Raw genomic sequence first — 56127 nt, 5'->3', positions numbered from 1 at the left:
GAGGTGCTGGTCGCGCGTGTGTCCGCCGGCAGTCGAGCGGGGTCTGGCAGCATTGGGTCATGGCGTTGGCACTTCCGATCGATTCCGCGGCGAACGATCTCCTCAACCGGGATCCGCTGGCCCGCATCCTCGGCATGGTCCTTGATCAGCAGATTCCGATGGAGAAGGCGTTCTCCTCGCCGTACGTGCTGGCGCAGCGGCTCGGGCACGACCTCGACGCGGGCGAGCTGGCCGGGTACGACCCGGAACAGCTGATCGCCGTCTTCGCCCAGCCGCCCGCGCTGCACCGGTTCCCGAAGGCGATGGCGGCCCGGGTGCAGGAGGTGTGCCAGGTGATCGTCGACCGGTACGACGGCGACGCCGCCGGGCTCTGGACCGGCGTGACCGACGGTCGGGAGCTGTTCGACCGGATCGCCGGGCTGCCCGGCTTCGGCAAGCAGAAGGCGCAGATCTTCCTCGCCCTGCTCGGCAAGCGCTTCGACGTGCGCCCGCAGGGCTGGCAGGAGGCGGCCGGCGGGTACGGCGACCCGGACGCGTACCGGTCGGTCGCCGACGTCACCGACGGTGAGTCGCTGCGTCGGGTACGGGAGTACAAGCAGCAGATGAAGGCGGCGGCCAAGGCGAAGGCGGCCGGCTGAACCGCCGCCTGACCTGCACCGGGCGGCGGTTGCCGGCTGACCGCCGCGTGGACTCAGGCGGCGGTGGGGTGGGCGAGCGAGGCGAGCGCCCGCCGGACGTCGGCGAGGGAGACGGTCGTCGAGTCGTCGAGGTCGGCCAGGCCCGCCTCGATCCACTGCCGCATCAGGGTGGTGACCCCGATGCCCCGCGCCTCGGCCGCCGCCCGCACGCGTTCGTACGTCTCCAGCGGCAGCCGCACCGACCGGCTGACCATCGGCACATCGGTGTCCGGAACGGGCAGCTCCGCCGGCTGACTCTCGTCGATCAACTCCGCGAGCCGGTCGTCGCCGCTGTGGAACTGCTTGGTCGCGTCGTCACGGTGCATGTCACCGCCTCCTCATCGGCGATCTCTCCGCACCGCCTCGTCGTAGCGCTTCGACTCGGCGTCGCTGAGCTCACGGGCGGAGAGGATGTCCCAGTCGTTGTCGGTGCCGTCGGCCTCCGCGAGCAGCACAGCCAGCCGACGGCCCCGCCTGGCGGCGGCGTAGACGACCATCACGTCGTCGCCCAGGTGGCGGATCACCCGCCGGACGCTGTGCAGCGCCTCCCAGACTTCCCCCGGCGTGACGTCGTAGACCTTCAGGTTGGCCAGCGCCTCTTCGGTGAAGCTGAACCTGCTGCCCACGGGCGGAGCGTACCACGGGCGTAACACGAAGCACCTCCTCTCGTGGTGCCACCGGTCACTCCTGGGGCCGTCCGTCACGTCGAACTTCGCTGATCACGGCCACCGAGTGACAGGATGGGGCGTAACCCCTCGAGGAGGTCCGTGGTGAAGCGTCAGGCGTACCAGCCGATCCTGATCACCGACGCCTCACGCAGCCAGGACGACCAGCTCACCAGCCGGCAGCGGCGGTACGTGCTGATGATGAGCATCCGGGTGGCCTGTCTGGTCGTGGGTGCGATCCTGGTCGGCGCGCAGGCTCCCCTGCTCTGGCTCTGGCTGCCGCTCTGCGGCCTCGGCATGGTGCTCATCCCGTGGCTCGCCGTGCTGCTGGCCAACGACCGTCCGCCGAAGGAGGAGCACCGGCTCTCCAACCGCTTCCGGCACGAGCAGCGCGACGCCGCACCGCCGATGAGCGTCACCGCCGAGGAGCGCCCGCACAAGGTCATCGACGCCGACCTCTGACGGCGGCCCGGGTTCACCGGGCCGCCGAACGGACGCTGCGCTGTCGCCGGCCCGGCTCGCGGGTGCCGCCCCGGCCAGGTTCAGGGCTTCGGACGGGCACCGAGGGTGGAGACCGCCACCGCGCCAAGGTCGCCCGCCCGAGCCAGCGCCGTAGCCGGATCCGCGCCGGCCAGCCAGGCGGTCAGCAGCCCCGCGGCGAACGCGTCCCCGGCCCCGGTGACGTCCACCACGGCCACCCGGCGGGCCGGCGCCGAACAGAGCGTCCCCGTCCGATCCGCCCAGACCGCGCCGGCCGCGCCTCGCTTGACCACGACCCGGCGCGCGGTCGCCGACAACGCCCGCGCCTGGGCGGCCGGCTCCAGCCCACCGGCCAGCACGGTGGCCTCGTCCGCGTTGACCAACAGCAGGTCGACGTCGCGTACCCAGGCCAGGAAGGCGGGCACACCGACGCGCCGCAGCGGCGCCGCGGAGGCCGCGTCGACGCTGGTGCTGAGCCCCCGCTCGCGGGCGGCGGCCAGCGCCCTCAGCCCGGCCGCGCGCGACTCGGCGTCCAACAGGGTGTACGCGGACAGGTGCAGATGCCCCGCGTCGGGCACCCCGGCGAGGGCCTGATCGACGTGCGCTGCCGTCAACCGCAGGTTCGCCCCTCGCTGGCTCACCATCGTCCGCTCGCCCGCGGTGGCCAGCACGATGACGGTGCCGGTCACGGCGTCCTCGACGGTCTCGATGGCGCAGGCGACGCCGGCGGCGCCCAGTTCGACCACCCGGTCGCGCCCCTCGGCGTCCCCACCGACCGCCGCGACCAGCGTCACGGGGGTGCCCTGCGCGGCGAGCCAGGCGGCCGTGTTCGCCGCCTGACCGCCGCCGCTGAACCGGATCTCGGCAGCCGTGTCCGAGCCGGAGGCGAGTGGCCCGCGCAGCGCCGCGACCACGTCGGTGATCACGTCACCGACGACGACGACCCGTCGGTTCGGGCTCATGCTCCGGTGTCGGCGCGCCGGGCTGCCGAGGCCACCGCGATCCGCGCGGCCAGGTCGGCGTTGCGCAGGATGATCCGTACGTTCACCGCGAGGCTGGCGCCCTCGGTGGCGGAGTGGAAGTGGGCCAGCAGGTAGGGGGTCACGGCCTTGCCGGTCACCCCGTCGCGCTCCAGCCGGGCCAGGCCCTCGGTGAGCGTCCGGTCGTGCAGCACCGGATCGAGCTGCTCGTCGACGGGGAGCGGGTTGGCCACCACGAGGCCGCCGTTGGTCAGGCCGTGCTGCGTCCGGGCGGCGAGCACGTCGGCGATCTGCTCCGGCGAGTCCACCGACCAGTCGAGGTCGAAGCCGCCGTCGGTCAGGTAGAAGCCGGGGAAACGCTGAGTGCGGTACCCCACCACACCGACCCCGAGCGTCTCCAGCCGCTCCAGCGTCGCCCCCACGTCGAGGATCGACTTGACCCCGGCGCAGACCACCGCGATCGGAGTCCGGGAGAGGGTGACCAGGTCAGCCGACTCGTCGAAGCTCTGCGCCGCCTCCCGGTGCACCCCGCCGAGGCCACCGGTGGCGAAGACGCCGATCCGCGCCGCGGCGGCCACCGCGCTGGTCGCCGCGACGGTCGTGGCGCCGTCCGCGCCGGTCGCCGCGGCCACCGCCAGATCACGGACGGAGAGCTTGGCCACACCGTCGACGGTGGCGAGGCGGGTCAGCTGGGCGTCGTCGAGCCCGACCACGAGTTCGCCGCCGACCATCCCGATGGTGGCCGGGACCGCCCCGGCGTCCCGTACGGTCGCCTCGATCTGCCGGGCGACCCGCAGGTTCTCCGGCCGGGGGAGGCCGTGCGAGACGATGGTGCTCTCCAGAGCGACGACGGGGCGCCCGTCCCGCAGGGCGTCGGACACCTCGGCGCCGAAACGGATGTGAAAGTTGGTCACAGTGATCACCGTACGGCCCGCTCCAGGCCGGACGTGAATTGGACCGGGCCGTCCGGAGCTGCCAAACTTGACGGTTGGAGGTGCAGACGTGAGCACAGAGGTTCTCGAGCGTCCGGAGCTGAAGGACGCCGACACCGGTCCCGAGATGTTCCACTACGTCCGTAAGGAAAAGATCGCCGAGAGTGCCGTCATGGGCACGTTCGTCATCGCGCTCTGCGGGGAGACCTTCCCGGTGACCAAGGCCGCGAAGCCGGGGTCGCCGGTCTGCCCGAAGTGCAAGGAGATCTACGACTCCTTCAGCCGCTGATCGGAGGCTGCCGCCGCGATCCCGCGCGTAGCCTTCGGCGGTGACCACCTCCACCGGTCTGCTCATCGCCGACCTCGTCGGCGTCGCGGTGTTCGCCGCCTCCGGTGCCTCCGCGGCGGTGGCCAAACGGCTCGACCTGTTCGGTGTCGCCTTCGTCGGTTTCGTGGCCGCCCTGGGCGGTGGGATCTTCCGCGACCTGGCCATCGGCGAGGTACCGCCGCTCGCCTTCGGCGACTGGCGGTACGCCGCCACCGCCGCGATCACCGCAGGTGCCGTGTTCTGGCTGCACCCCCAGTTGGCTCGGCTGCGGACCACCGTGCTGCTGCTGGACGCGGCCGGGCTCGCGCTCTTCACCGTCACCGGCACGCTCAAGGCGCTCGATGCGCAGGTACCCGCGGTCGGGGCCTGCGTGATCGGCATGCTCAGCGGGATCGGCGGCGGACTGGGCCGGGACCTGCTCACCGGCGAGATCCCGGTGGTGCTGCGCCGGGAGATCTACGCGGTCGCCGCCCTGGCCGGGGCGGTCGTCGTGGCGGTGCTGCAACGGGTGGGACAGGCCGGCCCGGCGCCGATCGCCGCGGCGGCAGTGTTGATCTTCGTGGTGCGGGTGGTGGCGTTGCGGCGACGCTGGGCGGTGCCGGTGGCGACGCTGCGGCCGCCGCGTACCCAAGACCCCGGTCCGGATCCGCGCTGATGTGACCAGCGTGGCGTCGCCTGGGCGCAGGGACGCCCGCTGGTTATGCTGAGTCGGCCTTCGCGGCAGCTACTGCGCGGAGGCGTTTTCATGGGCGCTGCGGACCGTGGCCCTGACCCAGGTCCGCCTTCATGCGGTCGGAGAGGAGCCTTCGCGTGGCAGCCCCGTCGCCGGCGATCGAGACGTTTCCGGCACTACGCGCATGGCAGCGCAAGGCGCTCGTGGAGTACCTGCGGCGGCGCTCCGACGATTTCACGGCGGTCGCCACGCCCGGCGCCGGTAAGACCACGTTCGCCCTGCGGATCGCCGCCGAGCTGCTCGTGGACGGCACGGTGGAGGCGGTCACCGTGGTCGCCCCGACCGAGCACCTGAAGACGCAGTGGGCACAGGCCGCGGCCCGGGTCGGCATCCAGCTGGACTCCGCGTTCCGTAACGCCGACGTGCACTCGTCGGCCGACTTCCACGGCGCCGTGGTCACGTACGCCCAGGTCGGCATGGCGCCGCAGGTGCACCGGCGGCGCACCATGACCCGCCGAACCCTGGTCATCCTCGACGAGATCCACCATGCCGGTGACTCCCGGACGTGGGGCGACGGGGTCAAGGCGGCCTTCGAGCCGGCCGTACGCCGCCTTATGCTCACCGGTACGCCCTTCCGCTCCGACGACAACCCGATCCCGTTCGTCACGTACGAGCGGGGCGGGGACGGGCTGCTGCGGTCCCGCGCCGACTCGGTCTACGGCTACTCGGACGCGCTCCGCGACAGCGTGGTGCGGCCGGTGCTCTTCCTCGCGTACTCCGGGGAGACCCGGTGGCGGACCAACGCGGGGGAGGAGCTGGCGGCACGGCTCGGCGAGCCGATGACCCAGGACCTCATCGCCCAGGCCTGGCGGACCGCGCTGGATCCGGCCGGCGACTGGATGCCACAGGTGCTGCGCGCCGCCGACGCCCGCCTCAGCGTGCTGCGCAACGCGGGCATGCCGGACGCCGGCGGGCTGGTGATCGCCAGTGACCAGCAGACCGCCCGGTCGTACGCCAAGCTCATCGAGCAGCTCACCGGCGAGAAGGCGGCGGTGGTGCTCTCCGACGACGCGGGAGCGTCGGCCCGGATCGCGACGTTCGCGGCGTCCGAGCAGCGGTGGCTGGTCGCCGTACGGATGGTCTCCGAAGGCGTCGACATTCCGCGTCTCGCGGTCGGGGTCTACGCCACCAGCGCGAGCACACCGCTCTACTTCGCCCAGGCGATCGGCCGTTTCGTCCGGGCCCGGCGTCCGGGGGAGACTGCCTCGGTCTTCCTCCCCAGCGTGCCGCACCTGCTCGGGCTCGCCAGCGAGATGGAGGCCGCCCGCGACCACGTGCTGGGCAAGCCGAAGGACCGCGAGGGCTTCGACGACGACCTGCTCGAGCGGGCCCAGCGTGACGACCAGGCCAGCGGCGAGCTGGAGAAGCGGTTCGCCGCGCTCTCCGCCACCGCCGAGCTGGATCAGGTGATCTTCGACGGTGCGTCCTTCGGCACCGCCGCCCAGGCGGGCACCCCCGAGGAGGAGGAGTACCTCGGGCTGCCGGGTCTGCTCACCGCCGACCAGGTCGCCGTGTTGCTGTCGAAGCGGCAGGCCGAGCAGCTCGCCGCCCAGCGCCGCAAGGCGGCCGTACGGACCGCTGAGCCGGCCGCTGACGCGCCCACGGCTCCGCCGCCACCGATGAGTGCCGCCCAGCGTCGCGTGGCGCTCCGCCGTCAGCTCAACGCCCTGGTGGCCGCGCGGCACCACCGTACGGGTCAGCCGCACGGCAAGATCCACGCCGAGCTGCGCCGGCTCTGCGGCGGTCCGCCGAGCGCTCAGGCGACGATCGAGCAGCTCGAGGAGCGCATCGCCACCGTCCAGACCCTCTGACCCCGGCGTCCCGGGTCGCCGTCCCGGTCACCGATGCGTCGATCATGAGGTTTGCGGGTGTTCTCGCGATCAACTCCACCACCAACCCCATGATCGACCCTGGGGGTCGGGTGGGGTGGGTGGGGTGGGGGCAAAAAGAGGCCGGCCGGGGCACCTCTCGGTGCCTCCGGCCGGCCTTTATGTCGGCTTGCGGATTCAGTTCGCCATCAAGTCGACGCCGCGCCAGCTGAACTCCGGGTCCGCCGCGTAACGAACGGTGATCTTCACGAGATCCTCCGCGTACTTGTTCGCGTGGTGCCCGCAGAACACCAGTTCACTCCCACCGGCGAGCGTGATACGGAGCTTGCCGGCAGCATTGCAGCGGTCGCACCGTTCATCGGCGGCCGGGGGGCTCACCGTCTCGGGCGGCGGCGTGAGGGTCGGGGTCATCGCCTTCCTCCTCTGGTCGTCACCGATGAACAATCTCTTCGGTCGTTGCTCACCTATCCTGCAACATCCATGTGGCTCCTGGCCTTCCCTGTGTGCCCGCGGGGGACCGAGGTCACACATGACAGGCACAGTGTGCCGTGCACCAAGGGTGCCACGTCAACGATCACAATCGTGCAACCGGCGGATCACCATCCGGCGTTGCACGCCAGGTGATCAAAACGACACACCGGGTTGACGATTCCGGCTCAGTCCAGGTAATCCCGAAGAACCTGTGACCGCGACGGGTGGCGCAGCTTCGACATGGTCTTCGACTCGATCTGCCGGATCCGCTCCCGGGTCACCCCGTAGACCTGACCGATCTCGTCCAGCGTGCGCGGCTGACCGTCGGTCAGGCCGAAGCGCAGTCGTACCACGCCCGCCTCACGCTCGGAGAGCGTCTGCAGCACCTGCTGGAGCTGGTCCTGCAGCAGCGAGAACGAGACCGCGTCGACCGCGACCACGGCCTCCGAATCCTCGATGAAGTCACCGAGCTGGCTGTCACCCTCGTCACCGATGGTCTGGTCCAGCGAGATGGGCTCCCGGGCGTACTGCTGGATCTCCAGCACCTTCTCCGGTGTGATGTCCATCTCCTTGGCCAGCTCCTCCGGGGTGGGCTCGCGGCCCAGGTCCTGGAGCAGCTCACGCTGTATGCGGCCGAGCTTGTTGATCACTTCGACCATGTGCACCGGGATGCGGATGGTGCGGGCCTGGTCGGCCATGGCGCGGGTGATGGCCTGGCGGATCCACCAGGTGGCGTAGGTGGAGAACTTGTAGCCCTTGGTGTAGTCGAACTTCTCGACGGCGCGGATGAGGCCGAGGTTGCCTTCCTGGATGAGGTCGAGGAAGGCCATGCCGCGACCGGTGTAGCGCTTGGCCAGCGAGACGACCAGTCGCAGGTTCGCCTCGAGCAGGTGGTTCTTGGCCCGCTCACCGTCCCGGGAGATCCACATCAGGTCCCGCTGCATCTCGCGGGTGAGCTTCTCCTCGCCCTCCTCGGCGGCGCGCAGCCGCTCCGCGGCGTAGAGGCCCGCCTCGATCCGCTTGGCGAGCTCCACCTCCTGCTCGGCGTTGAGCAGCGGCACCTTGCCGATCTGCTTGAGGTAGGCCCGGACGGAGTCGGCGGAGGCGGTCAGCTCGGCGTCCCGCCGAGCCTGCTTGAGCGCCTCGGACTCCTCGTCGTCCCACTCGAAGTCGTTGTCGCTGGCGGAGTTCGCCGCGTCGGCCTCGGCCGCCTGGGTCAGCTCGGCCGGCTCGTCGACGACCACGTCCTCGATCTCGGCGGCCAGCTCCTCGGGAGAGATGTCGCCGTCGGCCCCGTCCTTGGCCTTGCCGGGGGCGGCCTTGGCCTTGCCGGCCGCGGCGACGGTCGTCTTGGTGGCCCGGGTCGGCCTGGCGGCCTTGGCCGGCGCCGCAGCCTTGGCCACGTCGGCCGTGGTGCCGGCGCTCCCGCGCGCGGTCGCCTTCCGTGGGGCGGGCGCCGGGGCCTCGGCGGAGGGCGCCTGCTGCGGGGCCGGAGCGGCCTTCTTGGTGGTCTTGGCGGTGGTGGCGCGCGACGCCGGAGTGGCGGACCGGGCCGCGGCCACTCGGCGGCGGGTGCTGGCCGACCCGTCCACGACCACGGTCACTCCCGCCTCGGAGAGCGCCCGCAGGATCTTCTTGGCCTGGGCCGGCGTCACCTCGGCGGACTCGACGGTGCGCGCGAGCTGGGCCGACGTCAGCTGACCGCCGGCGCTCTGGGCGTGGGCGATCAGAGTGTCGGTGAGCGAGCGAACGTCGGCGCCGGTCTGGCGGGGTTCTGTCACGAATGACCTTCCGGAGGCGAAGAGCGAGCACGGCCGGGGCGTCCGGCGCAGCAGGGGCCACCGCGCCGGGCGATGTGTTTGGAGAACCCCCGTGTCCCGGGTGGGCCGGTCGTCGGCCGTCCGTGGCGCGTGGGCAGGGGTGAATTGTAACGCCGTCTGCGGCGATCATCCTGCGCCGCACGGCGTATCGGGTTGTCGAGACCGTCGAAACGGCGCAGATGTGGAGTTTGTAAGGATGGTACCCGCGCGCGAGTGCGGTACACCCCGATCGTGCGGGAAGGGGACGAGGCATGGAGCGTACGGCGCCGTCATCGGGCGAGCTGCTGGAGATCGCGGTCGAGCTGACCCGGGACGCCGCCGCGACGGCGTACCGGATGCGGGTCGAGGGTGTCTCGGTGGCCGCCACCAAGAGCACGGCCACCGACGTGGTGACCGCGGCCGATCGGGCGGTCGAGACCCAGGTCCTCGACGCGCTGCGCCGGCTCCGCCCCGCGGACGCGGTGCTCGGTGAGGAGTACGGGGCGGGCGGCACCGAGGTCGCCCCGGGCGGGGTGCGCTGGATCCTCGACCCGATCGACGGCACCGTCAACTACCTCTACGGGCTGCCGCACTACGCCGTGTCGCTCGCCGCCGAGGTCGACGGCGAGGTGGTCGCCGGGGTGGTGCGCAACGTGACCACCGGCGAGGAGTGGACCGCCACCGCCGGCGGCGGCGCGTGGCGCGACGGGGAGCGGCTGCGCTGCTCGACCGAGACCGATCTGGGTCAGGCGCTCGTCGGCACCGGATTCGGCTACGACCCGAAACGACGCGCGCACCAGGCCCGCGTGGTGGCCGAGCTGATTCCGCACGTACGCGACATCCGCCGCCTCGGTGCGGCGGCGCTGGACCTCTGCCTGGCGGCCGAGGGGCGGTTGGACGCCTACTACGAGAAGGGGCTCGCCGCGTGGGACCAGGCGGCCGGGGGCCTGGTGGCCACCGAGGCGGGTCTGCGGGTCGCGGGCCTGGGCGGCCGGCCGGCCGGGCCGGACCTGGTGATCGCCGCGCCTCCGGCGCTCTTCACGCCGCTGCACGACCGGCTCGCCGACCTGGACGCCTCCGGCGGCCCGTGACGGGCCACCGGAGGCGACTGTCACTTCTTGACGGGCGCGGGGCAGGAACCGGGGGGAGCAGCCGGCGAACCGAGGTCACCGAGGGACTGGTTCACCTCGGTGGTGGTGGCCAACTGCTGGAAGGCGCTGCCCAGCACCACGTCCACGGTGTCGTCGGTGCGCTTGTCGTCGTAGTCCAGCTCGGCGTTGTCGAGGAAGTAGGCGCGGAGCAGGTGCGCCGAACCGACGCCCTTCGGGCCGAATCGCAGCACGGCCACGTCGTCCACCCCCTTGGGGGCGTTGCCCACCTTCTTCACCTGGAACTTGCGGTTGCGGAAGTCGTCCGCGACGCTGCCCGCCCGACCCACCTCGTCGGTCGCGTTCAGCACGTTGATCTTGACGTCCTTGGTCTCGCGCAGGGTCACGTCGGCGAGGGGCCAGCCGTCCGGGCAGCTCTTGGCGGTGCCCGCGTTACCCTGGCTGTCGCGAACCACCGCGACGACCACGAAGACCAGGGCGAGGATCGCCAACAGGCCGACGACAACGAGTGCCCGCACTCGCGCAAAACTCATCTGGGCGCTCCCCGGACTTCACATGGGTGGCGGCGGCCGACGGCGAAAGTGCCGCCCCGGCCGTCGGGTACGCCGCTGAGGTTAACGGTTGTCCGACCGTCGCGTGGAAACAGCCGGACATGGCGGCGCGCCGCCCATGAACCAGGTACTACTACCCCTATCTTCGTGTCGCCTGAGTCACATTGGGAACAACTTCCCGTGCGGGGGCGTACATCTCTGCCACGAGGGCGGTATACATGCCTCGCCCGAACGGGGGGTAAGGTACCGCGCTCGCTGGGGGAGTTTCTCTGGCGGCCTCGACCGACTACTGGTCGTCGGGTCGGGTGACCGACACAACGGGTGGCCGGCCAGCGGAACCGGAACAGCGTCGTCCGGCGTTACAACCGTACGACCACATCGATATGGGAGAGTGAAACCGATGGCCACCGACTACGACGCCCCGCGTCGCGACGAGGTCGACCTCGGCGAGGACAGCCTGGAAGAGCTCAAGGCCCGGCGCGTCGACTCACAGTCGGGCGCCGTGGACGTCGACGAGGCCGAGGTGGCCGAGAGCTTCGAGCTGCCCGGAGCCGATCTGGCCGACGAGGAGCTCACGGTCAAGGTGCTGCCGATGCAGCAGGACGAGTTCCGCTGTGCCCGCTGCTTTCTGGTGCACCACCGCAGCCAGCTGGCGGTCGAGCGCAACGGCGACCTCATCTGCCGCGAGTGCGTCTGACCTTCATCATTTCAATCGGCGGCGGCCTCCCGATCGAGGCCGCCGCTGTCGGCGTCGTCATGCGCCACGGGTGGGGACCTGCTTGACTCGGAACGGGTAGCCGAACCAGCGATCCGGGAGGTCGAGGTCGATGAGCGAGCGAGGCGACGCCCCGGAGCGCGATCCGGCCGAGCTGGGCGCCACCGTCGCGGCGTTGACCGCCGACGACATCGAGCCCGCCCGACGGCGGCAGCTGCTCGGCCGGCTGATCGGCCAGGCCCGGCGCCGCGGACTGGGTGACCTCTTCAAGCCCCGGGCCGCCGTCCGCTGGATGGTCGACACCGTCACCGAGGTCGCCCCGCACGTGCCGATCCGGGATCTGGCCACCCTGCGACGGCACTTCGAGGGCCTGGACGACGAGGCCATCGCCGATCGTCTGGTACGCAACGCCGCCCGCGCGACTGCCGGAGTGGGCGCCGCCGGCGGCGGGGTGGCCGCCGTGGAGTGGACGGTCACGCCCACCCTGCTCTCCGCCCCGGTGCTGCTGGCGGTCGAGACGGTCGCCGTGGTGGCGATCGAACTGAAGCTCATCGGCGAGCTGCACGAGGTGTACGGCGTCATCCTCCCCGCCGCACGGGGTCAGCGCGCCCTCGCCCTGGTGCAGGCGTGGGCCGCCCAACGCGGAATCAACCCGATGATGCCCGGCGCCGGCGTCGGCGCGGTGCTCGGCACCGCGGCCCGCCGGGAGCTGCGCGACACCCTGCTGCGGCGCTTCGGGCGCAACCTCACCACGCTGGGACCGTTCCTGACCGGGGCGGCCGTGGCCAGCTACCTCAACCGTCGGGCCACCAGGGGGCTCGGCGACCAGGTCCGCGACGACCTCCGGCGCAGGCGCCGGGAGCTCTCCGTTCCGCCGCGTTCGCTGCCCGGTGCCCCCTGACCCACCGGGCGGCTCAGCGGGCTGCCCACCGACCTCGCCGGCCGGTGCGCCGCGCGTTCAGCCGGCGTCGCGGGCGGCCAGGATCGCCTCGGCCAGCTCCACCGGGCGTCGAGTGCTCACCACCCAGAACGGGGTGGGGTCGTCCGGGTCGTCCAGCACCACCTGGACGGCGCTGCCGAGCCAGGGACGCTGCACCACGAACGCCAGCGGGTCGGCGCCCACGCCGAGCACCTCCCGACGGCCTGCGGCGTCGAGCGGCACCACGTCCGCGACGTACCGCACCGGAAGGCGGGCGTCGTCGACGAGGAGCTCGCCGGCGTGGACCGCGACCCGGATCCGGCCGAGCCACCAGAGGCCCAGCGCGGTGACGGGCAGCAGCACCACGAACGGAAGCCAGGCCCGCACCCCGGGCGCGCCCATCCAGACCTCGACGGCGAGCAGACCGGCGGCCGTCAGCCCGCCCAGCCACAGCCACCAGGGCAGGAAGAGCCGCTCGGAGTGCTCGGCGCGGCGCACGGCGGGCGGCGCCGAGGAGGATGAGGACGGCGACAGGCTCACAGTCCGAGGGTACGGCGGACGGAGGCCGCGCCACCCGGCAGGATGGCAGGGTCACCGCCGTACCCGACGGAAGAGGGAACCGTGACCGACGTCGTACCCGTGCCCGTACGGCAGCTCGACCCGGAGCTGCCGCTGCCGGCGTACGCCCATCCCGGCGACGCCGGGGCCGACCTGCTGGCCGCCGTCGACGTGGAGCTGCCGCCCGGCGGCCGTGCCCTGGTCCCGACCGGCGTGGCGATCGCCCTGCCGGAGGGGTACGTGGGCCTGGTCCACCCCCGGTCGGGGCTCGCGGCCAGGCTCGGTGTGACGGTGCTCAACGCGCCCGGTACGGTCGACGCCGGTTACCGGGGGGAGATCATGGTGAACCTGATCAACCATGATCGGCTCGCTTCGGCGAAGATCTCCCGGGGCGACCGGATCGCCCAGCTCGTTCTGCAGCGGGTGGCGCGGGCGGAGTTCCAGCCGGTGGCGGAGCTTGCCCCCTCCCCGCGCGGGACGGGCGGGCACGGCTCCACCGGCGGGCACGCCGGCCTGGTGCCGGCGCCGACCGACCCGTCCGGGGACGAGCGGCGCAGCGAGGAAGTGACAGGTTGAAGGCGAACAGCGGAGGGCGGGCGTAGTGATCTTCTCCCGGAAGCGTGCCGAGCGGCACGCCGGTGACGAGCGGAGCACCGAGGTCCTCGAGGACCTCCAGGCCGAGGAGACCGCCTCGCCGGCCTCCGGCCGCGGCCCCTACGACATCTCCGAGGCGCCGTCCGACGTGGCGCGGCTGGACCTGGGCAGCCTGCACATCCCCGCCATCGCCGACGTCGAGGTGCGGGTGCAGGCCGACCAGCAGGGCGTGGTCCAGCAGGTCGTGCTGGTGCACGGGCAGAACGCGCTGCAGCTCGGTGTCTTCGCCGCGCCCCGGTCCGAGGGGATCTGGGACGAGGTGCGGGAGGAGATCCGCCAGTCGCTGCTCGCCGACGGCGCCGCGACCCAGGAGGTCGAGGGCGAGTACGGCCCCGAGCTGCGGGCCCAGGTGCGGACCCCGGACGGCCCGACCGACCTGCGGTTCGTGGGCATCGACGGCCCGCGGTGGATGGTGCGCGGCGTCTTCCAGGGCGCGGCGGCGGTGGATCCGGTGGCTGCCGGCCCGCTGGCCGTCTGCCTGGAGGGGCTGGTGGTGGACCGGGGGCAGGAGGCCAAGCCGGTGCGTGAGCCGCTGCCGCTGCGGTTGCCGCGCGAGGCCACCGACGAGTCGGCGGCCGCCAACCCGGACGGCGGACGCCCGACCGAGCAGCCGCGACAGGTCTGACCGGGCATCGCCGACCCGCCGGAACCGAGCGGATCGGCGTACGCTGGCGGGACGGTCCCGGCGACGCCGGGACCGGACCGGTGTCGGCGCGGCCGGCCAGCATTGAGAGGGTGACGCGGGGTCCATGACCACCGACGAGAGCCGAGGGTCGCTGCGGCGCATCCTGCACCGGCTCACCGCCAGCGAGGCCGAGATCGAGGCGCAGGAGTTGCAGCGGGAGAGCGCGGAGTGCGGCGGTGTGCCGGCCCTGCAGTGCTCCCGGGGCCAGGTGGTCTCGGTCAGCGGTCGGCTGCGCACCGTGGTCTACACGCCGCGGACCAACCTGCCCACACTCGAGGCGGACCTCTACGACGGCAGCGACGTGGTGACGCTGGTCTGGCTGGGACGCCGGCACATCGCCGGCATCGAGCCGGGGCGGCACCTGACCGCGCGGGGCCGAGTCGCCGTACGCGACGACCGCAAGGTCATCTACAACCCGTACTACGAGCTGGACCTGCCGAAGTGACCGCGCGGACGCCAGGGGAGCCGATGACCACCGGACAGGACCGCGCCGTTTCGTCGGAGACCGGTTCGCCGGACGAGGAGCGGCTGCCCACCATCGCCGAGCAGATGGCCGACCAGCTCGGCGGCTGGCGGGGGCTGGTCGAATCCAGCATCCCCGTGGTGGTCTTCGTGATCGCCAACGTCATCGGCGAGCTGCGCCCCGCGGTGATCGCCTCGGTGGCGGTGGCGCTGTTGATCGCCGGGCTCCGGCTGGCCCAGCGTCGCCCGATCCGGCACGCCGTCAACGGGCTCTTCGGCATCGCCATCGGCGCGGCCATCGCCTGGCGCACCGGTGACGAGCGGGACTTCTACTTGCCCGGCATCCTCTACGGCGTCGGCTACGGGCTCGCCCTGCTGCTCTCCGCCGCCATCCGCCAGCCGCTGGTGGGCTGGATCTGGTCGGTGCTGGTCGCCAAGGGACGCTCCGAGTGGCGGGACGACCCACGGCTGGTCCGCACCTTCACCGGGCTGACCGTGCTCTGGGGCGTGGTGTGGCTGGCGAAGGTCGGCGTGCAGGCGGGGCTCTACCTCGCCCACCAGGACACCGCGCTCGGCGTGGCCCGGCTGCTGCTGGGCTACCCGCCGTACGCGCTCCTGCTGCTCATCACCGTCTGGACGGTCCGGCGGGTGACCCGGGAGGCGACTCCGGAGCCGCTGCCCGGTAGCTGACCGGCCCCGTGGCCCGCGCCGCCCCGAGTCGAGGCGGCGCGAGCGATCCGGGTCAGCTGCCCCCGCGGGTGCGCTGCACGCTGTCCGGTCCGAGGATCACCGCGCGGACGTCGTCCTCCACCTCGGCGGTGCACACGAAGATCAGCTCGTCGCCGGCCTCGATCGGGTCGTCCGGGCTGGGCACCAGCACCCGCTTGCCGCGCACGATCGCCACCAGCGCCGCGTCGCGGGGCAGCGGCACCGCGTGGATCGGCTGGCCGACGTAGGGCGCGGTCGGTGGCAGGGTGATCTCCACCAGGTTCGCCTCGCCCTGCCGGAAGGTCATCAGCCGGACCAGGTCGCCGACGGTGACGGCCTCCTCGACCAGCGCGGCCATCACGCGGGGCTTGCTCACCGCCACGTCGACGCCCCACTGCTCGGTGAAGAGCCACTCGTTCTCGGCCCGGTTCACCCGGGCGACCACCCGGGGCACCGCGAACTCGGTCTTGGCCAGCAGCGACACCACCAGGTTGACCTTGTCGTCGCCGGTGGCCGCGACCACCACGTCGCAGCCGGCGATGTCCGCCTCCTCCAGGCTGGTCAGCTCGCACGCGTCGGCGAGGACCCACTCGGCGGTGGGCACCCGCTCCGGGCGCAGCATCTTGGGCTGCCGCTCGATGAGCATCACCTGGTGGCCGTTGTCGATCAACTCCTGGGCGATCGACCGCCCCACGTTGCCGGCGCCGGCGATGGCGACCCGCATGGCTCAGTGCCCTCCTTCCGGCGGCCGCGACGCCGCCGACGTGACCGTCGCCACAATGTCGTCGGTGACCAGCATGAAGATCTGGTCACCCTCCTGCACCACGGTGGACGTCGTGGGAAGCGTGCCGATACCGAACCGGGTCAGGTACGCCACCCGCGCCCCGACCGCCTCCTCGATGGCGCGCACCGGTCGGCCGACCCAGTCCTTGTGCACCGGCACCTCGACGATCGAGACGGTGCTGGTGGGATCGCGGAAGATCTCCACGTTCCCCTCGGGTACGAGGTGCCGCAGCATCCGGTCGGCGGTCCACCGCACGGTCGCCACGGTGGGGATACCGAGCCGCTCGTAGACCTGCGCCCGCCGCTGGTCGTAGATGCGTGCCACGACCCGGGACACACCGAAGGTCTCCCGGGCCAGCCGGGCGGAGATGATGTTGGAGTTGTCACCGCTGGAGACCGCCGCGAACGCGTCGGCCCGCTCGATGCCGGCCTGCCGCAGCACGTCCCCGTCGAAACCGGCGCCGGTCACCGTGACTCCGGCGAAGTCCGGGCCCAGCCGGCGGAAGGCGTCCGCGTCCTGGTCGATCACGGCGATCGAGTGCCCACGGGACTCCAGGCTGTGGGCGAGGGTCGAGCCGACCCGCCCACATCCCATGATCACGACATGCACGCTTCCTCCCAAGCTGCGCGCCCGTCCGCCCGGGCCCGTCGAGTGCGAGCCTGCCATGTCCCGGCCGGGAACGGGGACCGACGGTACCGCGCCCACGTGCACCAGCGCCGATCGCCCACCCCCACGCCGCCGCCGCGGTGGACGTACCCTTGGCGTTCGTGGCCAGTCCCACCTCGCTGCTGAAGCGGCTGCTCGTCGGTCGACCGTTCCGGTCCGACCGGCTCCAGCACACCCTCCTGCCGAAGCGCATCGCGCTGCCCGTCTTCGCGTCCGATGCGCTCTCCAGCGTCGCGTACGCGCCGGACGAGATCCTGCTGACCCTGTCGATCGCCGGCGCCTCGGCCTACGTCTTCTCGCCGTGGATCGCGCTCGCCGTGGTCGTGGTGATGTTGACGGTGGTGGCGAGCTACCGGCAGAACGTGCACGCCTACCCCTCCGGCGGCGGGGACTACGAGGTGGCCACCGTGAACCTCGGGCCGAAGTTCGGCCTCGGGGTGGCCAGCGCGCTGCTCGTCGACTACGTGCTGACGGTGGCCGTGTCGGTCTCCTCCGGGGTGGCGAACCTCGGTTCGGTGGTGCCCTTCGTGGCCACCCACAAGGTCATGATCGCGGTGATCGCGGTGGTGCTGCTGACCGCTGTCAACCTGCGCGGGCTGCGCGAGTCGGGCACGGCGTTCGCGATCCCCACCTACGGCTTCGTGATCGTGATCGGCGGGATGCTGCTCACCGGCCTGATCCGGGTCTTCGTGCTCGGCGACGACCTGCGCGCGCCCAGCGCCGACCTGGTCATCCAGGCCGAGCACAGCGTGACCGGCTTCGCTCTGATCTTCCTGCTGCTCCGGACGTTCAGCTCGGGTGCGGCCGCGCTCACCGGTGTCGAGGCGATCTCCAACGGGGTGCCCGCGTTCAAGCCGCCGAAGAGCCGCAACGCGGCCACCACCCTGCTGCTGCTCGGCGGAATCGCCGTGAGCATGCTGGTGGGAATCATCTGGCTGGCCCGGCTCACCCACCTCCAGTTCGTGGAGGATCCGGTGAAGCAGATCGTCTCCGGCCCGGACGGCTACGTGCAGAAGACGGTCACCACCCAGCTCGGCGAGGCGGTCTTCGGCTCGGGGTCGATCCTGCTCTACGTGGTGGCCGGGGTGACCGCCCTGATCCTCTTCCTGGCCGCGAACACCGCGTTCAACGGCTTCCCGGTGCTCGGCTCGATCCTCGCCCAGGACCGCTTCCTGCCCCGGCAGTTCCACACCCGGGGCGACCGGCTGGCCTTCTCCAACGGCATCCTCTTCCTCGCCGCCTTCGCGATCGTGCTGATCGTCGGCTTCCAGGCCGAGGTGACCCGACTGATCCAGCTCTACATCGTCGGGGTCTTCGTCTCGTTCACCGTCTCCCAGGCCGGCATGATCCGGCACTGGAACCGACACCTGAAGACCGAACGGGACCCGGAGGCGCGCCGCCGGATGCACCGCTCCCGGGCCATCAACGCCTTCGGCATGGGCCTGACCGGCACCGTCCTGGTGATCGTGCTGCTCACCAAGTTCCTGCTCGGCGCCTGGATCGCGATCGCCGCGATGGCGGTGATCTACGGGCTGATGCTGGCGATCCGACGGCACTACGACCGGGTCGCGGAGGAGCTCACGCCGCCGGACGAGGGACGCGCCGTGCTGCCCGCCCGCAACCACGCGATCGTCCTGGTCAGCAAGCTGCACCAGCCGACGCTGCGGGCCATCGCGTACGCCCGGGCCACCCGGCCGGACACCCTCACCGCGGTGACGGTGAACGTGGACGAGAAGGACACCCGCGACCTTCAGGAGGAGTGGGAGCGGCGGGAGCTGCCCGTACCGCTCACCGTGATCGACTCGCCGTACCGGGAGATCACCCGGCCGATCATCGGGTTCGTCGCCAACACCCGCCGGGAGTCGCCCCGCGACGTCGTCACTGTCTTCATCCCGGAGTACGTGGTCGGGCGCTGGTGGGAGAACCTGCTGCACAACCAGAGCGCGCTGCGGCTCAAGACCCGGCTGCTCTTCGAGCCGGGTGTGATGGTGACCAGCGTGCCGTGGCAGCTCGCCTCGACCGCGAACAAGAACCTCTCCCGGCTGGACGCCACGCTCTCGCGGGGCCCCGCCCGCGGCCCGCGCGTGGTGCCGCGCAGCGCGCCGCCCTCGGACGCCCCGCCGGTGGTCTCCGTACCCTCCGGTGAGCCGGGCGGGAGTGACCGTGGCTGAGCCGCACCAGGACCCCGGCACTGTGGGACGCGACCCCGGTTCGGCCCCGGACCGCGACGTGGCCGGGGAGCGTGGTCTCGCCGAGGCGGAGCGGGTCGAGCTCACCGTCGGCCCGGTGGCCCCCGGCGGGCACTGCGTGGCCCGCGTCGACGGGCAGGTGGTCTTCGTCCGGCACGCCCTGCCCGGGGAGCGGGTCGTCGCCGAGGTGACCGAGGTGCACCGCGGGTTCGTCCGGGCCGACGCGGTCACGGTGCTGGACGCCTCGCCCGACCGGGTGCCGGCCCCCTGCCCGTACGCCCGGCCGGGCCAGTGCGGTGGCTGTGACCTGCAACACGTGGCACCCGCGGCGCAGCTCGAGTGGAAGGCCGCCGTGGTGCGGGAGCAGCTGAGCCGCCTGGGCGGGTTGACGGAGACCGAGCTCGACGGCCTCGGCGTACGGGTCGAGGCGCTGCCCGGCGGCTCGCTGGGCTGGCGCTCCCGGGTCCGCTACGCGGTGGACGCGGCTGACCGGGCGGGTCTGCTCAAGCACCGCTCGCACGAGGTGGTGCCGATCGACCGTTGCCTGATCGCCCACCCGGCGATCCAGAGCCTGCCGGTGCTGAACGCGAGCGGCGCCCGCTGGCCGGACGCCGACGCGGTCGAGACGGTCGCCTCCACCGGGGGCGACGTGGCCGTCGCGACGGTGGTCGACGGGGTCGCCAGCACCGTCGAGGGGCCGGCGACGGTCCGCGAGGTGGCCGCCGGACGGGAGTGGACGCTCCCGGCGACCGCCTTCTGGCAGGTGCACCCCGCCGCGACCGACGCCCTGGTCGGCGCGGTGCTGGAGCTGGTCGACCCGCAGCCCGGTGAGCGGGCGTGGGACCTGTACGGCGGTGCGGGACTCTTCGCCGCCGCGCTGGCCGGCCGGGTCGGCGACACCGGCCGGGTCACCCTGGTCGAGGCGGCCGAGCAGGGCGTCGCCGCGGCCCGGCAGAACCTCTCCGACCTGCCCCGCGTCGAGGTGGTCGCGGCCCGGGTGGAGACCGCGCTGGCCCGCCGGCGGATCACCGGCCCGGTCGACGTGGTGGTGCTCGATCCGCCGCGTACCGGGGCCGGCTCCCGGGTGGTGCGCGAACTGGTCGCCGCCGGGCCGCGCGCGGTCGGGTACGTGGCCTGCGACCCGGCCGCCTTCGCCCGGGACGTACGCACGTTCGCCGAGTCGGGCTGGCGGCTGGCCGCGCTGCGCGGGTTCGACCTGTTCCCGATGACCCAGCACGTCGAGCTGGTCGGCCTGCTGCTGCCCCCCTCGTCTCGCTGATCATGGGGTTGGCGGGGGATCGCGCGTCGATCCGCCCCGGCAGCCTCGTGATCGACCGGTGGCTCCCGGCGGGTGGTACGGGGGGTTAGCCTGCGGGCGTGAAGATCGTCGGGTTGATGTCGGGGACCTCGTACGACGGGGTGGACGTGGCGGCGGCGGAGTTCACCGTCGACGGGGAGACGCTCCGGCTGCGGCCGCTCGGGCACCGGGGCCTCGACTACGACGACGAGCTGCGCGCCCGCATCGGCGCGCTGCTGCCGCCGGCGGCCACCACGATCGAGGCGGTCTGCCGGCTGGACAACCTGCTCGGGGACGTCTTCGCCGAGGCGGCGGCGCTCGGCACGGAGCTGGCCGGTGGCCACGCCGACCTCGTGGTGTCACCGGGGCAGACCGTCTTCCACTGGGTGCAGGACGGCGTGGCCCGGGGCACCCTCCAGCTCGGCGCGGTGGCCCGGGTCGCCGCCCGGGTGGGCGTACCGGTGCTCAGCGACCTGCGCTCGGCGGACATCGCGGCCGGCGGGCAGGGCGCGCCGCTGGTACCGGCCTTCGACGCCCTGCTGCTCGCCCCCGACGCCTCGGCCGGACCGGCGACCGAGCCGTCGGGCAGCGCCGGGCCCGCCGCGAACGCGCCCCGGGCCGCCCTGAACCTCGGCGGAATCGCCAACCTCACCGTGGTCGCCCCGGGCGCGCCCGTGCTCGGGTACGACATCGGGCCGGCGAACGCGCTGCTCGACGCCGCCGCCCGTCGGCTCCTCGACCGGCCCTGTGATCTCGACGGCGTTCGGGCGGCGGCCGGCTGGGTGCATCCGGGCCTGCTCGACGAGCTCCTCGCCGAGCCGTACTACGCCGCACCGCCGCCGAAATCGACAGGCAAGGAGCTGTTCCACGCCGGCTACCTGGACGAGAAGCTCGCCGCGCTCGGCGAACCCGTCGCGGCCGACGACGTACTGGCCACGCTCACCGAGTTGACCGCCCGGGTGGTGGCCGCCGAGTGCGACCGGCACCGGGTGACCGAGGTCATCGCCTCCGGCGGTGGAGTGCGCAATCCGACGCTGCGCGCCCGGCTCACCGAGCTGGGGGCGGGACGCTGGCGGCTGCGTACGACCGACGAGCTGGGCGTGCCGGCGCAGGCGAAGGAGGCGTACGCCTTCGCCCTGCTGGGCTGGCTCTCCTGGCATGGTCTGCCCGGTTCGATCCGGTCGGTGACCGGCGCGGCCCGGGCGGCCGTCCTCGGCTCCTGGACCCCCTCCGGGCCCGGGCCGCGCGCCACCCCGGCGATTTCCCCCCGTCGGCTGCGGATCGTCACCTGACCAGCTGTTCGGTGGGCCCGCCGCCCGGGCGCCGGGACGGGCGTCGGTCGGGCCCGGCTGCGAAGTGACGGATGGCCGATAGACTCTGCGGTCATGAGTGTTGAACAGGACACGGCCAACCACAGCCAACTGCTGGCGAAGGTGCGCGGTCCGCAGGACGTCAAGCGGATGTCCGCCGAGCAGTTGGAGCTCCTCGCCGCCGAGATCCGTGACTTCCTCATCGCGAAGGTGTCCCGCACCGGCGGGCACATCGGGCCCAACCTCGGCGTGGTGGAGCTGACCCTCGCCATGCACCGGGTCTTCGACTCCCCCCGGGACCGGCTCCTGTTCGACACCGGCCACCAGGCGTACGTGCACAAGATCCTCACCGGTCGGCAGGCCGGGTTCGACAAACTGCGCCAGCGTGGCGGTCTCTCCGGCTACCCCAGCCAGGCGGAGAGCGAGCACGACCTGATCGAGAACTCGCACGCCTCGACCGCCCTGTCGTACGCCGACGGCCTGGCCAAGGCGTACGCGCTGCGCGGCGAATCGCGCTCGGTGGTCGCCGTGGTCGGCGACGGGGCGCTCACCGGCGGCATGTGCTGGGAGGCGCTCAACAACATCGCCACCGCCCGCAACCCCCTCGTCATCGTGGTCAACGACAACGGCCGCTCCTACTCGCCGACCATCGGTGGTCTCGCCGACCACCTCTCCTCGCTGCGCCTCAACCCCGGCTACGAGAAGGTCCTCGACACGGTCAAGGACGCCCTCGGTTCGACCCCGCTGGTCGGCAAGCCGATGTACGAGGTGCTGCACGCGGTCAAGAAGGGCATCAAGGACGCGGTCGCCCCGCAGGCGATGTTCGAGGACCTCGGCATCAAGTACGTCGGCCCGGTCGACGGGCACGACGTCGCCGCCGTCGAGGGCGCGCTGCGGGCGGCGAAGAACTTCGGTGGGCCGGTGATCGTGCACGCCGTCACCCGGAAGGGGTACGGCTACCGCCCGGCCGAGGAGGACGAGGCGGACTGCTTCCACGGCCCCGGCGCCTTCGACATCGCCACCGGCAAGGCGACGGCCGCCCCGTCGGTGAAGTGGACCCACGTCTTCGCCGACGAGCTGGTCGCGATCGCCGACGAGCGGCCCGACGTGGTGGGCATCACCGCCGCCATGGCCGAGCCGACCGGCATCGCCACCCTCGCCCGCAAGTACCCGGAGCGGGTGTACGACGTCGGCATCGCCGAGCAGCACGCCGTCACCTCGGCGGCCGGCCTCGCGCTCGGCGGGCTGCACCCGGTCGTGGCGGTCTACGCGACCTTCCTCAACCGGGCCTTCGACCAGGTCCTGCTGGACGTGGCGATGCACAAGCTCCCGGTGACCTTCGTCCTCGACCGCGCCGGCGTCACCGGCCCGGACGGGCCGAGCCACTACGGCATCTGGGACATGTCGGTCTTCGGCGTCGTGCCCGGCCTGCGCATCGCCGCTCCCCGGGACGCCGCCACGCTCCGCGAGGAGCTGCGCGAGGCGACGGCCGTCGACGACGGCCCCACTCTGCTCCGTTTCCCGACCGGCGCGGTCGCCGGCGACCTGCCCGCCGTGCGCCGGGTCGGCACGGTCGACGTGCTGACCGAGTCGGCGCGCACCGACGTCCTGCTGGTCGCGGTGGGCGCCTTCGGCCACCTCGGCATGGAGGTCGCCGCCCGGGTCGCCGAGCAGGGCTACGGCGTGACGGTGGTCGACCCGCGCTGGGTCCGACCGGTCCCGACCGAACTGGTCGAGCTGGCCGCCGCGCACCGGCTCGTGGTCACCGTCGAGGACGGCGTGCGGATCGGCGGCGTCGGTGACGCGCTCGCCCAGGCGATGCGGGACGCGGACGTCCGGGTGCCGCTGCGCGACCTCGGCGTGCCGGCGGACTGGCATCCGCACGGCACCCGGGCCCAGATCCTCGCCGACCTGCGGCTCACCGCGCAGGACGTGGCCCGGGACGTCACCGGTTGGATCTCGGGGCTCGACGGCGCGTCGGTCGATCAGGTGCGCGTCCCCGCCGGCGACAAGGCCGCGCAGAACTGAGTCCGACGACGGCGGGCGCCCCGGACGGGGCGCCCGCCGTCGCACGTTCCGGTGCGGACGGCCCCCCGGGCCCGCGACAGGCCGTCAGCGGCGGCCGGTGGGCCGGGACGTGCTGCGGGCTCCCTGGCACGCGAGCCGTCGGCGACGGCCGACGGGCCGGTACGCGCCACAGGGGACGGGCGCGCGGTCGGGCGACGGCTTATCGGCCGGGACGGGGCACGGGCTCCGCAGCGCGGGTCAGCGACCGCCGACCGACCGGTAGTGGGTCTTCTCCGTGCCCGCCAGGCTCACCGTCTCGGGCCGCTCCGGCTCCGACATCACCACCAGCCCCGGTCGCTCCACCAGCAGGGGCGTGCCCGGTGCCACCGACAGGGAGCTGTCCCGCGTCGAACGCCAGCTCAGCACCGTCAGCGGCTGGTCGGGCACGGGCAGCCGGTAGGCCTGCAGCGGGCCGACCCGATCGGCGGGGGAGAGCACCGGGGGGCCGCCACCGGGCGGCCGGTACACCACGGCGGTCATCGTGTCGGTGGCGCTCTGCCAGGTGAGCTGCTCCAGCTCGCCCGGCTCACCCCGGCCGAGGGTCAGCTCGCCGAGCGACCGGACCGCCACCTTCACCATCGGCCACGACTCCGGCACCGAGCCCGGCGCGTCCCGGTCGCCGATCCGGCGCGGGATACTGCCGAACGGCCCCCGCTCCCCGGCGAGCGCACAGGTGTCGAGCCCGGTCAGTGCCCGCCGACCGGAGCCGGTCGCGTCGTCGACCAGCGGGTAGCGCGGGTCGTCGAGGCCCGTGCCGAGGTCGAGCAGGCGCTGCGCCTCCCGGCCCCGGGGCAACGACTCGGTGCTCCGCAGGCTGGCCGTCACCGGCACCGCGCGGCAGGCCGGCACCTCGGCGGGCGCGCTGATGCCGTCCTTGGTCGCCAACGCCTTCCCGTCCGGCCCCAGGAGGCGTCGCACCCGGTCGGAGACCAGGTAGCGGCGCCCGGCCGCGGTCAGCACCGGCAACACGTCGGAGTAGACGAGGTAGCCGGGGTCGGTGTACTCGGCGGCCCGCGCGACGACGTAACGGTCGCCGTCGCGGGTGAGCTGCAGCAGCCACGAGGCGCTGTGGCCGGGCACGTCGGCTGCGACCAGGGCCAGCGGCGCGCCGTCGACCCGGCCGGAGAAGAGGATGCCGGAGGAGGCCAGGTGCACCCGGTCGTCGGCCGGTGACCGCCAGTCGCGTACCGCGTCGGTCACCGCGGCGGTCGCCGAAGCGTCGCCGGCGAGGTCGCCCTGCGGCGGCCAGCTCGCGAGCGTGCCGTCCAGACTGTCGTAGCCGACCCGCAGATCGCCGGGGCGACGGTCGGCGACCGGACCGCAGGCGGTCACGGCCAGCAGCACGGCCAGCAGCGCGGTGGCCGTCGTGCCGCGTCGGCGGACTGGAGCCACCTGTACGCCCCCGATCACTCGCCCTCACGTCGGAAGCGCCATAGTACGAGATGTCCGACCAACATGACGCAGCACCTCGTGCCGGACCAGCCGTGCGCACCGGACGGCACACCACAAAGGACCGACACCACGGTTTTTCCACCTTTTCGCCGCTCGGGTAGACTCCGCCGACTGTGACGTCTGTCGAGCCCCGCGCCGCATCCGCCCTGGATAACGACGCCGCCGCGGGCGTCCGACCCGATCGGAGCCTCGCCTGCGCCGGCGTGGACGGCGTCGGCGGCGGAGTGCGCGACGGCGCGACGGCGGTCGCCACCATCGATGCGCCACCCGTTACGGAGGCCGGCCGGCCGCCGGCCGAGGGGGCCGACCGCGCCACCGGTGCGACCCGCGCCGACGTCGCGGCGCCCGTGCCGGTGCCCGCCCGACGGTGGCGGTGGAGTCCCCGCCGGCAGAACCTCGCCGTCTACGCCGCCTTCCTGCTCGCCGCGCTCTGGGTGACCAGTCGGATCTGGATGGACCCGGCCGGCCGGGTCGCGTCGCTCTACAGCAGCGACCCGGCCCAGGTGCAGTTCTTCCTCGCGCACTCCGTACGGGTGGTGCTGCACGGCGAGTTCCCGTTCTACACCGAACAGTTCAACTACCCCGACGGCGTCAACCTGATGGCCAACACCGCCATCCTGGCGTTGGGCATCCCGATGGTGCCGGTGACCCTCCTCTTCGGTCCCGCGGTCTCCTTCGTGCTGCTGGTCACGCTCGGCCTCGCCGGCACCGCCGCCGCCTGGTACCACGTGCTCTCCCGGCACCTGGTGCGCAACCGGCTGGCCGCGGCGGTCGGCGGGTGGCTCTGCGGCTTCTCCCCGGCGATGCTCTCGCACGCCAACTGGCACCCGAACATCATCAGCCAGTACCTGTTGCCGTTCATCGTCTGGCGGGTGCTCGTGCTCACCCGCACCCGGCGGCCGGTCCGGGACGGACTGCTGCTCGCCCTCCTGGTCACCGCGCAGGCGTTCATCAACGAGGAGATCCTCCTCTTCACCGCGCTGACCTGCGGCGTGTTCCTGATCGCGATGGTCGTGCAGGAGCCGCACCGCTGGGCGGCGGCGTGGCGGCCGCTGGCCGTGGGGCTCGGCGCGTGCGCGGCGCTGGCCGGCGCGCTGCTGGCGTACCCGCTCTACATCCAGTTCGCCGGGCCGATGGCGTACCACGGGCTCAGCGACGCGGTGCGCGACTACGGCAACGACATCGCCGCCTTCTTCGCCCCCGGCTCGCCGACGCTCGGCGGCAACGAGCGGGCGAACGTCGGCCTGGCCCCGAACTACTCGGAGGAGAACGCGTTCCTCGGGTGGAGCCTCACGCTGCTCACCGTCGGCATCGTACTCTGGCTGCGCCGGGAGGTGATCGTCCGGGCGCTCGCCGCCACCGGCGCCGTGTTCGCCGTGCTCTCCCTCGGCGAGCGCATCTCCTGGTGGCATCGGGAGCTGCTCACCGGACCGTGGGAGTGGCTGGTGCGGTTGCCGCTGCTCGACGCGGTGGTACCGACCCGGTTCGGCCTGATCACCTCGGTGGTGGTCGCCGTGCTGCTGGCGATCGCCGTGGAGCGGGCCTGGTCGCTGCGGCTGCCGGACCGGCGTACTGCCCGGACGCTCACCGTCGCGGGCCTGGTGCTCGCGCTGCTGCCCATCGCGCCCATGCCGCTGAGCGTGGTCTCCCGCCCGCCGGTGCCGAAGTTCATCACCGCCGACCGGTGGCGGGCCTACGTGGCACCCGACCAGACGCTGGTGCCGATCCCGGTGCCCAGCATGGGCAACACCAACGGCATGCGCTGGGCCGCCGCCACCAACCTCGACTTCAAGATTCCGGGCGGGTACTTCCTCGCGCCGCGCAACGGCAACACCGGTGACCCGGGTCGCTTCGGCGGTCGGCCCAGCGGCGTGGGGGAGCTGCTGCAGGAGGTGGCCACGACCGGCCGTACCCCGAAACTGGACGACCGGCAACGCCGCCGATCCCTGGACGAGCTGCGGCACTGGCGGGCGGCGGTCCTGGTGCTCCCCTTCGACCAGCAGAACGTGGAGCCGCTGCGGCGTACCGTCGAGCAGCTGGTCGGGCCCGGCCGCCGGGAACTCGACGTCTGGGTCTGGGACGTGCGGGCGCTGACCAGCCGCGAACCTTGATCTCCACCGGGACGACGGCGTCCACCCCGGCCAGCATGCAGGCGCGCCGGCCGCACCGTCCCCTGTGGACGGCCGATGCGCTGGTGGTGGTCGGCTACCTCGGCCTGGCCGTGCTGCTCACCGGCGGCCAGTGGGGCCGGCCCGAGCGGTTGTTCCACCAGGCAGGCGACCAGATCCTCTTCGAGTGGATGCTGGCCCACGCGGCCCGGTCGGTGGTCACCGGGCAGAACCCGCTGCACAGCACCGCCCTGAACGCGCCGGACGGGATCAACCTGATGGCGAACACCTCCGTCCTCGGCCTCGGGCTGCCGCTGACCCCGGTCACCCTGCTCTTCGGCTCGCAGGCCGCGTTCCTCACGGCGGTCGTCTGCTGCCTGGCGGGCACCGCCACCGCCTGGTACGTGCTGCTGCGCCGCCGGCTGGTCACCTCCCGTACCGCCGCGGTGGTGGGCGGGCTCTTCTGCGGCTTCGCACCGGGGATGGTCTCCCAGGCGGGCGCGCACCTGCACATCGCGGCCCAGTTCCTGGTGCCGGTGATCCTGGCGTGGCTGTTCCGGCCGGAACCCGACCGGGTGATTTGGCCCGGAGTGTGGCTCGGGCTGCTGGTCACCTGGCAGGCCTTCATCGGCGAGGAGACGCTGGCCTTCCTGGCGTTGGCCGTGGCCGTGTTCGCCGTCGGGTACGCGCTCGCCGACCCGGCGGCGGCCCGCCGTGCGGCACCGGCGCTGCTCGGCCGGGCCGGGGTCGGCGCGGTCGTGGCGGGACTGCTCCTGGCGTACCCGCTCTGGTTCCAGTTCGCCGGCCCGCAGCACTACCGGGGGATGGCGTTCGACACGTACAGCTACCAGCTCGACGCGGTCTCGTTCATCGCCGCCGCCCGGCAGACCGTGGTCGGCGGCGAGCACCCGCCCGGGCTGCTGGCGCCGAACCCCACCGAGGAGAGCTCGTTCTTCGGCGCCGGGCTGCTGGTGCTCGGCACCGTGATCGTGATCTGGCTCGGGCGGCGTCCGCTGGTGCGGGCGCTCGCCGGTTGCGGCCTGCTCTTCGCGTTGCTCTCGCTCGGCGCCGAGATCCGGGTGCACGGCACGGGCACCGGCATTCCCGGCCCGTACCGGCTGGTGGCCGGGCTGCCCCTGCTGGAGCTGGCGGTGCCGGCCCGGTTCGCGCTGATCTGCGTACCGGTGCTGGGCGTCCTGCTGGCCCTCTCGCTGGACCGGGCGCGTCCGCCTCGCACCGCACCCACCGACGCCCCGGCCGGGCCGGGCGTGCCGGTGCGGCTGCTCTGGACCGGCGCGGTGGCCGCGGCGCTGCTGCCGCTCTTCCCGACGCCGATCCGCACCGTGGCGGCCCCCGCCGTGCCGGTCTTCCTCACCGAGCAGCGGTGGCGGGGGCAGGTGCCGGCCGGCACGACAGTGGTCCCGGTGCCACCGGTCACCGGCGCGGCGGTCAGCCCGGGGATGCTCTGGTCGGCCCGGACCGGGCTCGCCTTCCGGGCCCCCGGCGGGTACTTCATCGGCCCGAGCGGGCCGGACGACCCGGCGGCGCGGTGGGGCGCCCCGGACCGGCCCACCGCGGCGCTGCTACGGCGGGCGGCGGAGACCGGTCAGACGCCCGTGGTCACCGACGCCGACCGCCGGCAGGCCGTCGAGGACCTGCGCCACTGGCGGGCCGCGATAGTGGTGCAGGGCGAGCTGCGCCACGGCGAGGCGGTGCGGCGTACGGTCGAGGCGCTGCTCGGCCCCGGGCGGGCGGTCGACGGCGCCTGGGTGTGGGACGTCCGGGACCGGCTGCGCTGACCTGCCCCGTCGGCCCCGTGCTCAGTCCACCAGCGGGCGTACGTCCCAGAGCCAGACGTCGTCGACCCGCTGCGGCGGCCCGAGCAGGCCGGTCATCAGCTCCCGCAGCACGGCCTCCTTCGGCTGCGCGCCGAGCACCACCACCGAGGCCCGCCACCAGCGCAGATCCTCGACGGCCTGCCGACGGTTCTCCTCGGTGAGCACGGGCACCTTGCCGGCGTCCATGGTGGAGTAGATGAGGGTGCTGGTGGGGCGGTTGGGTGCGCCGAAGACCCCCTCACCCTTCTCGTTCGGCCCGATGAAGTAGCCCGCCGGGATCGGGAACTCCTGCCCGCTGAGAACACTCCAGCGCAGCGTCGGCAGGCCGTGCACGTTGCTCGGGATCGGCACCGGGACCAGGGTCCGCCCGGCCGGTACGTACGGCCGCCAACCGCCCGCGGTGACGAAGCGCGGCGGCGGTTCCACCGGTTGCGCGGGCAGCGGGCGCGGGACGAGCGGCAGCAGGGCGAGCGTGATGGCGGCGTAGCCCACCGGGCGCAGCCAGCGCCGCGCGGTGGCCCGCAGGCCGGCCGGCCGGGCCGGCCCGGCCGCCGCCTCCGCCGTCTCGGGCCCGCCGGTGCGCTGCGCCGGGACCCGCGCGCCGACCGGACGGCGCCGCGGCGTGAGCGCGTCCCAGGCCAGCGCGATCAGCACGCCGACCGCGGCGGTCACCACCAGGGCGAGCCGGGTCGGCATCATCATCTCGACCAGCGGCAGGTCGTCGGAGATGTAGGCCCACGGACCGTTGACAGTGGTCTCCTCGCCGCCGAGCCGGATCCGTGGGCCGAGCGCCGCGACGGTGAAGAGCACCACCAACACCGCCGTGATCCGCGCCGCCAGCGACCGGCGGACCAACAGCACGAGGGCCACGACGGCGACCAGCACCAGTGGCCAACCGAACCAGGAGTTCTGCTCGGTCAACCCGATGGTCTGCTCGACGGCGGGATCGCCGGCCAGGGTGTCCCGGGGGAAGGTGACGAACGCCGCCAGGTCCTCGCCCCAGTTGTGGAACACCCCGCCCTGCAGGCCCCGGTAGGACTGCGGCCCGTTGAACTGGAACCAGATCGGGTACGCGGTGAGCAGCAGCGCCACCCCGCCGGCGACGCCGAGCGCCGCGCTGAACGTGCCGGCCACGGCCCGGGTGGCGGCCGGCCGCTGCACCGCGTACGCGGCCACGACGACCAGGCACGCCAACGCGGTGAGCAGCAGCATCTCCTCGTTGATGAAGATCTGGTACGCGACCAGCAGGCCGAGCACGAGACCGTTGCGCCGCCACCGCCCCGGCTCGCCGAGCCGCAGCACCCGCGACACGATCAGCGGGAGCAGGAAGTTGGAGACGAAGTTGGGCTGACCGTTGGCGTGGTGCACGATGCCGGGCGCGAAGCCGAGGAAGGCGCCACCCGCGAAGGCCGCCGCGCGGGAACGCACCAGGTGCCGGGAGAGCATCCAGTAGCTCGTCGCGGCGGTGGCGGCGAGAGCCCCGCCGAGGTAGAGGGCGTACATCACCTGCGGGCCGAACAGCATGGTCAGCGGCGCCAACGGCAACGTCACCCCGAGCAGCGAGGTGTTCGCCATCATGTTCACCCCGAGTGGGGCGTTCTGCCGCATGGTGAAGAGCGGGTTCTCCAGGTGCCGCACCGAGTACGCGCCGTGCGCGAAGAGCCACTCGAACCAGCTGTGGTCGGTGGGCAGGTGCGAGGAGACCCGACCCTGCACGTCCCCCCAGTAGTTGAGGCAGACGAGAACCCCGAGCAACACATAGGCTCCGAGGGCCATCAGGTCGGCTCGCGCCGGTCGACGCCGGCTCGGTCGCGACTGGCCGACCTCGGCCTGGTCGTTGTCGGCTAGGGGTTTCAGCGAGGGATCTATCACCGGCACGGCCACGACGCGCCATCGTACAGGCCGCATCTGGGGTATTTGCCGGGCCGGCACGTCGGCGGTCGGTTTGTCGGACGTGCGCCGCCAGGCGGGGGAGACGGGAGAACGCTGATGGCGACCATCGACCTAGGTGAGCTGCGCGAGGGCCCCTCTCTGGACGTCCGCCCGACCCGTTCCCGGCCGCCGGTGACCCGGCGTCCGCTCTGGACGGCCCTCGCCTCGCTGCTCGTGCTGACGCTGCTCGCCGCCGACCAGACCGGACCCACCCGGATCGCGGCTGTGGTGCCCGGCGGGCCCGGCGCCCGAGTGTTCTTCGCGGGTGATCTCCTCCTCGTCGAGGCGCCGGTGGTGGGGACGATGGACGGCGCGGTCGAGGTCGTCGCCTATCCGCTGCCCGAGCGGGCGACTCGCGTCGTCCAGCGGCCCCAGCCGGGGTGGCGGGCTCGACTACCGGCCGAGCACCACCTCTTGCGGGTGCAGGTATCCCGGGGTCGGCTGCTGCTGACCAGTAGCAGGGAGGTGGATTTTCTCCCCGAGACGACGATGCTGGACACCCGCACCGGGAGAGTCGGGTGGCGGCAGCCGGGCACCGGCGACCTCGACGTCTCTGGTCGGCTTGTGCTACGTGATTTCAACGCTTCCGTCCCGGACGTTCGGGCAGTTGACGTCGCCACCGGTCGGACGCTCTGGTCGGTGCCCATCCGGGAGGACGGGTTGCGGTACCACTTCCGCGACGGTGCGGTCGACCGGCTCGTGCTGATCGGGGACGACGGATTCGTCGAGGTGCGTGACACCGCGAACGCCGCGCTACTGCACCGCGCGAACCTCGGTCTCGACGTGCGAGACGGCGACCAGCGCGTCGAGGTGGTCGGTGACCTGCTGCTGAACCTGGCGGGCCGGACGGCCGTGGTGACCGCCTACGACCTGGAGGGGCTGCGCCGACGCTGGAGTGTGCCGCTGCCGCTGTCGACGTTCATCGAGAGCTGCGGGCCACTGCTCTGCGCCGTCGGCACGAGCAGCGGCCTCCGGGCGATCGACCCGGCGACAGGCGTCATCCGGTGGAATACGCCGAAACCGGCGGTTCTGATCGCCGCACGGGCGGACAGGCTGCTCCTCCTTCCGGACCGCACGGCCGTCACCAGGTACGCGGTGCTGGACGCGCTGACCGGTGAGCAGCTCACGGAGCTGAACGCCAACGACCTGCATCCGAGGGGCGAGCAGGAGGAACACTTCCTCGGCATTCGACGCCGTACCGGCAACCGGCAGGTCGTCGTCGGACTGGACCTCGCCGCCGTCGACGTCCGGACCATGGACGTGATTATGGGCGCGGGCAGCGACTGCGGAAGCGGCCCGGGCCTGACCCTGGTCTGCCGGAGCATGGACGGCACGTCCTTCGGCGTCTGGCGGTGGTCGTTGTGAGTGACGGTGTGATCGATCTCGGTGAGCTGCGGCACGAGCGGGATCCGGAGGAGTTGCCCCGACCGCCGCGCTCCGTCGGCCGGCCGCTCCGCGTCGCGCTGGTTTTCCTGGTAGTGCTGGCCACAGTGGTCTCCGCGGCGCCGCTGCCGCGCCGCGAGATGGTCGCCCTGCCGGCGGCCCTCGGTGCCGAGGCGAGGATCGCCGACGATCTCTACCTGGTGGTCGAACCTACCGGCCTGAACGGTTCGCAGCGCCGGCTGGACGCGTACCGGCTGCCCGGGGGCGAGCTGCTCTGGCAGGTGCCGCTGCCGGTGCAGGGCCGGTACTGGGGAATGTCGATGCAGGACGGGATGCTGCTGATCGCCGGCTACGAGGCCACCGCGGGCGACCCGCCGGGCACGGTGACCATCGCACTGGACCCCGCCACCGGGAAGTTCCGGTGGCAGCAGCCGGGGTCGCCGCTGCCGGTCAGTGGCGGCGGTCTGCTGCTGGAGACGGGCGACGAGGAGCAGGGCCGGACGCTGCGCGTGGTGGACAGCTGCTGCGGCCGGGTGCGCTGGCAGGCGCAGACACCGGGCGGGCAGTTCACCTTCCGGGCCACCGAATCCGGGATCGACCGGCTGGTGCAGAGCACCGCCGACGGTCGGGTCGAGGTGCGCGACGCGAGCACCGGAGCGGTGCGGGCGGAGGCGGACCTGTGGAACCCCACCGACCGCCGCGAGACGGGCGCGCCGACCGACGGCCCTGAGTTTGGCGTGCAGGTGATCGGGGACCTGCTGCTCACCCTCGCCGGCCGGCCCGCGACGGTCACCGCGTACGACCTGGACGGATTGCGGCTGCGCTGGCGGACCGAACTGGGCGAAGCCTTCTACGCGTCGGAGTGCGGGCCGGTCCTCTGCTTCCAGGGCCGCTCCGAGGAGCTCCAGGCGATCGACCCGGCCACCGGGCGGCGACTCTGGACGGGTCGCGGCTGGATCGCCTGGTCGAGCCGCGACGGGTTGGTGGCCACCAGGGCGAACAGTGGCGGAGCGATGCAGCTCGACGTCCTCGACCCGGTCACCGGTGCGGTCCGCGGCGAGCTGGGCCGTTGGGAGATGGTCCCGCCGAGCGGGCTCGACGGCCCGGTCATCGGCATCCGGCCGCAGCCGGGTGGTGGGCTCCTCGTCGCCGAGCTGAACCTCACCACCGGCACGGCCCGACCGCTCGACGTGCTGCGCGAGGCCACCGGAGAGTGCCAGAGCATCGGCTATCAGCTGGCGTGCCGCAAGCCCACCGGCGGGTACGGGTTGTGGCAGCTCAGGCCATGACCCCCGCCGCCGGTCACCCGCGCGCCGCTCACCAGTTGGCCTGGGCGGGTGGCGGCGGCAGCGTCACCTCCGCGGGGCGGATGACGTAGGCCATTCCGCCGCTGCCGCGCTGCCAGACGGCCTCGAACCGGTCCCGCGGCACGATCCGGCGCACCGCCTCGTCGTTCTCGGCGTACGGGTCGTTGAGCACCGGATCCCCGTCCGAGGTGAAGCCGACCAGCACGATCAGGTGACCGCGGGTGTCGTACGCCAACCCCGGCACCTCGCCCGCGCGGAACGCGGCGGAGACCACCAGCGGGATACCGGCCGCGATGAACGCCTCCGCCTCGGCCAGCGACCGCAGCCGGGTGACGAAGGCGTCGACCCCGTGCAGTCCGGCGTACGCGGTGTTGAAGGCCCAGTTGCCGGCCCCGCCGTAGGCGTGGTCGTAGCAGTGTCGGGCGGCGTGCACCACCACCGGCCGGGGACCGGGCGGGTCGACCCAGGCGTACCGCTGCGCGGGCGGGGCGACGCCCCAGAAGGCGAGCACCATCGAGGTGCAGGTGGGGCTGCACCAGGAGTCGCCCCCACCACCCCACCGCGGGTACGCGCCGTGCAGCCGCTGCGCGTACCGGGGCACGTCCAGCACGACGCCCCGGGCGTCGCCGGGCCGGTCCGCATCGCGCGCACCCGAGCCCGGACCGCCGGCAGCGTTCCCGGTGGCCCCGGGTGAGGTCTCCGCCGCCGGTGCGGCCGTCCCCGCCCGGCCGGTGGCGACGGCGCCGACCGTACGCAACACCGGGCTGGATCCACCGCCGGCCGGGCGCAGCAGCGTCACCCGCAGCTGCCACCCGGTCACCGTCGCCTCGCCGATGGCCAGCGTGTCGGTCTCCACCCGGGCGGCCCCGTCGCGCTGGCCGGGCACCGAGCCGCGGCGCACCGTCCGGTCGTCGGCCGCCCAGCGGCCCAGTACGTACCAGCCGGTGGCCGGGCCGTCCCCGTGCCAGCCGCGCAGCTCCACCTCGATCCAGCAGCCGTCCGGGGTCTGCGCGGTCCACGACGGGACGACCTCGACGACGGGGAAGCCGACGGGCACCGGCGGCGCGGTCCAGCTGCCCCACTCGTACCGCCGCCCGTCGCCCGCCGGACCGGGCCGGACGCCGGCCGGCTCGGCGATCCGCAGCCCGCCCGCGTCGCCGCGCAGCCCCACGGCGACCCCGGCCGCCTCGTCGGCGGGGAGGCGGAACCCCCGGTAGGCGATGTCGCGGAGCCGGGGCGGGATTGCTCTGGTCATGGCGCGTCCGTCCGTCGCTGTGGCCGCATGCCGGAAGCATCGCGTACGCCGAGGGCGCCCGGCAACGGCGGCCCGGGCGGGCGGTGCGGGGCGACGGGTCGATCGTCGACGCCCGCCCCGCGCCACCGGGCCCTGCCGCCACCGGAGCTGCGGCGCTCGGGCCTGCCTTTTGCGCCAGGCCCTAGATTGTCGGGAGGTCAGCAGCGAGGAGAGCGGCATGCGGGTACTGGTGGTGGAGGACGAGCGCAACCTCGCCGACGCGATCGCGCGCGGGTTGCGCAAACGGGGCATGGCGGTCGACGTCGCCTACGACGGTGACACCGGGCACGAACTGGCCTTCGTCACCCGCTACGACGTGGTGGTCCTCGACCGGGACCTGCCCGGGGTGCACGGCGACCAGATCTGCGCCGAACTGGCCGCCTCCGACACGCTGACCCGGGTGCTGATGCTCACCGCCAGCGGAACGGTGGCGGACCGGGTGGAGGGCCTGCAACTCGGCGCCGACGACTACCTGCCGAAGCCGTTCGCCTTCGACGAACTGGTCGCCCGGGTACAGGCGCTGGGACGGCGGGCCACCCCGGCCGCCCCGCCGGTGCTCGCCCTGGCCGACCTGGTGCTCGACCCGGCCCGGCGCGTCGCCACCCGGGCCGGCGTGCCCGTCGACCTGACCAACAAGGAGTTCGGTGTGCTCCGCGAGCTGCTGAAGGCCCGCGGCGCGGTGGTCTCCAGCGAGGAGCTGCTGGAGCGGGTCTGGGACGCCAACACCGACCCGTTCACCACGATCGTCCGGGTCACCGTGATGACCCTGCGCAAGAAGCTCGGCGACCCGCCGCTCATCGAGACGGTGGTGGGCGCCGGCTACCGGACCGCAGAGGGGGTCGCATGACCGGGCTCGCCGCCACCGCGACGGGCAGCGCCGGCGCGGGCCGACGGCTGCGACCGCGACCGACCCTGCGGCTGCGGCTCACCCTGCTCAACGGCGTGCTGCTGGTCGGCGCGGGGGCGATCCTCGTGCTGCTCGCCTGGCTGCTGGTCCGCGACGCGCTGCGACCGACCGACCAGCCGCTGCCCGGCAGCACCGTGGTGCTCGCCGACGGCCGGACCCTGGACGCCGGTGAGTGGCAGCGCCAACTGGTCGACGTCTCCTCCGGCGAGCTGCTGGTCAAGGGTCTGGTGGCGCTGCTGGCGATCAGCGTGATCGGCGTGGCCGGCGCGTACGCCGTGGCCGGCCGTACGCTGCGCCCGCTGCACCAGGTAACCGCGACCGCCCAGCGGCTCGGCGAGGCCACCCTCGACCAGCGCATCGGCTACTCGGGCGCCGACGACGAGGTGGCCGAGCTGGCGAAGACGTTCGACGCGATGCTGGACCGGATAGCCGCCTCGTTCGAGACACAGAAACGCTTCGTGGCGAACGCCTCGCACGAGCTGCGTACGCCGCTCGCGGTGATGCGTACCGAGATCGACGTCACGCTCAGCGACGACGAGGCGGACATCGCCGAGTACCGCCGGATGGCGACCGTCGTGCGGGACGCCTCGGAGCGGGCGAACGGGCTGGTCGACGCGCTGCTGGTACTGGCCCGCAGCGAGGCCCAGGCCGGCCGTCGGCTCGGCCGGCGTACCGAGTGCGACCTGGCGAGCGGGACCGCCAACGCGCTCTCGGCGATGCGCCGGGAGATGGAGCGGATCGGGCTGCGCGTGCAGACGTCGCTGGAGCCCGCCTCCGTCGCCGGTGATCCGGGCCTGCTCGACCGGCTGGCCGGCAACCTGATCGAGAACGCGGTCCGCTACAACCACCTGCACGGGCGGCTCTGGGTGCGTACCGGCACGGACGGGCAGAACTCCTGGCTGGTGGTCGGCAACACCGGGTTCGAGGTGGATCCGGCGGACGTGCCCGGGCTCTTCGAGCCGTTCCGGCGTGGTGGGAGGGAGCGTACCGGCGCGCGCGGCTCCGGGCTGGGACTGTCGATCGTCCGGGCGGTCTGCGACGCGCACGGCGGAACCGTGCAGGCGATCGCCCAGCCCGGCGGTGGCCTTGAGGTGACGGTACGGCTGCCCTCGGCCGACGCCGTACCGGCGACCCCCGCGTCCGGCGACGGCCGGGGCGGGGCGGACGCCGGTAGCGGACGCTGACCGCCCGTCGGGGGTTGCCGGCCGTCGTCGGATCTGAAAAGGTCGTCGTCGACGTCAGCCCGACGGTTGAGAGGGGGTGCGTTCGATGTCCACCATCACCAGTCCCGCGCCCCGCCCCGGTCACCGCTGACTGTTCCGGCACCGCGGAGCGCGTTCATCCAGCTCGAAGGAGCGACCGTGAGCGCACGGATCCACAACATCAGCATCGACTGCCGCGACACCTACGCCCTGGCCGGGTTCTGGGCCCAGGTCTTCGACTGCCCCCGCCAGCCCGACGACTTCCCGGGCGACCCGGAGGCCATGCTGCTGCCGCCCGGTGGCCCGGAGGTGCTCTTCCTGGCCGTGCCCGAGGGCAAGGTGGTGAAGAACCGCCTCCACCTCGACCTGGAGCCGGCCGACCGGACCCGGGACGAGGAGGTCGAGCGGCTGCTCGGCCTCGGCGCGACCCAGGTCGCCGACCACCGGCGGCCCGACGGCTCCGGCTGGGTGCTGCTCGCCGACCCGGAGGAGAACGAGTTCTGCGTGGTGCGCAGCGCCGCCGAACGCGCGGCCTCGGCGGCTGCGGGGGCTGAGCCCGGGCCCATTCCGGCGTGACGCCCTCCCGGTCGTCGGCGCGGGGCCCCACGGGCTTCGTCCCGGCCTGATCCGGCTGGCCTGGCCTGATCCGGCTGGCCTGGCCTGATCCGGCTGGCCCGGCCTGATCCGGCTGGCCCCGGCCACCACGGTGGTCGGGGCCAGCCGGTCGGCGGGTCAGGAGCGCTGCTCGATCTCGCCGCGCATCGTGACGAACTCGGCCGTGATCTGCTCGGCGGACTTGAAATAGATAACGACAGCACCGACGCTGCCCCGGTCGGCCCAGAAACAGACGCCCAGCGGTGTGGTGTCGACCTTGCCGTCGCCGCAGCGGGCCTCACCGCCGAGGGGGCCGGGATCCACCGGCGCCGTCTCGGTGACGGTGAGCTCCGGGGAGATCTCGGCGATCGCGTCATCGAGCTTCCGCTTCGGGTCGGGTATCAGCCCGGACGCGCTCGCGATCATCGCCAGCTCCCGCTTCGCGGGGTCGCCGTAGAAGGCACCGACGGTGCCCGTGATCTGGTCCTGCGCCCGCTTGTTCATGTCGGCGACCAGCTGGTCGGCGACGCTCTGCAGCTCCTTGTCGGCGATCCGGGGGCGGCCGGCGAGCGTCTCCGGCGCGATCACCCGCGTGCGGGCCGCCTCGACGTTCCCGCCCGCGTCGTCCTTGACGACGAACCAGGTGGCGGCCCCGCCGCCGAGGCAGAACACCAGCACCGCGGCGGCGACGGTGAGGAGGGCCTTGCGGGGGCGGGACTTCTTCGGCCCGGGCGCGGCGGGCTCCGGATCCCCGGGCGGGGGACCGGTCCGGGGCGCGACGGGTTCGCCGCGCTGCGACGGGTGAGGGCCCGCCTGCGTCTCGGCGTAACCGCCCCGCTGCGGGTAGCCGCCCTCCTCGGGGTGGCCGCTCTGCTGGGGGTGGCCGCTCTGCTCTGGGTAGCCGGCCGATGGTGGGTGGTCGGCGGTGTGGGGGCCCGGGCGACGGCCCGGGTATCCGCCCGGCGGTCCGGAGTGGTCGCCGTGCCGCGGGGGCGGGCGGTCGCCCGGCGGCGGAGTGCCCGGGTAAGGGGCCCGCTGCGGCTGCCGCCGGTAACCGTCCGCCGGCGGGCCGGCGTAACTCTCCGGGTAGCCGCCGCCCGGTGCCGCGAACTGTTCGCCGGGCCGCGACGGCGGGTAGCCGCGCTGCGGTGTCTCCGGATGACCGCCGCGCTGCGGGCCGCCCGGGTAGCCGCCCCGTCCCGGCTGACCGCCGGCCTGCTGAGCTGGGCGGCCACTCGGGTGACCCGGCTGATCGCCGGGGCGGCCACCCTGCCGCCGAGCGGGACGCGGACCCGGCGGCGGGTAGGGATCGCGCCCCGGCGGTGGCGGGTACGGATCGGCCGGCGGATACGACATCGGGCAGCTCCAGGTGAGTGAGCCGGACGGGTGATGTTAACCACCACCCGCGCGCCGTCGCTGCCCCGGACGGCCGACCGTCACCTGCCGCAACGGTTCCCTAGCGCGATACGACAGAGCGCGGTGGCCGGCGTCCGGATCGGACGGTCACGGCCACCGCGCTCTGCGGGGGGAGCGGCGGGATCAGGCGGGCAGGCCGGCTGCTCCACGCGGCAGGAAGCGCCGGCCGGTGACCCGCTCCGACGTTCCGGTCCGGTCGAGGTACGGCGTGACGCCGCCCAGGTGGAACGGCCAGCCGGCACCGAGGATCATGCACAGGTCGATGTCCTGCGCCTCGGCCACCACGCCCTCGTCGAGCATCAGCCGGATCTCCTGGGCCAGCGCGTCCAGCGCGTTCTGGCGTACCTGCTCCGCGGTCAGCGGCGCGTCGCCGACCACCAGCAGCTTCGCCACCTCCGGATTCACCTCGTCGTCGACGACGATCGGCTGGCCGGAGTCGGCGATCCGCCTCAGGTTCTCGCTGACCCCGAACCGGTCCGGGAACGCGGCGTGCAGCGTTCCGCCCACGTGGTACGCGACCGCCGGGCCGACCAACTGGAGCAGGGCGAGGGGGCGCATCGGCAGGCCGAGCGGGTCCAACGCGCTGTTCGCCACGTCCAGCGGGGTGCCGGCGTCCACGGCGGCGAAGACGGTGCCGAGGAAGCGGGTGAGCAGCCGGTTGACGACGAACGCCGGGGCGTCCTTCACCAGCACCGACGACTTCCTCAGCTGCTTGCCGACCGCGAAGGCGGTGGCCAGCGTGGCGTCGTCGGTGCGCCCGCCGCGGACGATCTCCAGCAGCGGCAGCACCGCGACCGGATTGAAGAAGTGGAAACCGACCACCCGCTCCGGATGCTCCAGCTCCTCGGCCATCGCGGTGACCGAGAGCGACGAGGTGTTCGTCGCCAGCACCGCCTCCGGCTTGACGATCTTCTCGAGCTCGGCCCAGACCTGCTTCTTGACGGCCAGGTCCTCGAAGACCGCCTCGATGACGAAGTCCGCGTCGGCGAAGACGCTCTTGTCGACCGAGCCGCTGACCAGGCCGTACAGCTTGGCGGCGGTGCCCTTGTCCATCCGGCCCTTGGTGACCTGCTGCTCGATCTGGGTGTGGACGTAGCCGACGCCCTTGTCGACCCGGGCCTGGTCGAGGTCGGTCATCACCACCGGCACCTGCAGCCGGCGGGCGAAGAGCAGCGCGAGCTGGCTCGCCATCAGGCCGGCGCCGACGATGCCGACCTTCGTGACCGGACGGGCCAGGCTCTTGTCCGGCGCGCCGGCCGGGCGCTTGGCCCGCCGCTGCACCAGGTCGAACGCGTACAGGCCGCTGCGCAGCTCCTCGGAGAAGATGAGGTCGGCCAGCGCCTCGTCCTCGGCGGCGGTGCCGGTGGCGAAGTCGGTGTCCTTCGCCGTGTCGAGCAGGTCCAGCGCCTTGTACGCGGCGGGAACCGCGTTGTGCAGCCGCTGGTCGAGGGTCTGCCGGGCGAAGTAGAGCACCCCGGCCCACATGTCCCGGTCCACCTCGGGCCGGACGACGGTGATCTGCCCGCGTACCACCCCGGCGGCCCACTCCAGCGAGCGCTCCAGGAAGTCGGCCGGCTCCAGCAGGACGTCCGCGATGCCCATCTCCGCGGCCTGCTTCGGCTTCAGCATCCGGTTCTGCATCAGCGGGTTCTGGATGATCACCTGGGTCGCCGCCGGAATACCGATCAGGTTCGGCAGCAGCTGGGTGCCGCCCCAGCCGGGTACCAGGCCGAGCGAGACCTCGGGCAGGGCGAGCGCCGCCGCGCCGCCGGAGAGCGTCCGGTAGTGGCAGTGCAACGCCAGCTCCAGGCCGCCGCCCATCGCCGCGCCGTTGACGAACGCGAACGTGGGCACGCTGCTCTCCTTGAGCCGGGCGAAGACCCGGTGGCCGAGCCGGCCGATCTCCAGGGCCTGCTCCCGGTCGGCGAGCAGCGGCAGGCCGGTGAGGTCCGCGCCGACGCTGAAGACGTACGGCTTGCCGGTGACCGCGAGAAACGCCGGGTCGGCGGCGAGCGCCGCGGTGATCGCCTCGTCCAGGCTGGTCAGCCCGCCCGGGCCGAACGTGTTCGGCTTGGTGTGGTCGAAGCCGTTGTCGAGGGTGATCAGGGCCGCCGGGCGGTCCAGCCCCGGTACGGCCACCTCCCGCAGCAGCGCCCGGGTGACGACCTCGTTCGGTGCGGCGAGCGCGCTCACTTGTTGCCCTCCCCCTGAGCCGGCTTGCCGGACTCCGTCCAGTGCGGGTTCTCCCAGATCACCGTGCCGCCCATGCCGATGCCGACGCACATCACGGTGAGGCCGTAGCGGACCTCGGGGTGCTCGGCGAACTGCCGGGCGAGCTGGGTCATCAGGCGGATACCCGAGGAGGCGAGCGGGTGGCCGACGGCGATCGCGCCGCCCCACTGGTTGACCCGAGGGTCGTCGTCGGCGATGCCGTAGTGGTCGAGGAACGCGAGCACCTGCACGGCGAAGGCCTCGTTCAGCTCGAAGAGGCCGATGTCGTCGATGGTCAGGCCCGCGATGCGCAGCGCCTTCTCGGTCGACGGGATCGGGCCGTACCCCATCACCTCGGGCTCCACCCCGACGAAGCCGTACGACACGAGCCGCATGGCGATCGGCAGACCCAGCTCACGGGCCATCTCCTCGGCGGCGATCAGGCTTGCGGTCGCCCCGTCGTTCAGACCGGCCGCGTTGCCGGCGGTCACCTTGCCGTGCGGGCGGAACGGGGTCTTGAGCGTGGCGAGCTTCTCCATCGACGTCTCCCGGGGAGCCTCGTCGACGGTGGCCAGGCCCCAGCCGGTCTCCGGGTCGCGCACCGCGACGGTCACCAGGTCGTCCTGGAGCTTGCCGTTGGCGTACGCCTTGGCGGTCTTCTGCTGCGAGGCGAGCGCGAAGGCGTCGACGCGCTCCTTGCCGATGTGCGGCAGCCGGTCGTGCAGGTTCTCCGCGGTGGCGCCCATGACCAGCGCGGACGGGTCGACCAGCTTCTCCGCGAGGATCCGGGGGTTCGGGTCGACGCCCTCGCCCATCGGGTGGCGTCCCATGTGCTCGACGCCGCCGGCGATGGCCACGTCGTACGCGCCCATCGCGATGCCGCCGGCCACAGTGGTCACCGCGGTCATCGCGCCGGCGCACATCCGGTCGATGGCGAGGCCGGGGACCGTCTTGGGCAGACCGGCGAGCAGGGCGGCGGTCCGGCCGATGGTGAGGCCCTGGTCGCCGATCTGGGTGGTGGCGGCGATCGCGACCTCCTCGACCCGCTCCGGAGGCAGCTGCGGGTTGCGGCGCAGGAGTTCTCGGATGCAGCGGATCACGAGGTCGTCGGCGCGGGTGTTGGCGTACATGCCACCCGCCTTGCCGAACGGGGTGCGGACGCCGTCGACGAAGACGACATCCCGAACTTCACGGGGCACTGGAGCCTCCTTTTCGACCGTGATTCGGCCTCGCCGCCCAGCGGCGGCACGGACCGAAACAAGGGTCGCCGGCACGGGCGTGTTCCTCGGATGCTACTTGTCAGTAACCAAGCCCGACACCGCCCCCCGTGTGGCGCACCCCACACCCGAGCGCCTCCAGTCGATCATGAGGTTGACGGGGGAGGTCGGCGCGAACTTCCCCGTCAACCTCATGATCGACGCGTCGGTGTTCCTACTCGGTCGCGGTGAGGGTGGCGTCGGGGCCGGTGAGGGCGTCGGTCAGGTCGGCGGCGAGCAGGCCGATCTGCCACTCGCGCGCGCCGAAGCCGCGCAGCGTCTCGGCCACCGTCGTCTCGGTGATCTCCTCGGGCGGCACCCAGGCCAGCCGGCGGATCGAATCCGGGGCGATCAGGTTCTCGGCCGGCAGCTGGTGAGCCCCGGAGATCCGCAGCACCACCTCCCGTGACCGGACCAGCCGAGCCGCGGCCACCGGATCCCGCTCCGCCCACCGGTGCGGTGGCGGCGGCCCCTCGACCACCGGGGCGACCGGAAGCGCGTCGTCGGGCAGGTTCCGCGCGTCGTCCAGCGCGGCCAGCCAGGTCCGGGCCAGCCGGCGCACCGAGCGGCCACCGAAGCCGGGGAGCGTGAGCAGGGTCCGCTCGTCCTTCGGATCCAGCTCGGCAGCCGCGATGATCGCCGAGTCGGGCAGTACCCGCCCCGGCGCGGCGTCCCGACGTGCGGCGATCTGGTCCCTCGCGTACCACATCGAGCGGACCCGGGCCTGCGCCCGCGCCCCACGCACCCGGTGGATGCCGGAGGTACGCCGCCACGGCTCGGCGCGGACCCGCGGCGGCCGGGCGCCGGTGCGGACCAGCGCCGCGAACTCCTCGGCCGCCCACTCCGACTTGCCCTGCCGGGCCAGCTCCGCGTCGAGCGCGTCCCGCAGGTCGACGAGCAGCTCCACGTCGAGCGCCGCGTAGGTCAGCCAGGAGTCGGGCAGCGGCCGGTTCGACCAGTCGGCGGCCGAGTGATGCTTCTCCAGGCTGAACCCCAGCAGCTGCTCGGTCAGCGCGGCCAGGCCGACCCGTTCGAATCCCGCCAGCCGACCGGCCAGCTCCGTGTCGAACAACCGGCGCGGGCGCAGCCCCACCTCGGCGAGGCAGGGCAGGTCCTGGCTGGCCGCGTGGAGCACCCACTCCGCCTCGCCGATCACCTCGTCGAGCGGGGTCAGATCGGAGAGGGGCAGGGGATCGATCAGCGCGGTGCCGGCGCCGGCGCGGCGCAGCTGGACGAGGTACGCCCGCTGGCTGTAGCGATAGCCCGAGGCGCGCTCGGCGTCCAGGGCGACCGGGCCGCTGCCCGCGGCGAAACGGGCAACGACCTCGGCGAGCTCGTCCGCGGTGGCCACCGGTTGCGGGGTGCCCTCACGGGGAGCGGTCAGCAGCTCGGGCCCGTCGCCGGTCGGTTCGTTCCCCGCGTCCGCCGGCTCCGGCTGAGCTGAGGACGGGTCGTGCGATGCGTCGCCCGAACGGCTCTCGGCGGCCCGACGGCGCAGGGGTGGTTCGTCGGTCACCTGACAACCCTAGTGCGCGCCGTGAACCTGCGGGTGCAGCCGGTCGGCGTGTGCGTCCGTCGGATGGCCCGGAGGGCGGTCCGAGTACGGACAACGGGGGAGACAAACCCCGACCGCGCCGGTACGGTCCATCGAGCCGCCGGGCGGGTCGATCAAGTACAGCGCGGGTGGCGGCACCAGGGTCAACGGGGAGGCATGGCGATCATGACGGAGGGCTACGGTCCAGGCGGCCACGATCCGGCGGCGGGGCACGGCCCCGACGAGGTGACCGGGAACCCGACCACGAATCGCCCCGGACCGTTGCCGCCGAGAATCGAGCCGACACACGCCGCCGCGCCCGTCTGGTCCGCTGCGTCCGCGCCGCCGCACCCCGGCGGACCCGTGCCGACTCAGCCCGGCGTGCCGTTCCCGCCGGGCGCACCGACGCAGGCTCAGCCCGGCGTTCAGCCCGCCGGTCCGTTCCCGCCCGGCGGACCCGTTCCGGCGCAGCCCGGCGTGCCGTTCCCGCCCGGCGGGCCCGCGCAGGCGCAGCCCGGCGTGCCGTTCCCGCCGGGCGGACCGGCGCAGGCCGCCGGTCCGTTCCACTCGGCCGGACCCGTTCCGGCGCAGCCCGGTGCCCCGGCGTCCGCCGTGCCGGCCGCCGCGGATCCCGCCGGAGCGACGCACTACGGCCCGGCCGGAGCGCCCGCCTCCGGGGCCGCCGCGCCGTACGCGCCGAACGGGCCGCTGCCGCCCGCCGGGCCGACGTGGGCGGGCGGCGTCGGGGCGTACCCGGGCCAGCCGGTGCCGCCCCCGACCGGGCCGCGCCGTCGGCGCTGGCCGAGCGTGGTCGCGGCGCTGGTCGTCCTGGCCCTGGCCGGGCTGGCCGGCTTCCAGGCGTACCAGATCGACCGGCTCACCGGCCGGCTCGCGGGCACCGAGCGGCAGCTGGCCGAGGCTCAGGGCGACGACCGCGCCCGCCTCGACGGTCTGGAGCAGCGGGCGGAGGCGCTGGAGAAGCAGGCCGGGGCCACCTTCAATCCGGAGGCGGTGGCCGGCGCCGTGCTGCCCAGCGTCTTCCGGGTCCGTGCCGGGCAGTTCACCGGTACGGCGTTCGCCATCGGCGAGCCGGCCGCCGGTGGCGGGACGAACCTGTTCACCAACTTCCACGTGGTCGAGGCGGTCTGGGAGGCCGGCGACCGGGAGGTCTTCCTGGAGCGCACCGACCAGCGGTTCCCGGCCACCATCGTGAAGGTCGACAAGACCAACGACGTCGCGCACCTGCGCACCACCGGGCGGTTCACCGGCCTGACCGCCGCGTCGGAGGCGGTGAAGTCCGGCCAGCAGATCGTCGTGGTCGGCGCCCCGCTCGGGCTGGAGGACAGCGTCACCACCGGTGTGGTGAGCGCGTTCCGCGACGCCCGGGACGGCTCGGGGCCGGTCATCCAGTTCGACGCGCCGATCAACCCCGGCAACTCGGGTGGCCCGGTCGTCAACGGCAGCAAGCAGGTCGTCGGGATCGCCACCGCCAAGGCTCGGGACGCCGAGGGGATCGGGCTCGCGGTGCCGATCGAGATCGCCTGCGACGGCTTCAAGATCTGCTGACTGCGGCAGACCCCTCCGCGTACACCCACACCCACACCCACGCCCGAGGTCGGGCCGAGCAGTGTCCCGCTGCGGACACCTCGGCCGCCCGACCCTGACAACCGGCCGGGTCGCGTCGACCGGCCGTCGTACCACTGGAGGTTCGGTGGCATCCGCCGCACCGGACCGGTTCACCTGGAGGAAGAGATGACCCAACCACCGACCGGGCCGCAGGGCTACCCCCCGCCGGACCCGGCGCAGCCCCCGGCCGTGCCCGGTCAGCCGCCGTACGACGGCACCACCACCCAGTTCCCGCAGCAGCCGACGCCGTACGGTCCCGGGCAGCCGACCCAGCCCATGCCGCCCGCCCAGCCCATGCCGCCCGCCCAGCCCATGCCGAACGCTCAGCCCGGGGCACCGACCCAGCCCTTCCCGGCGCAGCCCTTCTCCGCGCCACCGGCCCCGGCCGGCTACCCGTCGCCGGCCGGCGTGCCGCCGTACGCGGGTCAGGTCTCCGCGCCGCCGGTCTCCGGTCCGGCTGCCGGCTACCCGTCGCCGGCTGGCGTGCCGCCGTACGCGGGTCAGGTCTCCGCGCCGCCGGTCTCCGGTCCCGCTGCCGACCAGCCGATGTCGGTGCCGCCGGTCTCCGGCCCCTACTACGGCGCTCCGATGTCCGCGCCGCCCGGCTTCGTGCCCCCGTACGGGCCGCCCGCCGCGGGTGCCGGCAAGGGGCGCGCGGTGCTGATCCTGGCCATGGTGGCCGGCCTGTTCTTCGTCCTCGGCGGGGTGATGACCGGCCTCTACGTCACCAAGAACAGCGAGCTGGACAAGACCGAACGGCGTCTCTCCGCCCAGGTCAGCGAGCGTGACGGCACCATCGCCGCGAACGCACAGGAGATCCAGAAGCTGAAGACCGATCTGCAGGGTGTGCAGGACAAGCTCGCCGACACCGAGCAGGACCTCACCGGAACCCGCAACGACCGGGACGAGCAGGCCCGGCAGAAGAAGGTCATCGCCAGCTGCCTGGACAAGCTGACCACCGCGCTCGCCGCGTCGGCGGCCAACGACAAGAGCGCCTACGAGAAGGCCACGAGCGGCCTCGACAAGGTCTGCGACGAGGCCGAGAACTACCTCTGACGCTGCCCGTGGGGGTCAGGCCGCGCCGGCGGGGCGACGCTCCGGCAGCGCGGTCACCCCGGGCGGCGGCAGCCCCGCCGTCGAGGCCAGCAGCGCGCACCAGGCCAGCAGGTGCGGGGCGAGCTCGTCGTCGATCGGCGTCCACGAGGCGCGGATCTCGATGTCGCCGACGGCGGGCGGCCCGGCCAGCTCGCCGAAGCGGGTCGACATGGTCTGGGTGATCGTCCCGCCGATCGCGCGGTGACCGGCGTCCTGGGCGTCGAGCGCGTCGGTGAGCCACGTCCAGCCCACCCCCGGCAGCAGCGGATCGGCGGCCAGGTCGACCTCCAACTCGGCGGTCACGTACGTGACCAGGCGCAGAGTGCCCTGCCACGCCTCGTGCCCGGCCGGATCGTGCAGCAGGATCAGGCGGCCGGTGGCCACCTCGTCCCCGCCGCGCAGCACACCGGCGGAGAGGGCGAAGGCGTACGGCGCGAGCCGCTGCGGCGCGCCGACCTCCTCCAGCACGATCTCCGGGCGGGGGGCCGTGGACCGCAGCCCGGCGACCGCGCGGGCGAAGGTCTCCGGGAGCGCGATCGGGGGGGCCATGTCGGCAGCCTATGCCGCCACGCCTTCGCCCGCCGCGACGGCACGCCGACACGAGACCGCGCACGGCGCCGGAAGCCGGGCGGCCGACTCGTCGACCCGCACCCCGGGCGGTACCGGAGGCGTTGACGCCGGCCGCTGGTTCGCCGGTGGGCGGGGCGGGTCACAAAGTGGGGGCGGGCCCGACGGTGGCGTCGTGGCGCGTGGCACGATGGCCGCGATGAGCACGGAGAGCACGGGCACTGCCGCCCGAGACGGAGATCCCGCCCCTGCCGGACCGGGCGACTCGCCCTTCGTCCGGGCGTGCCGCCGGCAGGCGGGGCCGCACACCCCCGTCTGGTTCATGCGCCAGGCCGGCCGCTCGCTGCCGGAGTACCGGGAGATCCGCGCGAACGTGGGGATGCTGGAGTCCTGCCGCCGCCCCGAGCTGGTCACCGAGATCACTCTCCAGCCGGTACGCCGGCACAGCGTCGACGCGGCGATCCTGTACAGCGACATCGTGGTGCCCCTCGCCGCGGCCGGGGTCGACCTCGACATCGTGCCGGGGACCGGGCCGGTGGTGGCCGAGCCGGTACGCGCCGTCGAGGACGTGGAGCGGATCCGCCCGATCGACCGCGACGACGTCCCGTACGTGGACGAGGCGGTTCGGATGCTCGTCGCCGAGCTGGGCGACACCCCGTTGATCGGCTTCGCGGGCGCGCCGTTCACCCTCGCCAGCTACCTGGTCGAGGGCGGGCCGTCGCGTACGCACGCGAAGACCAAGGCGCTGATGTACGGCGACCCGCAGCTGTGGCACGCGCTCTGCGACCGGCTGGCCGAGATCACGCTGGCGTTCCTGCGGGTCCAGGTGGCGGCCGGCGTCTCTGCGCTGCAGCTCTTCGACTCCTGGGCGGGCGCGCTCTCCGAGGCGGACTACCGCCGCTACGTGCTGCCGCACTCGAAGGCCGTGCTCACCGGGCTCGCCGACGCGGGAGTGCCGCGGATCCACTTCGGGGTGGGCACCGGCGAGCTGCTCCACGCGATGGGTGAGGCCGGCGCCGACGTCGTGGGCGTCGACTGGCGTACGCCGCTGGACGTGGCGACCGTCCGGATCGGGCCGGAGCGCGCCGTGCAGGGCAACCTCGATCCGGCGGTGCTCTTCGCTCCGTGGCCGGTGATCGAGGCCGAGGTGCGCCGGGTGTTGGAGCAGGGCCGGGCCGCCCCGGGGCACGTTTTCAACCTCGGTCACGGGGTGCCGCCGGAGACCGACCCGGAGGTGCTGACGCGGGTGGTCGCGCTGGTGCACGAGCTGACTTCCGGCCCGGCCGAGCGGAGCTGAGCGACATGCGGCGTCCGGCGCGGGTGGCGGTGATCGGTGGCGGGATCGCCGGGCTCTCCGCCGCCGTGCGGCTGCGCGACCGCGCACCCGAGGGCACCGAGATCACGGTCTACGAGCAGTCCGGCACGCTCGGCGGCAAGCTGCGTACCGGCGAGCTGGCCGGCCAGCAGGTCGAGTTCGGCGCCGAGTCGTTCCTGATGCGGGACCCGGCGGGCGGGGAGTCCGCCGCGGTGGCCCTGGTCCGCCGGCTCGGGCTGGCCGACCGGATCGTCCACCCGAGCGTCGGGCAGGCCGCGCTCGTCGTCGACGGCCGGCTGCGCCCGGTCCCGGGCGGCACCCTGGTCGGCGTACCGGGGGATCTGGGCGCGGTGACGACGGTGGCGCGGCCGGCCGCGGCGGCCGACCGCGACGAGGGCCGTCCGCTGCTCGGCCCCGGGGAGGACGTCACCGTCGGCGCGCTGGTCCGCCGGCGCTACGGCGACGAGGTGGTCGACCGGCTGGTGGACCCGATGCTCGGCGGGGTCTACGCCGGCCGGGCCGACGACCTGTCGCTGGTCACCACGATGCCCGCGCTGGCCCGGACGGCCCGGGTCGAGCACACCCTGGCCGGTGCGGTACGCGCCGCGCAGGCGGCCGCGCCCCGCGCTCCGGGCGTGCCGGTCTTCGGCACGCTGGCCGGCGGGCTCGGCACCCTGATCGAGGCGGCGGCCCGGGAGAGCGGCGCGACGATCCGCCGGGACGCGACCATCCGCGAACTCTCGCCGACGCCGACCGGATGGCGGCTGACCGTCGGCCCGACCCGCGACCCGGAACACGTCGAGGTCGACGCCGTGGTGCTCGCCGTGCCGGCGCGTCCGGCCGCGCGGCTGCTCGCCGGGCCGGCGCCGGAGCTGGCCGACGTCGTCGGTCGACTGGACTACGCCAGCGTCGCGCTGGTCACCCTGGCCCTGCCGCAGCCGCAGCTGCCGGAGCTCTCCGGTCTGCTGGTGCCCGGCACCGAGGGACTGCTGATCAAGGCGTCCACCTTCTTCACCACCAAGTGGGGGCACCTGCGCCGCCCGGACGGGCTGGCGCTGGTGCGCGCCTCGGTGGGCCGCTACGGCGAGGAGACGCAGCTCCAGCGCTCGGACGAGGACCTGGCCGCGACCGTGCACCGGGAGCTCTCCGCGGTGCTCGGCACGCCGCTGCCCGCCGCGATCGACGGGCACGTGCAGCGCTGGGGCGGGGCGCTGCCGCAGTACGCCCCGGGGCACACCGATCGGGTGGCGGCGGTGCGGACCGCGCTGCGCGCCGGCCATCCCACGCTGGCCCTGGCGGGGGCCGGCTATGACGGGGTCGGCATCCCGGTCTGCGTCCGCTCGGGCGAGACGGCGGCCGACGAGATCATCACTGCACTGGGAGGATCGGGGACATGACCGAGCAGACCAACGCGGCTCGGCTGCGGGAGCTGAACGACACCATCCGCTACACGATGTGGTCGGTGTTCCGGGCCAGCAGCCCGCTGCCGTCCCTGCGGGACAACGTCACGGCCGAGATCGAGGCGCTCTTCGAGGAGCTGGCCGGCAAGGACGTGACGATCCGCGGCACGTACGACGTCTCCGGGCTGCGCGCCGACGCGGATCTGATGATCTGGTGGCACTCCTCCTCCAGCGACGCGCTGCAGGACGCCTATCTGCGCTTCCGCCGTACCACCCTCGGCCGGTCGATGACGCCGGTCTGGTCGCAGATGGCCCTGCACCGGCCGGCGGAGTTCAACAAGAGCCACATCCCGGCGTTCCTGGCCGGCGAGGAGGCCCGCGCCTACCTCTGCGTCTACCCGTTCGTGCGCTCGTACGAGTGGTACCTGCTGCCGGACGCCGAGCGGCGGGAGATGCTCGCCGAGCACGGCCGGTTGGCCCGCGGCTACCCGGACGTGCGGGCCAACACGGTCGCCTCGTTCGCCCTCGGCGACTACGAGTGGATGCTCGCCTTCGAGGCCGACGAGCTGCACCGGATCGTGGACCTGATGCGCGACCTGCGGGCCTCCACCGCCCGGCGGCACGTGCGCGAGGAGGTGCCCTTCTACACCGGGCGCCGCCGGTCGGTCGCCGAGATCGTCAACTGCCTGGTCTGAGCAGACCGGTCGCGCCGTTCGCCGGAGAGCGGTGCCGGGTGGGTCGCGGCGCCGTGCCGGCCCGACCGGCGTAGCACTGCCTCGGGCAGCCTTTGGAGCTGAGTCGTCCACGACATCGTGCCCGAGTTGGGCACGACATCAGCTCCGAAGGTCCCGAGGCGCTGTGGTGCCGTGGACACCGCGGCGGGCCCGCGCCGCCCGGCTGGCCGCTGGTCAGCGGACGGGATCGCGGCGCATCGGGGTGTGCGGGATGCCGTCCTCGACGTACTCGGGGCCGCTGACGGTGAAGCCGTGCCGAGCGTAGAAGTCGACCAGGTACGACTGCGCCTCCAGCACGCAGGGCCGGTCGCCGACGAGGGCCAGCGCCTCGGTCATCAACCGGCCGGCGTGACCGCCGCCGCGGGCGTACGGGGCCACCAGCACCCGGCCGATCCGGGCCACGCCGCCCGGGTCGGCGAGGATCCGCAGGTACGCGAGCGGCGCCGTGCCGTCGGTGAGCCAGAGGTGCCGGGTGTCCGGTTCGAGGTCCCGGCCGTCCAGCTCCGGATAGGGACACTCCTGCTCGACCACGAACACGTCGATCCGCAGCTTCAGCAGGTCGTGGAAGGTACGGGTGTCCAGGTCGGCGAAGGTGGCGGTGTGCACCTCGATCGTCTGCTGCGGCATCCCGCGATGGTAGGCCGCGATCCTGCGGAGCTCAGGAGGGGCGTACCCCGACCGCGTCGCGGATCTCGGCGCCCTGTGCGCCCTCGACCGCCCGGGCGCAGTGCCCGCTGCAGAAGAAGCGGCCGTTGACCTCGATCCCGTGCCCCACGATCTTGATCTGGCAGTGCTCGCAGATCGGTGCCAGCCGGTGGATCGCGCACTCGAAGCTGTCGAAGGTGTGGGTGTCGCCGCTGACCGTCCGCACCTCGAACGCCATCCAGTAGTCGTTGCCGCAGACCTCGCAGGTCGCCATTAGAACCTCCTGAATCATGACATTTGACTACAGGGTGCGACAGCGTCGCGGCGGGAGCGGGAGGAATGCCGCATCCGCGCCGGCCCCGGCGGCGTGTCGGCTCCGGCGTGTCGGCCGTTGTGCCTGGTAGACCGCCCTGAGCCCCTGGAGGCACCCTCGTGATCAAGCGCAGCAGGCTCTTCGGCAACCAGACCCGGGTCACCTTCTGCCTGCCCCGGGACGCGCCGCCCGGCGTGGTGAGCGTGGTCGGCTCCTTCAACGACTGGAAGCCCGGCCGACACGAACTGGTCCCGCGTCGTGACGGCACCCGGACGGTGACCGTGCGGCTGCGCCCGGGGGAGTACCGGTTCCGCTACCTGGCCACCGGCGGGGTGTGGCTCGACGACGACAGTGCCGACCGGGTGGACGGGCAGGGCTGCACGTTGGTGATCTGAGACCTCGGAGAACGTACCCTCATTTATCGATGAGGGTCTTTACGGTTAACAAAGTTTAATTTATGTTGGTGGCATCTTCACCACCCCGCGGAGGTGCCACATGCGTCGAAGGATCACCCTCCCGGTCGTGGCGGCGGGCGCCGTCCTCTCCTCGCTCGCCGTCGCGGCCCCCGCCCAGGCCCACGGCTACATCTCCTCACCGCCGAGCCGGCAGGCGCTCTGCGCCCAGAACCGGGTCCCCGACTGCGGGCAGATCAAGTACGAGCCGCAGAGCGTTGAGGGGCCGAAGGGACTGCGCAACTGCCACGCCAACATCGCCCACTTCGCCGTCCTCAACGACGACAGTCGGGGCTGGCCGGCCACTTCGGTCGGCAACACGGTCACGTTCACCTGGATCAACACGGCCCGGCACGCCACCAGCAACTGGGAGTACTACATCGGGAACACCCGGGTGGCCGTCGTCAACGGCAACGGCCAGCAGCCCGGGGCGACGGTCTCGCACACCGTCAACCTGAACGGCTTCTCCGGCCGGCAGAAGCTCCTCGCCATCTGGAACATCGCCGACACCGCCAACGCGTTCTACTCCTGCGTCGACCTCCAGATCGGCGGAGGTGGCGGCCCCGGACCCACGCCCACGCCCACGCCGACCCCGACTCCGACGCCGACCCCGCCCACTCCGCCGCCCGCCTCGGGTGGCACCTGGACGGCGGGCCGGGCCTACCAGGCCAACGACCAGGTCACCTACGGCGGCGCGACCTACCGCTGCCGGCAGGCGCACACCGCCATTGCCGGCTGGGAACCGCCGAACGTGCCCGCGCTGTGGAGCCGGATCTGACCCTACGGGCGCGGCCGGTGTCCCAGCACCGGGCCGCGCCCCCGTCCCCGCCGGCCGGGCTCGGGAGCTCGACATGACCCGGCTGCGCGTGGTGGTCCCGCTCGCCGCCGTGCTGCTGGCCGGCTGCGCGGCCGGCCCGACCCCGGCGGGGACCCCCGTACCGCCGGTGGCCACCGTGCCGAGCGCGGACGCCGCCCTGCCGTCGCCGAGCGGCATCGATCTGATCTTCCTGAACATGATGGCCGCGCACACCGAGCAGACATTGGAGATCGTCCGGTCGACCCGGGACCGGATCGCCGACCAGGAGCTGCGGACGCTGGTCGCCGCGATCGGTGCGACCGAGACCGACGAACTGGCCACCATGCGCGCCTGGCTGGCCGCCGGCGCCGGGCCGGACCCGCGCCGGCACGACCACTCGGGGCACGGAGTCTCCGCCACCGACCTGGCGCGGTTGCGGGAGGCCACCGGCGCGGAGGTCGACGCCGTGCTGCGCGAGGTGCTCGCCGAGCATCAGCAGGCGGCGGCCGACCTGGCCCGTGCCCAGCTGGCCGCCGGCACCGACGAGCGGGTACGCGACCTCGCCCGGCGGATCGAGCAGTCGCGCACCGCGCAGGTGCCGCTCATCACGGGTACGCCGGCCGCCCTCGACTGAGTCGGCGAGCCGGGGCGGACCGCCCCGGGCTCCGTCAGCGGGGTCGCCTCAGCGAGGCTCGGTCAGCGGGGTTCGAGGCGGATGGAGAGCGAGTTGACGCAGTGCCGGGTGTCGTTCGCGGTGAAGCCCTCACCCCGGAACACGTGACCCAGGTGGCTGTCGCAGCGCGCACAGCGGATCTCCGTACGGGACATGCCGAGGCTGCGGTCCTCGATCTCCTTCACCCGACCGGGGATGGCGTCGTCGAAGCTCGGCCACCCGCAGTGCGAGTCGAACTTCGTGTCGCTGGAAAAGAGTTCCAGCCCGCAGGCGCGGCAGTGGTAGACCCCCTGGGTCTTCGTGTCGACGTACTCGCCGGTGAAGGCGCGCTCGGTGCCGGCCTCGCGCAGCACCCGGAACTCCTCCGGGGTCAGCCGGACCCGCCACTCGTCCTCGGTGCGGGGCAGTTCGGTGTCTTCCAGACTCACCCGGCAACCGTACGCCGGATGTCGGAGGCTTCGCATATGGTCGCCTGATGGGTGGCACCACGAAGGCAGCGGTCACCGAGGTCGAGGTGGCCGGGCACACCGTACGGCTCACCAGCCCGGACCGCGTGATCTTTCCGCAGCGGGGCTTCACCAAGGCCGACGTCTTCCGCTACTACCTCTCGGTGGGCGACGGCATCCTGCGGGCCCTGCGCGACCGGCCCACGACGCTGCAGCGCTTCCCGGAGGGCGTCGAGGGGGAGATGTTCTTCCAGAAGCGGATTCCGACCCGGGGCGTGCCGCCGTGGGTGGAGACCGCCGAGATCACCTTCCCGAGCGGGCGAACGGCCGCCGAGCTCTGCCCCGCCGACCTGGCCCACGTGGCGTGGGCCGCGCAGATGGGCACCGTGGTGTTCCATCCGTGGCCGGTACGCTCCGCCGCCGTCGACCACCCCGACGAGCTGCGCGTCGACCTCGACCCGCAGCCGGGCACCGACTTCACCCACGCGGCTCAGGCCGCCGCTGAGCTGCGCGCCCTCCTCGACGAGCTGGGCGTCCCCGGCTGGCCGAAGACCTCCGGCGGCCGGGGCGTGCACGTCTACCTGCGCATCCAGCCCCGCTGGACGTTCGTCGAGGTGCGCCGGGCCACCATCGCGCTGGCCCGGGAGCTGGAGCGGCGCCGCCCCGAACTGGTCACCACCTCCTGGTGGAAGGAGGAGCGCGGCAGCCGGGTCTTCGTCGACTACAACCAGATGGCCCGCGACCGCACCATCGCCTGCGCGTACTCGCTGCGGGCCAACGCCCGCGCCACCGTCTCCACGCCGGTCACCTGGGAAGAACTGCCCGACGTCGAGCCGGACGACTTCGACCTGGCGACCGTCCCGCCCCGGCTCGCCGAGCACGGCGATCCGCACGCCGGCATCGACGACGCCCCGTGGGACATCTCCCCGCTGCTCGACTGGGCCGACCGCGACGCGGCGGCCGGTCAGGGTGACCTCCCCTACCCGCCGGACCATCCGAAGATGCCGGGCGAGCCGAAGCGGGTGCAGCCCTCGCGGGACCGCGACCGGCCCCGTTAGCGGATGCCGAGGGTAACGATCATGTAACGGGCGGAACCTTTTCCGTGCCGTGACCGCTCTCCCTGGTCGATTCGGCCCGCTGGGCCAGGGGAGGGCATCGGATGAAGTTGGTGTGGAGGCGGGCCCGCGAGGCGCGAGGCCTGCTGGCGGCCGCCGTGATCGCCGCGCTGGTCGCGGTGGCGCTGGTGACCGGCCTCTCCGAGTACAACCGCCGGGCGGTGGACGCCGGCCAGCGGGCGCTGGTGGCGGCCGCCTCGGCCGAGGAGCGGAGCCTGCTGGTGAGCGGGTCGGCCGGGGCGGACGCCGACGAGTTCGCGACCCGCGACCGGGCCGTCCGGAACGAGTTCGCCCGCGGTCTCGGAGGTGCCCGAGCCACCGTCGTCGCCGCCCGCTACGGCACCGGCCGGGAACTGACCGGTGACCTCGGCTCGGCGGCGCGCCCCGGCGGCGAGGCGGTCTTCGCCAACCTGGTGACCATGGAGAACCTGGCCGGGCGCGCCGACCTGACCGCCGGCGCGTGGCCGGTGGCGGGCGCGCGGCCCGCGCAGGTGACGCTGCCGGAGAAGGTGGCCGCGGCGCTCGGACTCGAACCGGGTGAGCAGGTGCCGCTGCGGGACCGCCGCACGGATCGGAGCGAGCCGGTGGTGCTCGCCGGCACCTGGCGGCCCCACGACCCCGCAGACCCGTACTGGCGGCTCGCGCCCGGCGTCGGTACGGGCAGCGGCGACGCGGCGGCCACCTCGGGCACGTCGTACGGACCGTTCGTGCTCGACCCCGCGGACTTCGTCGCCACCTTCCCGGGCTCCGTCTCCGCCTCCTGGATGGTCGAGCCGGACCTCACGACCGTGGAGCCTTCCCGGGTGGACGCGGTCCGGCAGGCCGCCGTCGACGCGGCGGCCGACCTGCCGGCCGCCGCCGACCTCGGCGCGTCCGCGCAGATCGTGACCCGGGTCGACCAACTACTGGACCGGATGGCTCGAGCCGACCTGGTCGGCCGATCCGCGC

Annotated in this window: 54 protein-coding genes (1 of these 54 running past the window's edge); 33 read left to right on the top strand and 21 right to left on the bottom strand. The window is 73.4% G+C overall.

All coding sequences use genetic code 11. From position 1 onward, the window contains the following. The first annotated feature begins 59 nt into the window (after positions 1 to 59). Complete coding sequence (locus tag D7147_RS12355) at positions 60 to 638, top strand: HhH-GPD-type base excision DNA repair protein (RefSeq protein ID WP_120676967.1); 579 nt, start codon at positions 60 to 62, stop codon at positions 636 to 638. 53 nt (positions 639 to 691) lie between these two features. On the opposite strand, the gene D7147_RS12350 is transcribed toward D7147_RS12355, so the two are convergent. Together D7147_RS12350 and D7147_RS12345 are read right to left on the bottom strand one after the other, a co-directional pair. Beyond that, entirely contained in the window at positions 692 to 1003 is a 312-nt protein-coding gene (locus tag D7147_RS12350) for a hypothetical protein (RefSeq protein WP_120676965.1), read from the bottom strand. A gap of 12 nt (positions 1004 to 1015) precedes the next feature. Then, on the bottom strand, positions 1016 to 1303 hold the full coding sequence (locus D7147_RS12345; protein WP_233563109.1) for a hypothetical protein: 288 nt from the start codon (positions 1301 to 1303) through the stop codon (positions 1016 to 1018). Positions 1304 to 1444: 141 nt separating this feature from the next. Here D7147_RS12345 and D7147_RS12340 point away from each other — a divergent pair, with 141 nt between their 5' ends. Beyond that, positions 1445 to 1804, top strand: coding sequence for a DUF3099 domain-containing protein (locus D7147_RS12340; protein ID WP_187398972.1), 360 nt, complete (start codon positions 1445 to 1447; stop codon positions 1802 to 1804). 80 nt (positions 1805 to 1884) lie between these two features. Here D7147_RS12340 and D7147_RS12335 read toward each other — a convergent pair whose 3' ends face one another. Both D7147_RS12335 and D7147_RS12330 read right to left on the bottom strand, forming a co-directional pair. Beyond that, entirely contained in the window at positions 1885 to 2784 is a 900-nt protein-coding gene (locus D7147_RS12335) for a carbohydrate kinase family protein (protein ID WP_120676961.1), read from the bottom strand. Beyond that, positions 2781 to 3716 carry a pseudouridine-5'-phosphate glycosidase gene (locus tag D7147_RS12330; RefSeq protein ID WP_120677796.1) on the bottom strand — a complete coding sequence of 312 codons (936 nt, stop codon included), beginning with the start codon at positions 3714 to 3716 and terminating at the stop codon, positions 2781 to 2783. The genes D7147_RS12335 and D7147_RS12330 overlap by 4 nt, the downstream gene beginning before the upstream one ends. 88 nt (positions 3717 to 3804) lie before the next feature. Here D7147_RS12330 and D7147_RS12325 point away from each other — a divergent pair, with 88 nt between their 5' ends. From D7147_RS12325 to D7147_RS12315, 3 genes are all read left to right on the top strand, one after another. Then, the gene (locus D7147_RS12325; protein ID WP_120676959.1) at positions 3805 to 4023 is read left to right on the top strand and encodes a DUF3039 domain-containing protein; all 219 of its coding nucleotides are present in this window, start codon (positions 3805 to 3807) and stop codon (positions 4021 to 4023) included. A 40-nt stretch (positions 4024 to 4063) separates the two neighbouring features. Beyond that, on the top strand, positions 4064 to 4717 hold the full coding sequence (locus D7147_RS12320) for a trimeric intracellular cation channel family protein (protein WP_120676957.1): 654 nt from the start codon (positions 4064 to 4066) through the stop codon (positions 4715 to 4717). Positions 4718 to 4872: 155 nt separating this feature from the next. Further along, a complete protein-coding gene (locus D7147_RS12315) occupies positions 4873 to 6606 on the top strand; it encodes a DEAD/DEAH box helicase (RefSeq protein ID WP_120676955.1) in 1734 nt (577 codons plus the stop codon). A gap of 195 nt (positions 6607 to 6801) precedes the next feature. Here D7147_RS12315 and D7147_RS12310 read toward each other — a convergent pair whose 3' ends face one another. Both D7147_RS12310 and D7147_RS12305 read right to left on the bottom strand, forming a co-directional pair. Continuing rightward, the gene (locus tag D7147_RS12310) at positions 6802 to 7035 is read right to left on the bottom strand and encodes a DUF7455 domain-containing protein (protein WP_120676953.1); all 234 of its coding nucleotides are present in this window, start codon (positions 7033 to 7035) and stop codon (positions 6802 to 6804) included. 245 nt (positions 7036 to 7280) lie between these two features. Further along, positions 7281 to 8876 (bottom strand): RNA polymerase sigma factor, encoded by a 1596-nt coding sequence (locus D7147_RS12305; protein ID WP_120676951.1) that lies wholly within the window; start codon positions 8874 to 8876, stop codon positions 7281 to 7283. Between the two features lie 290 nt (positions 8877 to 9166). Here D7147_RS12305 and D7147_RS12300 point away from each other — a divergent pair, with 290 nt between their 5' ends. Beyond that, positions 9167 to 9985 carry an inositol monophosphatase family protein gene (locus tag D7147_RS12300; protein ID WP_120676949.1) on the top strand — a complete coding sequence of 273 codons (819 nt, stop codon included), beginning with the start codon at positions 9167 to 9169 and terminating at the stop codon, positions 9983 to 9985. A gap of 20 nt (positions 9986 to 10005) precedes the next feature. Here the strand turns inward: D7147_RS12300 and D7147_RS12295 are convergent, their stop codons facing one another. Continuing rightward, positions 10006 to 10521 (bottom strand): LytR C-terminal domain-containing protein, encoded by a 516-nt coding sequence (locus D7147_RS12295; protein ID WP_199734177.1) that lies wholly within the window; start codon positions 10519 to 10521, stop codon positions 10006 to 10008. Between the two features lie 433 nt (positions 10522 to 10954). Between D7147_RS12295 and D7147_RS12290 the strand changes: the two genes are divergently transcribed. Beyond that, a complete protein-coding gene (locus D7147_RS12290; RefSeq protein WP_013284790.1) occupies positions 10955 to 11251 on the top strand; it encodes a DUF4193 domain-containing protein in 297 nt (98 codons plus the stop codon). A gap of 130 nt (positions 11252 to 11381) precedes the next feature. Beyond that, positions 11382 to 12170 (top strand): hypothetical protein, encoded by a 789-nt coding sequence (locus tag D7147_RS12285; protein ID WP_120676945.1) that lies wholly within the window; start codon positions 11382 to 11384, stop codon positions 12168 to 12170. Positions 12171 to 12227: 57 nt separating this feature from the next. On the opposite strand, the gene D7147_RS12280 is transcribed toward D7147_RS12285, so the two are convergent. Beyond that, on the bottom strand, positions 12228 to 12722 hold the full coding sequence (locus D7147_RS12280) for a DUF3093 domain-containing protein (protein ID WP_120677794.1): 495 nt from the start codon (positions 12720 to 12722) through the stop codon (positions 12228 to 12230). 48 nt (positions 12723 to 12770) lie between these two features. On the opposite strand from D7147_RS12280, the gene dut reads away from it, so the two are divergent. The 4 genes from dut (at position 12771) to D7147_RS12260 (ending at position 15237) form a co-directional block, all read left to right on the top strand. After that, positions 12771 to 13322, top strand: a complete 552-nt coding sequence (dut, locus tag D7147_RS12275; protein ID WP_120676943.1) for a dUTP diphosphatase — start codon at positions 12771 to 12773, stop codon at positions 13320 to 13322. Positions 13323 to 13347: 25 nt separating this feature from the next. Beyond that, complete coding sequence (locus D7147_RS12270) at positions 13348 to 14025, top strand: DUF3710 domain-containing protein (RefSeq protein WP_120676941.1); 678 nt, start codon at positions 13348 to 13350, stop codon at positions 14023 to 14025. 124 nt (positions 14026 to 14149) lie between these two features. Then, entirely contained in the window at positions 14150 to 14530 is a 381-nt protein-coding gene (locus tag D7147_RS12265; protein WP_120676939.1) for an OB-fold nucleic acid binding domain-containing protein, read from the top strand. A gap of 23 nt (positions 14531 to 14553) precedes the next feature. After that, positions 14554 to 15237, top strand: a complete 684-nt coding sequence (locus tag D7147_RS12260) for a DUF3159 domain-containing protein (RefSeq protein ID WP_120676937.1) — start codon at positions 14554 to 14556, stop codon at positions 15235 to 15237. A 52-nt stretch (positions 15238 to 15289) separates the two neighbouring features. Here the strand turns inward: D7147_RS12260 and D7147_RS12255 are convergent, their stop codons facing one another. Both D7147_RS12255 and D7147_RS12250 read right to left on the bottom strand, forming a co-directional pair. Then, positions 15290 to 15979, bottom strand: a complete 690-nt coding sequence (locus D7147_RS12255) for a potassium channel family protein (RefSeq protein ID WP_120676935.1) — start codon at positions 15977 to 15979, stop codon at positions 15290 to 15292. A gap of 3 nt (positions 15980 to 15982) precedes the next feature. Further along, a complete protein-coding gene (locus D7147_RS12250; RefSeq protein ID WP_120676933.1) occupies positions 15983 to 16648 on the bottom strand; it encodes a potassium channel family protein in 666 nt (221 codons plus the stop codon). A gap of 158 nt (positions 16649 to 16806) precedes the next feature. On the opposite strand from D7147_RS12250, the gene D7147_RS12245 reads away from it, so the two are divergent. From D7147_RS12245 to dxs, 4 genes are all read left to right on the top strand, one after another. After that, positions 16807 to 18876: an APC family permease gene (locus D7147_RS12245; RefSeq protein ID WP_120677792.1), complete on the top strand. Its 2070-nt coding sequence runs from the start codon at positions 16807 to 16809 to the stop codon at positions 18874 to 18876. A 58-nt stretch (positions 18877 to 18934) separates the two neighbouring features. Continuing rightward, entirely contained in the window at positions 18935 to 20173 is a 1239-nt protein-coding gene (locus D7147_RS12240) for a class I SAM-dependent RNA methyltransferase (protein WP_120677790.1), read from the top strand. 98 nt (positions 20174 to 20271) lie between these two features. After that, a complete protein-coding gene (locus D7147_RS12235; protein WP_120676931.1) occupies positions 20272 to 21483 on the top strand; it encodes an anhydro-N-acetylmuramic acid kinase in 1212 nt (403 codons plus the stop codon). A 93-nt stretch (positions 21484 to 21576) separates the two neighbouring features. Further along, positions 21577 to 23529: a 1-deoxy-D-xylulose-5-phosphate synthase gene (gene dxs / locus D7147_RS12230; protein ID WP_120676929.1), complete on the top strand. Its 1953-nt coding sequence runs from the start codon at positions 21577 to 21579 to the stop codon at positions 23527 to 23529. A 237-nt stretch (positions 23530 to 23766) separates the two neighbouring features. Here dxs and D7147_RS12225 read toward each other — a convergent pair whose 3' ends face one another. Beyond that, on the bottom strand, positions 23767 to 24960 hold the full coding sequence (locus tag D7147_RS12225; protein ID WP_120677788.1) for a hypothetical protein: 1194 nt from the start codon (positions 24958 to 24960) through the stop codon (positions 23767 to 23769). A gap of 407 nt (positions 24961 to 25367) precedes the next feature. On the opposite strand from D7147_RS12225, the gene D7147_RS12220 reads away from it, so the two are divergent. Both D7147_RS12220 and D7147_RS12215 read left to right on the top strand, forming a co-directional pair. After that, the gene (locus D7147_RS12220) at positions 25368 to 27131 is read left to right on the top strand and encodes a glycosyltransferase family protein (protein ID WP_120677787.1); all 1764 of its coding nucleotides are present in this window, start codon (positions 25368 to 25370) and stop codon (positions 27129 to 27131) included. Next, a complete protein-coding gene (locus D7147_RS12215) occupies positions 27128 to 28927 on the top strand; it encodes a hypothetical protein (RefSeq protein ID WP_233563108.1) in 1800 nt (599 codons plus the stop codon). Before D7147_RS12220 ends, D7147_RS12215 begins: the two co-directional genes overlap by 4 nt. A 21-nt stretch (positions 28928 to 28948) precedes the next feature. On the opposite strand, the gene D7147_RS12210 is transcribed toward D7147_RS12215, so the two are convergent. Next, positions 28949 to 30874, bottom strand: a complete 1926-nt coding sequence (locus D7147_RS12210) for a hypothetical protein (RefSeq protein ID WP_407663334.1) — start codon at positions 30872 to 30874, stop codon at positions 28949 to 28951. A gap of 81 nt (positions 30875 to 30955) precedes the next feature. Between D7147_RS12210 and D7147_RS12205 the strand changes: the two genes are divergently transcribed. Together D7147_RS12205 and D7147_RS12200 are read left to right on the top strand one after the other, a co-directional pair. Beyond that, positions 30956 to 32263 (top strand): outer membrane protein assembly factor BamB family protein, encoded by a 1308-nt coding sequence (locus tag D7147_RS12205; protein WP_120676922.1) that lies wholly within the window; start codon positions 30956 to 30958, stop codon positions 32261 to 32263. Then, the gene (locus D7147_RS12200; protein WP_120676921.1) at positions 32260 to 33570 is read left to right on the top strand and encodes an outer membrane protein assembly factor BamB family protein; all 1311 of its coding nucleotides are present in this window, start codon (positions 32260 to 32262) and stop codon (positions 33568 to 33570) included. Before D7147_RS12205 ends, D7147_RS12200 begins: the two co-directional genes overlap by 4 nt. A gap of 28 nt (positions 33571 to 33598) precedes the next feature. On the opposite strand, the gene D7147_RS12195 is transcribed toward D7147_RS12200, so the two are convergent. Next, positions 33599 to 34843, bottom strand: coding sequence for a peptidase C39 family protein (locus D7147_RS12195; protein ID WP_120676919.1), 1245 nt, complete (start codon positions 34841 to 34843; stop codon positions 33599 to 33601). 217 nt (positions 34844 to 35060) lie between these two features. Here D7147_RS12195 and D7147_RS12190 point away from each other — a divergent pair, with 217 nt between their 5' ends. The 3 genes from D7147_RS12190 to D7147_RS12180 all read left to right on the top strand — a co-directional run bounded on the left by D7147_RS12190 (position 35061) and on the right by D7147_RS12180 (position 37567). Continuing rightward, positions 35061 to 35729, top strand: a complete 669-nt coding sequence (locus D7147_RS12190) for a response regulator transcription factor (protein ID WP_120676917.1) — start codon at positions 35061 to 35063, stop codon at positions 35727 to 35729. Then, positions 35726 to 36973, top strand: coding sequence for a sensor histidine kinase (locus tag D7147_RS12185; RefSeq protein WP_120676915.1), 1248 nt, complete (start codon positions 35726 to 35728; stop codon positions 36971 to 36973). Before D7147_RS12190 ends, D7147_RS12185 begins: the two co-directional genes overlap by 4 nt. A gap of 177 nt (positions 36974 to 37150) precedes the next feature. Beyond that, complete coding sequence (locus D7147_RS12180; protein ID WP_120676913.1) at positions 37151 to 37567, top strand: VOC family protein; 417 nt, start codon at positions 37151 to 37153, stop codon at positions 37565 to 37567. Positions 37568 to 37723: 156 nt separating this feature from the next. On the opposite strand, the gene D7147_RS12175 is transcribed toward D7147_RS12180, so the two are convergent. The 4 genes from D7147_RS12175 to D7147_RS12160 form a co-directional block, all read right to left on the bottom strand. Further along, complete coding sequence (locus D7147_RS12175; RefSeq protein WP_120676911.1) at positions 37724 to 38941, bottom strand: hypothetical protein; 1218 nt, start codon at positions 38939 to 38941, stop codon at positions 37724 to 37726. 183 nt (positions 38942 to 39124) lie between these two features. Continuing rightward, the gene (locus tag D7147_RS12170; RefSeq protein WP_120676909.1) at positions 39125 to 41194 is read right to left on the bottom strand and encodes a 3-hydroxyacyl-CoA dehydrogenase NAD-binding domain-containing protein; all 2070 of its coding nucleotides are present in this window, start codon (positions 41192 to 41194) and stop codon (positions 39125 to 39127) included. Next, positions 41191 to 42411: a thiolase family protein gene (locus tag D7147_RS12165; RefSeq protein ID WP_120676907.1), complete on the bottom strand. Its 1221-nt coding sequence runs from the start codon at positions 42409 to 42411 to the stop codon at positions 41191 to 41193. The genes D7147_RS12170 and D7147_RS12165 overlap by 4 nt, the downstream gene beginning before the upstream one ends. Before the next feature lie 232 nt (positions 42412 to 42643). Then, positions 42644 to 43984: a ribonuclease D gene (locus tag D7147_RS12160; RefSeq protein WP_120676905.1), complete on the bottom strand. Its 1341-nt coding sequence runs from the start codon at positions 43982 to 43984 to the stop codon at positions 42644 to 42646. A gap of 204 nt (positions 43985 to 44188) precedes the next feature. Here D7147_RS12160 and D7147_RS12155 point away from each other — a divergent pair, with 204 nt between their 5' ends. Then, on the top strand, positions 44189 to 45568 hold the full coding sequence (locus D7147_RS12155) for a S1C family serine protease (RefSeq protein ID WP_199734175.1): 1380 nt from the start codon (positions 44189 to 44191) through the stop codon (positions 45566 to 45568). A 186-nt stretch (positions 45569 to 45754) separates the two neighbouring features. After that, complete coding sequence (locus tag D7147_RS12150; RefSeq protein WP_120676903.1) at positions 45755 to 46684, top strand: hypothetical protein; 930 nt, start codon at positions 45755 to 45757, stop codon at positions 46682 to 46684. A 15-nt stretch (positions 46685 to 46699) separates the two neighbouring features. Here the strand turns inward: D7147_RS12150 and D7147_RS12145 are convergent, their stop codons facing one another. Next, positions 46700 to 47272 carry a DUF3000 domain-containing protein gene (locus tag D7147_RS12145; RefSeq protein WP_120676901.1) on the bottom strand — a complete coding sequence of 191 codons (573 nt, stop codon included), beginning with the start codon at positions 47270 to 47272 and terminating at the stop codon, positions 46700 to 46702. A gap of 208 nt (positions 47273 to 47480) precedes the next feature. On the opposite strand from D7147_RS12145, the gene hemE reads away from it, so the two are divergent. The 3 genes from hemE to hemQ are packed head-to-tail and all read left to right on the top strand — an operon-like array spanning position 47481 to position 50700. Further along, the gene (gene hemE / locus D7147_RS12140) at positions 47481 to 48587 is read left to right on the top strand and encodes a uroporphyrinogen decarboxylase (RefSeq protein ID WP_120676899.1); all 1107 of its coding nucleotides are present in this window, start codon (positions 47481 to 47483) and stop codon (positions 48585 to 48587) included. A gap of 5 nt (positions 48588 to 48592) precedes the next feature. Continuing rightward, the gene (hemG, locus tag D7147_RS12135; protein ID WP_120676898.1) at positions 48593 to 50002 is read left to right on the top strand and encodes a protoporphyrinogen oxidase; all 1410 of its coding nucleotides are present in this window, start codon (positions 48593 to 48595) and stop codon (positions 50000 to 50002) included. Beyond that, positions 49999 to 50700, top strand: a complete 702-nt coding sequence (hemQ, locus tag D7147_RS12130; RefSeq protein WP_120676896.1) for a hydrogen peroxide-dependent heme synthase — start codon at positions 49999 to 50001, stop codon at positions 50698 to 50700. The genes hemG and hemQ overlap by 4 nt, the downstream gene beginning before the upstream one ends. Before the next feature lie 213 nt (positions 50701 to 50913). Here hemQ and D7147_RS12125 read toward each other — a convergent pair whose 3' ends face one another. Both D7147_RS12125 and D7147_RS12120 read right to left on the bottom strand, forming a co-directional pair. Then, positions 50914 to 51366, bottom strand: coding sequence for a GNAT family N-acetyltransferase (locus tag D7147_RS12125; protein WP_120676893.1), 453 nt, complete (start codon positions 51364 to 51366; stop codon positions 50914 to 50916). Positions 51367 to 51397: 31 nt separating this feature from the next. Further along, a complete protein-coding gene (locus D7147_RS12120) occupies positions 51398 to 51658 on the bottom strand; it encodes a Prokaryotic metallothionein (protein WP_120676891.1) in 261 nt (86 codons plus the stop codon). A 158-nt stretch (positions 51659 to 51816) separates the two neighbouring features. Here D7147_RS12120 and D7147_RS12115 point away from each other — a divergent pair, with 158 nt between their 5' ends. The 3 genes from D7147_RS12115 to D7147_RS12105 all read left to right on the top strand — a co-directional run bounded on the left by D7147_RS12115 (position 51817) and on the right by D7147_RS12105 (position 53579). After that, a complete protein-coding gene (locus D7147_RS12115; protein ID WP_120676889.1) occupies positions 51817 to 52092 on the top strand; it encodes an isoamylase early set domain-containing protein in 276 nt (91 codons plus the stop codon). Between the two features lie 100 nt (positions 52093 to 52192). Then, entirely contained in the window at positions 52193 to 52927 is a 735-nt protein-coding gene (locus D7147_RS12110; RefSeq protein ID WP_120676887.1) for a lytic polysaccharide monooxygenase, read from the top strand. Positions 52928 to 53000: 73 nt separating this feature from the next. Further along, complete coding sequence (locus D7147_RS12105) at positions 53001 to 53579, top strand: DUF305 domain-containing protein (protein WP_120676885.1); 579 nt, start codon at positions 53001 to 53003, stop codon at positions 53577 to 53579. Positions 53580 to 53641: 62 nt separating this feature from the next. Here D7147_RS12105 and msrB read toward each other — a convergent pair whose 3' ends face one another. Continuing rightward, positions 53642 to 54046: a peptide-methionine (R)-S-oxide reductase MsrB gene (gene msrB / locus D7147_RS12100; RefSeq protein ID WP_120676884.1), complete on the bottom strand. Its 405-nt coding sequence runs from the start codon at positions 54044 to 54046 to the stop codon at positions 53642 to 53644. A gap of 47 nt (positions 54047 to 54093) precedes the next feature. Here msrB and ligD point away from each other — a divergent pair, with 47 nt between their 5' ends. Beyond that, positions 54094 to 55122, top strand: a complete 1029-nt coding sequence (gene ligD / locus D7147_RS12095) for a non-homologous end-joining DNA ligase (protein ID WP_120676883.1) — start codon at positions 54094 to 54096, stop codon at positions 55120 to 55122. Positions 55123 to 55223: 101 nt separating this feature from the next. Next, on the top strand, positions 55224 to 56127 hold the 5' end (the start) of the coding sequence (locus D7147_RS12090; protein ID WP_120676882.1) for an FtsX-like permease family protein. The gene runs 2297 nt beyond the window's last position; 904 of the gene's 3201 nt are visible here — the first part of the coding sequence; it begins with the start codon at positions 55224 to 55226; its stop codon lies off the right edge, out of view.

This window comes from Micromonospora musae (genome assembly GCF_003626545.1).
GTDB lineage: Bacteria > Actinomycetota > Actinomycetes > Mycobacteriales > Micromonosporaceae > Micromonospora > Micromonospora musae.
This window is presented reverse-complemented; position numbering and strand designations above follow the sequence as displayed.

Excerpts from the sequence above, each read along its gene's own strand:
- D7147_RS12350 (WP_120676965.1), bottom strand. The coding sequence starts at position 1,003 with ATGCACCGTGACGACGCGACCAAGCAGTTCCACAGCGGCGACGACCGG.
- D7147_RS12285 (WP_120676945.1), top strand. The coding sequence starts at position 11,382 with ATGAGCGAGCGAGGCGACGCCCCGGAGCGCGATCCGGCCGAGCTGGGC.
- hemG (WP_120676898.1), top strand. The coding sequence starts at position 48,593 with ATGCGGCGTCCGGCGCGGGTGGCGGTGATCGGTGGCGGGATCGCCGGG.
- hemE (WP_120676899.1), top strand. The coding sequence starts at position 47,481 with ATGGCCGCGATGAGCACGGAGAGCACGGGCACTGCCGCCCGAGACGGA.
- D7147_RS12355 (WP_120676967.1), top strand. The coding sequence starts at position 60 with ATGGCGTTGGCACTTCCGATCGATTCCGCGGCGAACGATCTCCTCAAC.
- D7147_RS12210 (WP_407663334.1), bottom strand. The coding sequence starts at position 30,874 with ATGCGGCCTGTACGATGGCGCGTCGTGGCCGTGCCGGTGATAGATCCC.
- ligD (WP_120676883.1), top strand. The coding sequence starts at position 54,094 with ATGGGTGGCACCACGAAGGCAGCGGTCACCGAGGTCGAGGTGGCCGGG.
- D7147_RS12260 (WP_120676937.1), top strand. The coding sequence starts at position 14,554 with ATGACCACCGGACAGGACCGCGCCGTTTCGTCGGAGACCGGTTCGCCG.
- D7147_RS12255 (WP_120676935.1), bottom strand. The coding sequence starts at position 15,979 with ATGCGGGTCGCCATCGCCGGCGCCGGCAACGTGGGGCGGTCGATCGCC.
- D7147_RS12155 (WP_199734175.1), top strand. The coding sequence starts at position 44,189 with ATGACGGAGGGCTACGGTCCAGGCGGCCACGATCCGGCGGCGGGGCAC.
- D7147_RS12190 (WP_120676917.1), top strand. The coding sequence starts at position 35,061 with ATGCGGGTACTGGTGGTGGAGGACGAGCGCAACCTCGCCGACGCGATC.
- D7147_RS12310 (WP_120676953.1), bottom strand. The coding sequence starts at position 7,035 with ATGACCCCGACCCTCACGCCGCCGCCCGAGACGGTGAGCCCCCCGGCC.
- D7147_RS12110 (WP_120676887.1), top strand. The coding sequence starts at position 52,193 with ATGCGTCGAAGGATCACCCTCCCGGTCGTGGCGGCGGGCGCCGTCCTC.
- D7147_RS12150 (WP_120676903.1), top strand. The coding sequence starts at position 45,755 with ATGACCCAACCACCGACCGGGCCGCAGGGCTACCCCCCGCCGGACCCG.
- D7147_RS12290 (WP_013284790.1), top strand. The coding sequence starts at position 10,955 with ATGGCCACCGACTACGACGCCCCGCGTCGCGACGAGGTCGACCTCGGC.
- D7147_RS12205 (WP_120676922.1), top strand. The coding sequence starts at position 30,956 with ATGGCGACCATCGACCTAGGTGAGCTGCGCGAGGGCCCCTCTCTGGAC.
- D7147_RS12105 (WP_120676885.1), top strand. The coding sequence starts at position 53,001 with ATGACCCGGCTGCGCGTGGTGGTCCCGCTCGCCGCCGTGCTGCTGGCC.
- D7147_RS12145 (WP_120676901.1), bottom strand. The coding sequence starts at position 47,272 with ATGGCCCCCCCGATCGCGCTCCCGGAGACCTTCGCCCGCGCGGTCGCC.
- D7147_RS12185 (WP_120676915.1), top strand. The coding sequence starts at position 35,726 with ATGACCGGGCTCGCCGCCACCGCGACGGGCAGCGCCGGCGCGGGCCGA.
- D7147_RS12300 (WP_120676949.1), top strand. The coding sequence starts at position 9,167 with ATGGAGCGTACGGCGCCGTCATCGGGCGAGCTGCTGGAGATCGCGGTC.
- D7147_RS12265 (WP_120676939.1), top strand. The coding sequence starts at position 14,150 with ATGACCACCGACGAGAGCCGAGGGTCGCTGCGGCGCATCCTGCACCGG.
- D7147_RS12175 (WP_120676911.1), bottom strand. The coding sequence starts at position 38,941 with ATGTCGTATCCGCCGGCCGATCCGTACCCGCCACCGCCGGGGCGCGAT.
- dut (WP_120676943.1), top strand. The coding sequence starts at position 12,771 with ATGGCAGGGTCACCGCCGTACCCGACGGAAGAGGGAACCGTGACCGAC.
- dxs (WP_120676929.1), top strand. The coding sequence starts at position 21,577 with ATGAGTGTTGAACAGGACACGGCCAACCACAGCCAACTGCTGGCGAAG.
- hemQ (WP_120676896.1), top strand. The coding sequence starts at position 49,999 with ATGACCGAGCAGACCAACGCGGCTCGGCTGCGGGAGCTGAACGACACC.
- D7147_RS12335 (WP_120676961.1), bottom strand. The coding sequence starts at position 2,784 with ATGAGCCCGAACCGACGGGTCGTCGTCGTCGGTGACGTGATCACCGAC.
- D7147_RS12195 (WP_120676919.1), bottom strand. The coding sequence starts at position 34,843 with ATGACCAGAGCAATCCCGCCCCGGCTCCGCGACATCGCCTACCGGGGG.
- D7147_RS12120 (WP_120676891.1), bottom strand. The coding sequence starts at position 51,658 with ATGGCGACCTGCGAGGTCTGCGGCAACGACTACTGGATGGCGTTCGAG.
- D7147_RS12125 (WP_120676893.1), bottom strand. The coding sequence starts at position 51,366 with ATGCCGCAGCAGACGATCGAGGTGCACACCGCCACCTTCGCCGACCTG.